Annotated in this window: 56 protein-coding genes and 5 pseudogenes; 34 read left to right on the top strand and 27 right to left on the bottom strand. The window is 69.8% G+C overall.

Features of this window, described 5'->3' with window-relative positions:
- The first annotated feature begins 108 nt into the window (after window positions 1-108).
- On the top strand, window positions 109-1,053 hold the full coding sequence (locus AB0C27_RS22180) for a methionyl-tRNA formyltransferase (RefSeq protein WP_357846775.1): 945 nt from the start codon (window positions 109-111) through the stop codon (window positions 1,051-1,053).
- Window positions 1,054-1,126: 73 nt separating this feature from the next.
- On the opposite strand, the gene AB0C27_RS22175 is transcribed toward AB0C27_RS22180, so the two are convergent.
- The 4 genes from AB0C27_RS22175 to AB0C27_RS22160 all read right to left on the bottom strand — a co-directional run bounded on the left by AB0C27_RS22175 (window position 1,127) and on the right by AB0C27_RS22160 (window position 6,165).
- A complete protein-coding gene (locus tag AB0C27_RS22175) occupies window positions 1,127-2,290 on the bottom strand; it encodes an NAD(P)-binding protein (RefSeq protein WP_357846773.1) in 1,164 nt (387 codons plus the stop codon).
- A 94-nt stretch (window positions 2,291-2,384) separates the two neighbouring features.
- On the bottom strand, window positions 2,385-3,521 hold the full coding sequence (locus AB0C27_RS22170; protein ID WP_357846771.1) for a hypothetical protein: 1,137 nt from the start codon (window positions 3,519-3,521) through the stop codon (window positions 2,385-2,387).
- Window positions 3,522-3,607: 86 nt separating this feature from the next.
- Window positions 3,608-4,765, bottom strand: a complete 1,158-nt coding sequence (locus AB0C27_RS22165) for a hypothetical protein (protein ID WP_357846769.1) — start codon at window positions 4,763-4,765, stop codon at window positions 3,608-3,610.
- A gap of 206 nt (window positions 4,766-4,971) precedes the next feature.
- Window positions 4,972-6,165 carry an MFS transporter gene (locus tag AB0C27_RS22160; RefSeq protein ID WP_357846767.1) on the bottom strand — a complete coding sequence of 398 codons (1,194 nt, stop codon included), beginning with the start codon at window positions 6,163-6,165 and terminating at the stop codon, window positions 4,972-4,974.
- 72 nt (window positions 6,166-6,237) lie between these two features.
- Here AB0C27_RS22160 and AB0C27_RS22155 point away from each other — a divergent pair, with 72 nt between their 5' ends.
- Window positions 6,238-7,080, top strand: a complete 843-nt coding sequence (locus tag AB0C27_RS22155) for a LysR family transcriptional regulator (RefSeq protein ID WP_357846765.1) — start codon at window positions 6,238-6,240, stop codon at window positions 7,078-7,080.
- Window positions 7,081-7,134: 54 nt separating this feature from the next.
- On the opposite strand, the gene AB0C27_RS22150 is transcribed toward AB0C27_RS22155, so the two are convergent.
- Complete coding sequence (locus AB0C27_RS22150; protein WP_357846763.1) at window positions 7,135-7,443, bottom strand: hypothetical protein; 309 nt, start codon at window positions 7,441-7,443, stop codon at window positions 7,135-7,137.
- Between the two features lie 85 nt (window positions 7,444-7,528).
- Window positions 7,529-7,699: a hypothetical protein gene (locus AB0C27_RS22145; protein ID WP_357846760.1), complete on the bottom strand. Its 171-nt coding sequence runs from the start codon at window positions 7,697-7,699 to the stop codon at window positions 7,529-7,531.
- Window positions 7,700-7,728: 29 nt separating this feature from the next.
- Here AB0C27_RS22145 and AB0C27_RS22140 point away from each other — a divergent pair, with 29 nt between their 5' ends.
- Complete coding sequence (locus AB0C27_RS22140) at window positions 7,729-8,130, top strand: nuclear transport factor 2 family protein (protein WP_357846758.1); 402 nt, start codon at window positions 7,729-7,731, stop codon at window positions 8,128-8,130.
- Window positions 8,131-8,211: 81 nt separating this feature from the next.
- On the opposite strand, the gene AB0C27_RS22135 is transcribed toward AB0C27_RS22140, so the two are convergent.
- On the bottom strand, window positions 8,212-9,033 hold the full coding sequence (locus AB0C27_RS22135) for a hypothetical protein (RefSeq protein WP_357846756.1): 822 nt from the start codon (window positions 9,031-9,033) through the stop codon (window positions 8,212-8,214).
- A gap of 92 nt (window positions 9,034-9,125) precedes the next feature.
- Between AB0C27_RS22135 and AB0C27_RS22130 the strand changes: the two genes are divergently transcribed.
- Window positions 9,126-9,281, top strand: a complete 156-nt coding sequence (locus tag AB0C27_RS22130) for a hypothetical protein (protein WP_357846754.1) — start codon at window positions 9,126-9,128, stop codon at window positions 9,279-9,281.
- A 21-nt stretch (window positions 9,282-9,302) separates the two neighbouring features.
- Here AB0C27_RS22130 and AB0C27_RS22125 read toward each other — a convergent pair whose 3' ends face one another.
- The 4 genes from AB0C27_RS22125 to AB0C27_RS22110 all read right to left on the bottom strand — a co-directional run bounded on the left by AB0C27_RS22125 (window position 9,303) and on the right by AB0C27_RS22110 (window position 12,593).
- The gene (locus AB0C27_RS22125; protein ID WP_357846752.1) at window positions 9,303-10,244 is read right to left on the bottom strand and encodes a hypothetical protein; all 942 of its coding nucleotides are present in this window, start codon (window positions 10,242-10,244) and stop codon (window positions 9,303-9,305) included.
- Window positions 10,245-10,439: 195 nt separating this feature from the next.
- On the bottom strand, window positions 10,440-11,534 hold the full coding sequence (locus AB0C27_RS22120) for a beta-eliminating lyase-related protein (RefSeq protein WP_357846750.1): 1,095 nt from the start codon (window positions 11,532-11,534) through the stop codon (window positions 10,440-10,442).
- A gap of 125 nt (window positions 11,535-11,659) precedes the next feature.
- Window positions 11,660-12,175 carry a hypothetical protein gene (locus AB0C27_RS22115; RefSeq protein ID WP_357846748.1) on the bottom strand — a complete coding sequence of 172 codons (516 nt, stop codon included), beginning with the start codon at window positions 12,173-12,175 and terminating at the stop codon, window positions 11,660-11,662.
- Complete coding sequence (locus tag AB0C27_RS22110; RefSeq protein ID WP_357846746.1) at window positions 12,165-12,593, bottom strand: MarR family winged helix-turn-helix transcriptional regulator; 429 nt, start codon at window positions 12,591-12,593, stop codon at window positions 12,165-12,167. The genes AB0C27_RS22115 and AB0C27_RS22110 overlap by 11 nt, the downstream gene beginning before the upstream one ends.
- A 228-nt stretch (window positions 12,594-12,821) precedes the next feature.
- Here AB0C27_RS22110 and AB0C27_RS22105 point away from each other — a divergent pair, with 228 nt between their 5' ends.
- The 8 genes from AB0C27_RS22105 (at window position 12,822) to AB0C27_RS22070 (ending at window position 18,124) form a co-directional block, all read left to right on the top strand.
- Window positions 12,822-13,628, top strand: a complete 807-nt coding sequence (locus AB0C27_RS22105) for an alpha/beta hydrolase (protein ID WP_357846744.1) — start codon at window positions 12,822-12,824, stop codon at window positions 13,626-13,628.
- Between the two features lie 37 nt (window positions 13,629-13,665).
- Window positions 13,666-15,039: an FAD-binding oxidoreductase gene (locus AB0C27_RS22100; protein WP_357846742.1), complete on the top strand. Its 1,374-nt coding sequence runs from the start codon at window positions 13,666-13,668 to the stop codon at window positions 15,037-15,039.
- A 41-nt stretch (window positions 15,040-15,080) separates the two neighbouring features.
- Complete coding sequence (locus AB0C27_RS22095; RefSeq protein ID WP_357846740.1) at window positions 15,081-15,731, top strand: chorismate mutase; 651 nt, start codon at window positions 15,081-15,083, stop codon at window positions 15,729-15,731.
- A 103-nt stretch (window positions 15,732-15,834) separates the two neighbouring features.
- The gene (locus AB0C27_RS22090; RefSeq protein WP_357846738.1) at window positions 15,835-16,392 is read left to right on the top strand and encodes a hypothetical protein; all 558 of its coding nucleotides are present in this window, start codon (window positions 15,835-15,837) and stop codon (window positions 16,390-16,392) included.
- The gene (locus tag AB0C27_RS22085) at window positions 16,392-16,652 is read left to right on the top strand and encodes a hypothetical protein (protein ID WP_357846736.1); all 261 of its coding nucleotides are present in this window, start codon (window positions 16,392-16,394) and stop codon (window positions 16,650-16,652) included. The genes AB0C27_RS22090 and AB0C27_RS22085 overlap by 1 nt, the downstream gene beginning before the upstream one ends.
- On the top strand, window positions 16,631-16,825 hold the full coding sequence (locus tag AB0C27_RS22080; protein WP_357846734.1) for a hypothetical protein: 195 nt from the start codon (window positions 16,631-16,633) through the stop codon (window positions 16,823-16,825). Before AB0C27_RS22085 ends, AB0C27_RS22080 begins: the two co-directional genes overlap by 22 nt.
- Before the next feature lie 3 nt (window positions 16,826-16,828).
- Window positions 16,829-17,581, top strand: a complete 753-nt coding sequence (locus AB0C27_RS22075; RefSeq protein ID WP_357846732.1) for a hypothetical protein — start codon at window positions 16,829-16,831, stop codon at window positions 17,579-17,581.
- Between the two features lie 90 nt (window positions 17,582-17,671).
- Window positions 17,672-18,124 (top strand): hypothetical protein, encoded by a 453-nt coding sequence (locus tag AB0C27_RS22070; protein WP_357846730.1) that lies wholly within the window; start codon window positions 17,672-17,674, stop codon window positions 18,122-18,124.
- Between the two features lie 59 nt (window positions 18,125-18,183).
- Here AB0C27_RS22070 and AB0C27_RS22065 read toward each other — a convergent pair whose 3' ends face one another.
- The 5 genes from AB0C27_RS22065 to AB0C27_RS22045 are packed head-to-tail and all read right to left on the bottom strand — an operon-like array spanning window position 18,184 to window position 24,098.
- The gene (locus tag AB0C27_RS22065) at window positions 18,184-19,665 is read right to left on the bottom strand and encodes a glycoside hydrolase family 76 protein (RefSeq protein WP_357846728.1); all 1,482 of its coding nucleotides are present in this window, start codon (window positions 19,663-19,665) and stop codon (window positions 18,184-18,186) included.
- Between the two features lie 43 nt (window positions 19,666-19,708).
- Entirely contained in the window at window positions 19,709-20,989 is a 1,281-nt protein-coding gene (locus AB0C27_RS22060; protein ID WP_357846726.1) for an ABC transporter substrate-binding protein, read from the bottom strand.
- Window positions 20,990-21,019: 30 nt separating this feature from the next.
- The gene (locus AB0C27_RS22055; protein ID WP_357846724.1) at window positions 21,020-21,892 is read right to left on the bottom strand and encodes a carbohydrate ABC transporter permease; all 873 of its coding nucleotides are present in this window, start codon (window positions 21,890-21,892) and stop codon (window positions 21,020-21,022) included.
- Entirely contained in the window at window positions 21,889-22,827 is a 939-nt protein-coding gene (locus AB0C27_RS22050) for a sugar ABC transporter permease (RefSeq protein WP_357846722.1), read from the bottom strand. The genes AB0C27_RS22055 and AB0C27_RS22050 overlap by 4 nt, the downstream gene beginning before the upstream one ends.
- Window positions 22,824-24,098 (bottom strand): glycoside hydrolase family 125 protein, encoded by a 1,275-nt coding sequence (locus tag AB0C27_RS22045; RefSeq protein WP_357846720.1) that lies wholly within the window; start codon window positions 24,096-24,098, stop codon window positions 22,824-22,826. The genes AB0C27_RS22050 and AB0C27_RS22045 overlap by 4 nt, the downstream gene beginning before the upstream one ends.
- 144 nt (window positions 24,099-24,242) lie before the next feature.
- Between AB0C27_RS22045 and AB0C27_RS22040 the strand changes: the two genes are divergently transcribed.
- Together AB0C27_RS22040 and AB0C27_RS22035 are read left to right on the top strand one after the other, a co-directional pair.
- Window positions 24,243-25,367: a GntR family transcriptional regulator gene (locus AB0C27_RS22040; protein ID WP_357846718.1), complete on the top strand. Its 1,125-nt coding sequence runs from the start codon at window positions 24,243-24,245 to the stop codon at window positions 25,365-25,367.
- Between the two features lie 18 nt (window positions 25,368-25,385).
- Window positions 25,386-26,420 carry a glycoside hydrolase family 76 protein gene (locus AB0C27_RS22035; RefSeq protein WP_357846716.1) on the top strand — a complete coding sequence of 345 codons (1,035 nt, stop codon included), beginning with the start codon at window positions 25,386-25,388 and terminating at the stop codon, window positions 26,418-26,420.
- A gap of 45 nt (window positions 26,421-26,465) precedes the next feature.
- Here the strand turns inward: AB0C27_RS22035 and AB0C27_RS22030 are convergent, their stop codons facing one another.
- On the bottom strand, window positions 26,466-27,377 hold the full coding sequence (locus tag AB0C27_RS22030; RefSeq protein ID WP_357846714.1) for an SDR family NAD(P)-dependent oxidoreductase: 912 nt from the start codon (window positions 27,375-27,377) through the stop codon (window positions 26,466-26,468).
- 95 nt (window positions 27,378-27,472) lie between these two features.
- Here AB0C27_RS22030 and AB0C27_RS22025 point away from each other — a divergent pair, with 95 nt between their 5' ends.
- Window positions 27,473-28,144, top strand: coding sequence for a TetR family transcriptional regulator (locus AB0C27_RS22025; RefSeq protein ID WP_357846712.1), 672 nt, complete (start codon window positions 27,473-27,475; stop codon window positions 28,142-28,144).
- Between the two features lie 89 nt (window positions 28,145-28,233).
- Here AB0C27_RS22025 and AB0C27_RS22020 read toward each other — a convergent pair.
- Window positions 28,234-28,802: pseudogene (locus AB0C27_RS22020) on the bottom strand (nitronate monooxygenase).
- 76 nt (window positions 28,803-28,878) lie between these two features.
- A pseudogene (locus AB0C27_RS22015) lies at window positions 28,879-29,031 on the bottom strand (nitronate monooxygenase); the annotation flags it as partial.
- Between the two features lie 193 nt (window positions 29,032-29,224).
- On the opposite strand from AB0C27_RS22015, the gene AB0C27_RS22010 reads away from it, so the two are divergent.
- The 7 genes from AB0C27_RS22010 (at window position 29,225) to AB0C27_RS21980 (ending at window position 37,233) form a co-directional block, all read left to right on the top strand.
- A complete protein-coding gene (locus tag AB0C27_RS22010; protein ID WP_357846710.1) occupies window positions 29,225-31,102 on the top strand; it encodes a hypothetical protein in 1,878 nt (625 codons plus the stop codon).
- A gap of 28 nt (window positions 31,103-31,130) precedes the next feature.
- Window positions 31,131-31,487, top strand: a complete 357-nt coding sequence (locus AB0C27_RS22005; RefSeq protein WP_357846708.1) for a hypothetical protein — start codon at window positions 31,131-31,133, stop codon at window positions 31,485-31,487.
- 191 nt (window positions 31,488-31,678) lie between these two features.
- Window positions 31,679-32,914, top strand: coding sequence for an MFS transporter (locus AB0C27_RS22000; protein WP_357846706.1), 1,236 nt, complete (start codon window positions 31,679-31,681; stop codon window positions 32,912-32,914).
- Window positions 32,915-33,263: 349 nt separating this feature from the next.
- On the top strand, window positions 33,264-34,352 hold the full coding sequence (locus tag AB0C27_RS21995) for a SagB/ThcOx family dehydrogenase (RefSeq protein ID WP_357846704.1): 1,089 nt from the start codon (window positions 33,264-33,266) through the stop codon (window positions 34,350-34,352).
- Window positions 34,349-35,563 carry an MFS transporter gene (locus AB0C27_RS21990; RefSeq protein WP_357846702.1) on the top strand — a complete coding sequence of 405 codons (1,215 nt, stop codon included), beginning with the start codon at window positions 34,349-34,351 and terminating at the stop codon, window positions 35,561-35,563. The genes AB0C27_RS21995 and AB0C27_RS21990 overlap by 4 nt, the downstream gene beginning before the upstream one ends.
- Before the next feature lie 79 nt (window positions 35,564-35,642).
- The gene (locus AB0C27_RS21985; RefSeq protein ID WP_357846700.1) at window positions 35,643-36,482 is read left to right on the top strand and encodes a BTAD domain-containing putative transcriptional regulator; all 840 of its coding nucleotides are present in this window, start codon (window positions 35,643-35,645) and stop codon (window positions 36,480-36,482) included.
- Window positions 36,463-37,233, top strand: a complete 771-nt coding sequence (locus AB0C27_RS21980; protein WP_357846698.1) for an AfsR/SARP family transcriptional regulator — start codon at window positions 36,463-36,465, stop codon at window positions 37,231-37,233. Before AB0C27_RS21985 ends, AB0C27_RS21980 begins: the two co-directional genes overlap by 20 nt.
- A gap of 13 nt (window positions 37,234-37,246) precedes the next feature.
- Here the strand turns inward: AB0C27_RS21980 and AB0C27_RS21975 are convergent, their stop codons facing one another.
- Entirely contained in the window at window positions 37,247-40,039 is a 2,793-nt protein-coding gene (locus tag AB0C27_RS21975; RefSeq protein WP_357846696.1) for a BTAD domain-containing putative transcriptional regulator, read from the bottom strand.
- A 49-nt stretch (window positions 40,040-40,088) separates the two neighbouring features.
- Here AB0C27_RS21975 and AB0C27_RS21970 point away from each other — a divergent pair, with 49 nt between their 5' ends.
- From AB0C27_RS21970 to AB0C27_RS21960, 3 genes are read left to right on the top strand one after another with little or no spacing between them, the layout of a single operon-like run.
- Complete coding sequence (locus AB0C27_RS21970) at window positions 40,089-40,784, top strand: acetylxylan esterase (protein ID WP_357846694.1); 696 nt, start codon at window positions 40,089-40,091, stop codon at window positions 40,782-40,784.
- A gap of 46 nt (window positions 40,785-40,830) precedes the next feature.
- On the top strand, window positions 40,831-41,376 hold the full coding sequence (locus AB0C27_RS21965; protein ID WP_357846692.1) for a helix-turn-helix domain-containing protein: 546 nt from the start codon (window positions 40,831-40,833) through the stop codon (window positions 41,374-41,376).
- Complete coding sequence (locus AB0C27_RS21960) at window positions 41,373-42,605, top strand: retropepsin-like aspartic protease (protein ID WP_357846690.1); 1,233 nt, start codon at window positions 41,373-41,375, stop codon at window positions 42,603-42,605. The genes AB0C27_RS21965 and AB0C27_RS21960 overlap by 4 nt, the downstream gene beginning before the upstream one ends.
- A gap of 14 nt (window positions 42,606-42,619) precedes the next feature.
- Here the strand turns inward: AB0C27_RS21960 and AB0C27_RS21955 are convergent, their stop codons facing one another.
- Window positions 42,620-43,450 carry an aldo/keto reductase gene (locus tag AB0C27_RS21955; RefSeq protein WP_357846688.1) on the bottom strand — a complete coding sequence of 277 codons (831 nt, stop codon included), beginning with the start codon at window positions 43,448-43,450 and terminating at the stop codon, window positions 42,620-42,622.
- Between the two features lie 73 nt (window positions 43,451-43,523).
- Here AB0C27_RS21955 and AB0C27_RS21950 point away from each other — a divergent pair, with 73 nt between their 5' ends.
- Window positions 43,524-44,414 (top strand): LysR family transcriptional regulator, encoded by an 891-nt coding sequence (locus AB0C27_RS21950; protein WP_357846686.1) that lies wholly within the window; start codon window positions 43,524-43,526, stop codon window positions 44,412-44,414.
- Between the two features lie 90 nt (window positions 44,415-44,504).
- Window positions 44,505-45,251: a nucleotidyltransferase domain-containing protein gene (locus AB0C27_RS21945; RefSeq protein WP_357846684.1), complete on the top strand. Its 747-nt coding sequence runs from the start codon at window positions 44,505-44,507 to the stop codon at window positions 45,249-45,251.
- A 13-nt stretch (window positions 45,252-45,264) separates the two neighbouring features.
- On the opposite strand, the gene AB0C27_RS21940 is transcribed toward AB0C27_RS21945, so the two are convergent.
- Together AB0C27_RS21940 and AB0C27_RS21935 are read right to left on the bottom strand one after the other, a co-directional pair.
- Window positions 45,265-46,419, bottom strand: coding sequence for a hypothetical protein (locus tag AB0C27_RS21940; protein WP_357846682.1), 1,155 nt, complete (start codon window positions 46,417-46,419; stop codon window positions 45,265-45,267).
- Complete coding sequence (locus AB0C27_RS21935) at window positions 46,326-46,649, bottom strand: hypothetical protein (RefSeq protein WP_357847861.1); 324 nt, start codon at window positions 46,647-46,649, stop codon at window positions 46,326-46,328. Before AB0C27_RS21935 ends, AB0C27_RS21940 begins: the two co-directional genes overlap by 94 nt.
- A 762-nt stretch (window positions 46,650-47,411) precedes the next feature.
- On the opposite strand from AB0C27_RS21935, the gene AB0C27_RS21930 reads away from it, so the two are divergent.
- Window positions 47,412-48,251, top strand: a complete 840-nt coding sequence (locus tag AB0C27_RS21930) for a hypothetical protein (protein WP_357846680.1) — start codon at window positions 47,412-47,414, stop codon at window positions 48,249-48,251.
- Between the two features lie 554 nt (window positions 48,252-48,805).
- Here AB0C27_RS21930 and AB0C27_RS21925 read toward each other — a convergent pair.
- Entirely contained in the window at window positions 48,806-49,291 is a 486-nt protein-coding gene (locus AB0C27_RS21925; RefSeq protein WP_357846678.1) for an N-acetylmuramoyl-L-alanine amidase, read from the bottom strand.
- A gap of 583 nt (window positions 49,292-49,874) precedes the next feature.
- Window positions 49,875-50,690, bottom strand: a complete 816-nt coding sequence (locus AB0C27_RS21920; protein WP_357846676.1) for a class I SAM-dependent methyltransferase — start codon at window positions 50,688-50,690, stop codon at window positions 49,875-49,877.
- Between the two features lie 91 nt (window positions 50,691-50,781).
- Here AB0C27_RS21920 and AB0C27_RS21915 point away from each other — a divergent pair, with 91 nt between their 5' ends.
- Window positions 50,782-51,264, top strand: a complete 483-nt coding sequence (locus tag AB0C27_RS21915; protein WP_357846674.1) for a MarR family transcriptional regulator — start codon at window positions 50,782-50,784, stop codon at window positions 51,262-51,264.
- A 107-nt stretch (window positions 51,265-51,371) separates the two neighbouring features.
- Window positions 51,372-51,551, top strand: a pseudogene (locus AB0C27_RS21910) (ISAzo13 family transposase); the annotation flags it as partial.
- 156 nt (window positions 51,552-51,707) lie between these two features.
- Here the strand turns inward: AB0C27_RS21910 and AB0C27_RS21905 are convergent.
- Window positions 51,708-51,920 (bottom strand): annotated as a pseudogene (locus AB0C27_RS21905) (transposase family protein); the annotation flags it as partial.
- Between the two features lie 235 nt (window positions 51,921-52,155).
- Between AB0C27_RS21905 and AB0C27_RS21900 the strand changes: the two are divergent.
- The 3 genes from AB0C27_RS21900 to AB0C27_RS21890 all read left to right on the top strand — a co-directional run bounded on the left by AB0C27_RS21900 (window position 52,156) and on the right by AB0C27_RS21890 (window position 54,084).
- On the top strand, window positions 52,156-52,494 hold the full coding sequence (locus tag AB0C27_RS21900; protein ID WP_357846672.1) for a hypothetical protein: 339 nt from the start codon (window positions 52,156-52,158) through the stop codon (window positions 52,492-52,494).
- A gap of 350 nt (window positions 52,495-52,844) precedes the next feature.
- A complete protein-coding gene (locus AB0C27_RS21895) occupies window positions 52,845-53,657 on the top strand; it encodes a hypothetical protein (protein WP_357846670.1) in 813 nt (270 codons plus the stop codon).
- A 193-nt stretch (window positions 53,658-53,850) separates the two neighbouring features.
- A complete protein-coding gene (locus tag AB0C27_RS21890) occupies window positions 53,851-54,084 on the top strand; it encodes a hypothetical protein (protein ID WP_357846668.1) in 234 nt (77 codons plus the stop codon).
- Between the two features lie 16 nt (window positions 54,085-54,100).
- Here the strand turns inward: AB0C27_RS21890 and AB0C27_RS21885 are convergent, their stop codons facing one another.
- Window positions 54,101-54,520, bottom strand: a complete 420-nt coding sequence (locus tag AB0C27_RS21885; RefSeq protein ID WP_357846666.1) for a hypothetical protein — start codon at window positions 54,518-54,520, stop codon at window positions 54,101-54,103.
- Window positions 54,521-54,785: 265 nt separating this feature from the next.
- On the opposite strand from AB0C27_RS21885, the pseudogene AB0C27_RS21880 reads away from it, so the two are divergent.
- Window positions 54,786-55,051 (top strand): annotated as a pseudogene (locus AB0C27_RS21880) (IS5/IS1182 family transposase); the annotation flags it as partial.
- Window positions 55,052-55,419: the final 368 nt, after the last annotated feature.

The raw sequence follows: 55,419 nt of genomic DNA, 5'->3' as shown, positions 1-55,419 counted from the left end.
AGGGGGTCCTAGATCGGAGTCCGCGCTGGAATCCTTCTATAACTTAGGTTAGGCTTCCCTAATTGGCGAGCCCACCCCTACCCCGAAGTCGCCGAGCGAGGAGAGCTGATGCGGGTCGTGATGTTCGGCTACCAGACGTGGGGGCACCGCACCCTGCAAGCCCTGCTGGAGTCCGCGCACGACGTGGCGCTGGTGGTCACCCACCCACAGAGCGACCACGCGTACGAGAAGATCTGGAGCGACTCGGTGGCCGACCTGGCCACGGCACACGGAGTCCCGGTCGTGCTGGCCAACCGCCCCGACGACGACCTGCTGCTCACCCTCAAGGAAGTCCAGCCTGACCTCATCGTCGCCAACAACTGGCGCACGTGGATACCGCCGGAGTTCATCACCCTGCCCCGGCACGGCATCCTCAACGTGCACGACTCGCTGCTGCCCGCCTACGCCGGCTTCTCGCCGCTCATCTGGGCGCTCATCAACGGCGAGAAAGAGGTCGGTGTCACCGCCCACATGATGAACGACGAGCTCGACGCCGGGGACATCGTGGTGCAGCGCGCCGTCCCCGTCGGCCCGGCCGACACCGCCACCGACCTGTTCCACCGTACGGTCGACCTCATCGCGCCCATCGTGGCCGAGTCGCTGGACCTCATCGCCTCCGGGCGTACGGACCGGACGCCCCAGGACCGCTCGAAGGCCAGCTTCTTCCACAAGCGCTCGATCGAGGACAGCAACATCGACTGGACCTGGCCGGCCGAGGACATCGAACGCCTGGTCCGGGCCCAGTCCGACCCGTACCCCAACGCGTTCACCCACTACAAGGGCGAGCGCGTCCGCATCCTGAAGGCGTCCGTCTCCCAGGGGATCTACGGCGGCACGCCGGGCCGGGTGTTCATCCGCGAGGGCGACGGCGTCGTCATCGTGGCCGGCGCCGAGGCCCGCAAGGGCCGCAGCCACGGCCTGGTCATCGAACGCGTCCGCACCGAGGACGGCACCGACCTGCCGGCCGGCGACCTGTTCAGGACCATGGGCGGCTACCTGACCGCCCGCCCGTAACCGATCACCGGCCCCGTGGCGCGGCGCGGGGAAGACGCGCGGCGCCCCGGGCTCATCGGGGCGCGCTCCGGGCTCAGCGGGTGGCGTGGTCGGCGAGGCGGAGGGCTCGCACGGCGCCGTCGGCGGCTCTGAGCGCACTGCCGATGGAGATCTCGCCGCGCATGCCGGGTGCCGCGACCATGTCGCCCGCCAGGAACACGCCGTCGCCCCGGTCGACGGCCGGGCGGTCGCGCCAGGTGAGGCCGGGCAGGTCGAGCGCGCCGCTGCGATGCCGAGCCGCGGCCGAACGCTGCCAGGTCACCCGCTCGCGCCAGCCGGGCACCGTCAGGTCGGCCAGCGCCTCCACCCGCCGGATCGCCTCGGCCCTGCCCTCGTCCTTCCTGATCGGCATGTCGAGCTGGAACAGCGTCTCCCCGGCCGGCGCGGCGGTGGGGTCCTGCATCGAGTAGCTCTCGTGGAAGCCGCCGGCGTCCAGGTCCCAGACCACGAACCGGTCGCCGCGCGCCGAGCGCACGGCCAGGTCGAACAGCACGCAGTCGCCGCTCTCCCAGCGCAGGCCCGGGTCGCCGAGCAGCAGCCGGGCCGAGGCCAGCTCGGTGGCCACGATCACCGGCCCGTCCGGCAGCTCGTTCACCCGCGCGCCCAGCTCGACGGCGACGCCGAGATCGCGGGCCCTGGCGGCGAGCCGGTCGATCACCGCCTGCCAGCCGCCGACCACCCAGCGGACCGCCGGCACGCGCAACGCGAAGACCCGGCGCAGCAGGTTCCACACGAACGCCGCCGACAGCCGTCCCGTGTCGGCGTCGAGGGTGACCACGCTGATCGCGTTGGCCGCCGCCCCGGCGGTGCGCTCGCCGAACCGGGCGGAGGCCCAGGTGTGGAAGTCCACGTCCACCGGCGCCGTCGCGGGACCCGTCGCCATCATCCGGACGAATCCGGCCGGCGGCAGCGCCCGCAGCCGTCCGTCGCGGACGAACCCCATCCGGAAGTCCCGCGGCGCGGGCCTGCCCAGCGCTCCGACCAGCCCGCGCTCCCGCAACCACGCCCAGTTCGGGTCGTCCGCGTAGAAGACGTGACCGCCCCCATGAGCCAGGTACGGCCCGCCGATCGCCCGCCCCCGCCCGCCGAGCCTGTTGTGCGCCTCGTACAACGTCACCTTCGCGCCCGCCTCCGCGCAGGCGACGGCCGCCACCAGCCCGGCCAGCCCGCCGCCGATTATTACGACACGCTTCGCCACGTCGCTCTCCTTCCTCGTCGCCTCGTACGACATACGAGGGAAGAAGAGGCCGCGAATGTGACATGACCCCCGTCTCGGTGGGGCCGGCCGGTCGTCAGCGGCGGCGGAAGAGGACGATCGACTCGGAGTCGCCGTTCACGATCGAGGTGGCCAGCCACAGCTGCGACGTGCCCGGGATGCGCTCGATCACCGCCCTGGTCACCTCACCGGGCGACGGCGAGCGCTCACGCGTCCACGTCCGGCCGTCCCAGTGCAGCAGGACGACGTGCTTCGGGGTGGTCTCGGTACGCAGGCTCGCGATCCACACGTCGTCAGGGCCGAAGGCCGTCACGCTGGTGGCGTTGCCCCGCCAGTCCGGCGGCAGCGCGGCCCGCTTCCATGACGAGCCGTCCCAGCGCATGACGAGGGGGTTCTCCCCGGTCGCTCCCACCGCCCACACGTCGGACGGGCTGTTCTGCCAGACGGCGCCCAGCGTGCCGCTCTCCGGCGCGTCGGGCAGCTCGGCCTGCCGGTAGCCGCCGGCCGAGCCGTGCCAGATCATCGGCCGGTCCAGGCGGGTTCCGGCGATCCAGGTGTGGCCCTCGCCCGCGCTCACCGCGCGCAGCTCGGCCTCCGGTGAGCGGACGCCGAGCTTCTTGCTCCAGCGGGTCCCGTCGCCCTCCATCACCTGCAAGGACGAGATGAGCACCACGCGAGCGCCGTCCACCGCGACGTCCCGCGTGCTCATCGGGGAGCGATGGCGTCGCCACGAGCCGCCGTCCCAGTGCAGGGCGACGGGCTTGTCGAACGAGCCGCCGCCCACCGCCCAGACGTTGCCCGGCCCGTCGGCGTCCACCGCGGCGAGGCTGCCGGTGTAACCCGCGGGCAACTCCTGCCAGCCTGAGCCGTTCCAGTGGCGCAGGGTCATCTCCACGCTGTCCTCCCAGCCGTGGTAGCCGGCGGCCCAGGCCAGGTCGGGAGAGGCGGCGCTCACGTCGTACAGGCCGCGCTCCCAGCCGGAGTCGTCGGGCAGGCCGGGGACACGCTCCCACCGCTCCGACATCGGGACGTCCTCGTCGACCGGCGCCTCTGTCTCTGTCTCTGTCTCCGTCTCCGTCTGTGGCAGGGAGGGCTCGGGCAGCGGCTCGGACGCGGGCGGCGACCCGGATGCGTCCGCCGAGGTCTGCGGCGGCGCGGCGGCGCAGCCCTGCGCGACCAGACACGCAGCGACGATCAGCAACCGTGCTCTCATCGGCGCCTCCGCAGCAGATCACGACGGATAACGAGGGATCCTACCGTCGAACCTCCTCAAATCGGCGTGATCGAGCAAGGGCGCTGTCAGCACCAGGTCAGCGTGGAGTTGACCCTGGTCACGTTGCTGATCGTGTTGTTGTTGCCGGTGCACGGACTCCACCTGATGCCGGTGTTGGAGACCGTCAGGTTCTGGAACCTGATCCCCGACGACGGGGCGAACTCCGTACGGGCCGCGATGCGGACCTCGCCACCGCCGCTGATCGTGCCCGACGAGCCGGCGATGACGACGTTGTGGCAGTTCTCCACCAGGACCGCGTTGTTGCCGGTGTTGGCGAGGTCGACCCGGTCGATGGTGGCGCCGCCGCTCTCGGAGACGCAGAAGATCCCCCGGCCGCCGCCGCGCGCCTTGACCGTGCCGACGCGGATGTTGTTCGGGTACGAGCTGCCGATCCGGCCGTTGCGGTTGGCCATGCGGAAGGCCGCGTACCCGGTGCCCGCGCCGGCGTTGTCGGCGTCCACGGTGCCGACGGTCGCGTTGATCGTCTGATTGAGCAGCAGGCCGGACTCGCCGACGTTGCGTGCCGTCACGGTGCCGACGGTGAGACCGTCCACGCCGTAGGTCTCCATCGCGTGCGAACTGGCTCCCTGCACGTACACGCTGTCCACCCGTACGTTGCGGCTCCACTGGCTGGTGTCGCCGCGGTTGTCGACGCGCACGCCGAGGCCCGCGCCGAGCCGCAGGTCGATCTGGCCGAGCCAGACGTTCGTGACGTTGCGCAGGAAGACGCCGTAGACGGGGGTGCCGGTGACGTTCAGGTACGGGACCTCGACGTTCGTGGTGCCGCGCGAGTAGATCGGCGCGTAGTCGCCGGAGCCCGAGCCGGTCACGTTGACGGTGCCGCAGACCGACAGGGAGGTGTGACTGGGCAGCGAGATGCGGCTGCCGGCGCTCATCGTGCCGTTGCCGCGCACCACGACCCGCTGGATCGAGGTGCGCCCGGCCGTGAGGCTCCCGATACCGGCCTGGACCGCCGCGCGGAAGTCGGTGCCGGTGTAGACGCTCGCGCCGGCGCTGTTCCGCGCCGTCCAGGTGCTGCCGCTGACCGTGACCTGTGACTGGAAGGAGCCGTCTCCGCAGGCGGCGGCCGACGCGGGAGCCGCGCCGAACACCACTCCGGCCGCGGCGGCCATCAGCCCGGTGATCGCCGCGACCACCCGGGACGGGGTCCTCCGGCCGGGCAACGTTCCAAGATCTGTTAGCGCTAACATCAGGTATCGCCCCTTCGTCGTGGGATGGCGGTGATCGCCCCACAGCAAAGAGCACGCCCCGGTACCTGTCAACGCCGGTGTCAGCGTTCCTGTTGTCGCGCAGGATCACGTACGACGACGTGAAAGAGGTCAGGCCGGCGAAACCGCCCGAACCGCGCGGACCGCGTCCGGTGAAAGTTTCAGGTCCTTGTCAGATCGACGACCGGCGGCGCGGTGGTCGTTCCCGAGCGCCAGAGCAGATACCCCGTCAGCGCGGCGAGCAGCCCCGCCAGGCCCGCCACCGCGAAGCCGCCCGCCGGCGCGGACGCGTCGATCGCCATCCCCGCCACGGGCGCCCCGAGCGCGAACCCCGCGCTCGCCGCCGACGAATGCAGCCCGGTCGCCTCGCCGCGCACACTGGCGGGCGTCAGCCGGCTCACCGCGTCGGTGATCGCGGACAGGGTCGGCGCGCTCAGCAGCCCGAGCCCGACGACGGCCGCGCACAGCCACGGCCAGCCGGAGGCGAGCCCGGCGGGTATCGTCACCAGCCCGAGCAGCCCGAGCAGCAGCCAGGTGGGCAGCGGCCGGGACAGCGCGCCGTAGACCAGCCCGCCCACGACGGACGCCACCCCGCACACGGCGACCACCACGGCCGCCCACGGTGCCCGGCCGGCTTCCCGCAGCGTGGCGACGATGGCCAAATCGACGCCGTTGAGCAGCATCGCGACGCCGAACCCCATGGTCAGGACGGCGATCATGCGTGCCCCCAGCCACTCCCTGCGCCGGGGCCGGCCCGGTGCCGTTCCGGTGGTCTCGCCCTCGCCCCGCAGCGGCGGGTCGAGCAGCGCGATCCCGGCCCCGCCGGCCACGATCGCGGCGCCCACTCCCCACGCCACCACGCCGGGGGACACCGTCGTCGCGAACAGGATCACCACCGCGGGCCCCACCATGTACGACAGCTCGCCCACCACCGACTCCAGCGAGAACGCGGCCCGCCGCTGCTCCACCGTCGTCATCGCGGCGATGGCCTGCCTGGTGACCGCCTGGACCGGCACCATCAGCAGCCCGGCGGCGAAGGAGGCGGCCACCAGGGCCGCGTAGGGAAGCACGGGCACCACCGACCAGAACACGAGCTGCGGCACGAGCGTGATCAGCAGCACGATGCGCAGGCCGCGCCGGTCGATCATCCGCCCCAGCAGCGGCCCGCCCAGCGCGACCCCGGCGGTGAGCGCCGCCATCACGGCTCCCGCCGCCGCGTAACTCAGGTCGAGCGTGACGACGACGATCATCGTCAGCGCCATCGCGTCCGCGGTGATGGCGGTACGGGCGAGCAGGGAGATGCCCAGCAGCGGCGTCAGCCCCGGCACCGCGAGCACCTGTCGAAATCCGGTCACCGGTTCGACGGTAGTCATCCGACCAGGCCATAGGAAGTCGTCATCTCGTAGGGTCAGGCATAATGATTGCTTATGGCTCGTGATCTTGAGGCCGCCCTGCTGCGGTCGTTCGTCGCCACCGTCCAGGCCGGCAGCATCAGCCGGGCCGCGGCGGCGCTCGGCCGCACCCAGCCCGCGCTCAGCCAGCAGTTGCGCAAGCTCGAACGCACCGTCGGCAGCCCGCTGCTGCTCCGGGCGCCGTCCGGCGTCACGCTGACCCGGGTGGGCGAGGAGCTGCTGCCGTACGCCGAACGCATCCTCGCGCTGTCGGCGCAGGCGCTGGCCGAGACCGGGCGGGCGCTCACCGGGCACTGCGGTCTGGGGCTGCACGAGGACCTGGCCGCCTCCCGCCTGCACCAGGTCCTCGCCGACCTCGCCCGGCTGCACCCCGGCGCGACGCTGGAGGTGCTCACGCTCACCGGCGCGGCGACGCGGGAGGCGTACGACTCGGGCCGCGTGCAGCTCGTCCTCGACGAGGTCCCCGAGCTGCCCAGGGCGCCGAAGTGGACGGTGCGGCTGCCGCTGGTGTGGGCGGTCGGGCAGGGGGTCGCCGTCGATGCCGATCCGCTGCCGGTGGTGCTGTTCGCGAACCCGTGTGCCTGGCGGACGGCGGTGCTGGACGCGATGGAGGGCTCGGGGCGCCCGTGGCGGGTGGCGTTCGAGAGCAACAGCCTCGCCGGGGTGCTCGCCGCCCTGCGGGCCGGGCTCGGCGTCGGGGCTCTCCTGCCCGCCAACCTCGAACCGTCCATGGCCTGCCACGACGCCTCGGCGCTGCCGCCCCTGCCGGACGTCGAACTCGGCCTCGCCCGCCACCCGGGCACCGCGGGCGATCCGCTCGTCGACGCCGTGGAGACCGCCCTGCGCCGGATGCTCTGAACCGGTCTTGTGCGCCCGGACGCGGCTCGGCCGGTCCGGGCGCACACTTCGTTCCTAGGCGCAGTTCCAGCGGATGCCCTGGAACTGCCGGCCGTACCGCTGCCACCACAACGTCCGCGTGACGTACGCGGTCAGGATCTGGCAGTCGGAGTCAGGTCCGCGCCGCTTGACCTGGAAGGAGATCGAGTAGTTGCACTTGTTGGAGACCCGTACGTGGTGCTTGAACTTGCTGGTCCAGTGCGTGACCTGGCCGCACCCGCCCTGCGCCGTGGCGGCGGCAGGAGCGGGGACCACGGCCGCCGGGACGGCCAGCGAGATCGCGCCGGCGACGGCGGCCGCGCCCAGTTTGGCGGTGAGATTCATGTGCATTCCTCCCCGTTGGTGTGATGAGAGGAACGTACGGCGGCGCGGATTGAGGTTCTGTTGAGCCTCGGTTGAGCGGCCCGCGTCACCGGGCCTGATGGTCGAACAGGCGGTTGCTTGCCCAGCCGTCGGGCGGCGGCTTGCCCACGCCGTACCTGTTGACGCCCTCGATGGCCGCCTTCGCGACCAGGCCGCCCACGGAGTGCGTGACCACGTCGACGGCCACGTCCTTGCTGGAGCACAGGGCGTAGACCATCGGCCACCTCGGTGCGTCATGGTAGCCCTATGAGCCCAGACACCCACCCGAACGCCGTACTCACCCGGCGCCTGTACGAGCTGGCCGGCGCCGGCGACCTCCCCGGGTATCTCGCCCTGCTCGCCGACGACGTCGTCTTTCACATCGGCGGCGACTGCGTCGTGACGGGCGAGCATCGCGGCAAGGACGCCATCGTCAGGCTCGGCGAACTCGTGAACGAGGAGACGGCCGGCACCTTCCGCACCGGCCTGCTCTCCGTCCAGGCCAACGACTCCCACGCGGTCACGCTGCACCGTTGGACGGCGGAGCGCAGGGGCGAGCGCGTCGAGATGGACAACTTCATCGTCTACCGCTTCGAACGCGGGCTGGTCGCGGAACGCTGGGAGTACGTGTCCGACCAGTACGCCCACGACACCTTCTGGCGCCGCTGACACCGCCGGCGGTCAGGCAGCGGGGCTCTCGGCAGCGTGCTACGGCCAGGCTTTCCCCATGCGTGCGGCGGTCCCTCGCGTTCAGTCGTCGTCGGAGAAGACCAGTTCGTCGCGCGTCGCCACGAGTTCGGCGGGGGGTGGCTTGACGTCGATCGGGTCGTGCCAGCCGGAGTACCGCTCATCGGAAATCACCAGATGGCGGTCTTCGACGTTCCAAATGCTGTCGGGCTCGTCATAACGCGTCTGGCACCTGCGTACGAGCTGATCCCAGCCGAGCCACAGCTGCCACTTCACCGGCAACTTGCGATAGCTCGCGTGCTGACCGGTGGGCTTGTTCACGTTGTCCACCCACACGCTCGGATCCAGCTTGTACAGCTCGCCGATCGTGGTGCTGCCCTCGTAGAGGGTGGTGCGGGTGCCGTCGTAGACGCCGTCGGGGCGCTTGGCCGTGGTGGTGGCCAGCACGTGCCGCAGGACCGCGGGATCGCTCAGCCTGATCTTCCCGCACGATATGAACAGGTCGTTCTTCTTCGTCGTCGACACGATCCAGGACTTGCCCGCCGGCAGGTAGTCAGGGCGTCCGGGCTCCCAGACGTAGACGCGGTCGGAGAAGGCGATTCTCCGGGAGTCGCCCAGTGAGGACGAGAAGCGGAGGTCGCTGGCCACGATCTCTCCGCCACCGAATTCGAACACGGTCTTGGCCCGGCTGGTAACGCGATCCTTCTTCGGCCCCGAGACGGAGCGAAAGACCGTACTCTCCCGCACCCCGCCATGACCGTTGAGTTTCCGCTTCAGCGCCGCGACCGGATCGGGACGGGGGGCGGCTTCGGCGGGCACGCCGATGATCGAGAGCGAGATCGAGGCCGTCAGCACAAGAGCCGGCCCAAGCGTCCATCGACCCATGCCCATGCACTCCCCGCTCGATTCCGTGCCGTCGGTAACAGACGGCCGGAAGTGATCTTCGCAGAGGAAGATCTCGACGACTTATCAAAGCCGTGTTCGATCGCGACGCCGTCGGTCGGACACTCCGCGCCGCTTCCTCACCGGGCGCGGGCCAGGACGTCGTGGATGAGGCCGATCACCTCGTCGGGGGTGAACTCCATGGCGTTCTCGTCGACGCCGTGGAGACGGCCCTGCGCCGGATGCTCTGAGGCCCCGGCGCAGGGCGTTCGCTACTGGGCCTGCTGGTCGTAGAGGCCGTCCTTCATGCGCAGCAGCGGCGCGGGGTAGGAGCCCTCGCCCTCGTCGCTGGACTGTCCTCCGTACGACGCCTGCCAGTCGCCGGTCGAGGTGTTGCGGATGGAGGTGTGGCTCAGCGTGCCGCCTTCGGCGTTCGAGCCGTAGAGGGCCCAGTGGTGGGCGGTGCGCTTGTTGGTCGCCGAGTCGGAGCTGACCGTGTCGTCGTGGCTTGAGGCGAGGAACGTGTAGTCCGTACCCATCTGGGAGAGCGGCTGCTTGCCCAGCCAGCTGATGAACCCGCTGCCGGGCCGCATGTCGCTGCACTGCTCGTGGGTGATGGCGCAGGCGGTCACCACCGCGCTGCCGATGCCCTGATGCGGCGTGGCGAACGTGACCATGTCCTCGATGTAGAGGAACGGCGGCCAGTCCCTCGGCCAGTCGGTCGCGCCGATGTCGTCCGGATCGACGCTCACCCCGCTCAGGTCGGGCGCCGGCTTGCCCACGCCGTACCTGTTGACGCCTTCGATGGCCGCCTTCGCGACCAGGCCGCCCATGGAGTGCGTGACCACGTCGATGGCCACGTCCTTGCTGGAGTACAGGTAGTAGACGGTCCACGCGAACTGGCGGCCGACCTCCTGGATGCGCGTGTCCGTGGTGCCCCGGAGCCTGAGGTCGCAGTTGGTGGCCTTGTTGTAGTAGCCGAAGGTGACGACGTCGCCCCAGCCGCCCGCGTTCAGCACCTGCTCGGCGCTGTTCCAGGCGCCGGAGCAGCTGATGTCGGCCTCTCGATCGAAGCCGTGGACCATGACCGTGACCCGGTGCCCGTCGGCGCGCGCTGGCGCGGCCGACGCGGCCGGTGCGGTGGCGATCAGGGTGGCCGCGACCACGGCCCCGACCAGGGACAGGGCGAATCCGGACTTGGCTAATCTGTACATCCGCGGTCTCCGTTCCGTTGAGCCGGAGGCAGAGTAACCCGCGGACGATCATCGCGCGCCTCAGTTGAACAGCGCTTACCCGCGCCCGGGCCGCGTGCGCAGGTGCGCCCGGCCCGGAGAGAGCCCGCAGCACTTGAACGGCCCCGCCAGACGAGCGACCCGAGACCAAGGATCGCCTGCTGGCGCGGCCGGCGGTCACGCGTTCAGTACCGGCCCTTCGGCGGCGCGGGCCAGCACGTCGTGGACGAGGCTCACCACCTCGTCGGGGGTGAACTCCATGGCGTTCTCGCCGACGCTGACCTCGAACGCGCACCGGCCGGGCTCGGACGCCGACCGTACCCGGCCCCAGAGCTGGATGCCGTGCTCGGCGAGGAGTTCCTGACCGGCCCGTTCGACGGCGGCGCGGCCGGCGGGCAGGTGGATGTGGAACAGCGGGGTCTGCGGCGGGTCGGGGTGGGCGCGGGCGGCGCCGTCCTTGTTGATCGCGGCCGCGATGGCGATGGCGTGCTCGCGGTAAGCGGGCATCTTCTCGGCCAGGGTGTCGAGGTGGACCAGCGCGGCCAGGGCGAGCGGCCAGGCGTCGCGGATGCCGCCGCCGAGCCGCTGCCGCCACACCCGCGCCGCCTCCACGGTGGCCTCGTCGGAGGCGAGCACGGCGCCGCGCACACCCTGCAGACTCTTGTAGAGGGAGACGTAGACGGTGTCGAACAGGGCGGCGATCTCGTCGAACGGCCGCCGGTAGTAGGTCTGGGCCTCCCACAGCCGGGCGCCGTCCAGGTGCGCGGCGGCGCCGGTGGCGCGCACGAGCGCGACCTGCTCGCCCAGCTCGTCCCAGGTGGGCAGCAGGCCGCCGAGGTCGCGCTGCGGCAGCTCCCACACGGCCGCGGCGAGCGGCTCGCCGACGGCCGCCAGGTCCGCGGCCGTCATCAGCTCGTGCAGGTCGCCCGTGCGGCGGAACGTCAGCCCGTGGACGGCGTTGTAGCCCTGCTCCTCCCACACGTCCAGGTGCGACTGCGGATGGGCGGCGAACGTACGGCGGCCGCGCCGGTCGGCGTGCACCCGCAACGCGGTCTGCTGGGCCATCGTGCCGCTGGGGAAGAACAGCGCGCGCTCCTTGCCGAGCAGCTCGGCCAGCCGTTGCTCCAGCACCGCGACGGGCCCCTGCGGCCCGTCGGCCGGGGTGTCGTCGTCCACCAGGGCCAGCATCTGCTCCAGCATTCTGCGCGGCCCCCGGCGGATGGGCGCGTGCAGGAACAGCGATCGCCGCACCGGCGGGCTGGTATCGGGCATGAACGTCTCCTTCATCGATAGGGTCATCCGAAAAATCGGCAAAGTAGCGCCTCGATCCGGCCACCGACGATCCGCCGACGGTCATCGTCATGCCTGGGGCCCTCGTCCGCGAGCCCGGCTCCGGGTCACCCGTGCTCGGCGTGCCGGCCGTGGTCGGTGACCTGGGCGTCGAACCAGGCGTGCAGCGCCTCGCGGAGGGCCGGGTCGGAGGTGGTGTAGGTGATCTCGGCCCCGGCGGGAGCCTGCGCGTAGCGGATGTCGATCCGGTCGTGGCCCGCCTCAAGCTCCCGCAGACCGGGCATCTCGCCGCCGTGGATGGAGGCGGGATCGCCGTAGTCGCCCGCGCTGAACCCCGCCGCCTCGGCGGTCAGGTGCTCGCGGATCAGAGTCACCTGCTCGGCGTCGGCCGGGTCGTCGGAGCTGACGGTCTGCACGCCGCCGGTGGCGGTCTTGGTGAAGCGGTGGGTGGTGCGCTCCAGGTCGAACGGCATCACCGTCCGGCCCTTGGCCGCGATCTCGGCCTGCCGGGCGGCCACCGCCCGCTGCTCGTTCGTGCTGATGAGCACGTACGCCGTCGCGGCGACGGCGACGAGGGCGAGGGCGGCGAGGAGCGCCTGGACCCGTCGATTCTCACGTTTCATCGATGGCCTTCGTCAGGATGTTCAGAGCGCGCAGCACGTCGGCGCGTTCGCCCTCGGGGACATGGTCCAGAACGGCGGAGAACCGCTTCGCCCTGGCCTCGGCCAGGCGGGCCGCGGCGTTCGTGCCGTGCTGAGTGAGCCGGACCAGCACGCCGCGTCCGTCGTCCGGCGCGGGGGTGCGCTCGGCCCAGCCGCGGTTGATGAGCTGCGTGACCAGGCGGCTGGTGGTGCTCTTCTCCAGTCGCAGCCGGTGCGCCAATTCGCTCTGGCGCAACGCGCCGTCCCTGGCCAGCTCGCCCAGGGCGTGCGCCTCCGAGGTCGGGATGGGCTGCCCGCACGGGGTCTGGTCCGGCTGGTGGAGCCCGAAGGCCCGGACGAACCGGGACACGGCCTCCTGGAGCTCACGATCACCCGACATAGTTCGACCATACAACCATCTGGTTGCATCACACAACCAGATGGCCGCTTGCCGGCGAAGAGCCAGCGCAAGAGGTAGAACGTTCGGTCTTGACGAATGGGTCAGGCGTGCCCAATGATGGGACCGAACGTTCTACCTCATTGGTGAGGTCTGAGACCTGACCGCACCTGTCGTCAGGAACGTCGCAGCCGCTTCGCCCGAAGCACCTATGACCTGAAAGGCCACATCATGCGCAACCGCGTTCTCCGTCGTGTCGCCCTCGCCGTCGGCGCCCTCGCCCTGATCGGCGCCACCGCGCCGAGCGTGGCGCTGGCGGACGGCAGCGGATCGGCGTCCGCCGCCGCTGCCGAGAAGCCGACCGTCGTGCTCGTCCACGGAGCCTGGGCGGACTCCTCAAGCTGGTCGTCGGTGATGGAACGCCTGCGCGAGGACGGCTATCCGGTGCGCGCCATCGCCAACCCGCTGCAGGGGCTCACCAGCGACACGGCCTACGTCAACAGCTACCTGGCCACGGTCGACGGCCCCGTGGTGCTGGTCGGCCACTCCTACGGCGGCGCCGTGATCACCAACTCCGGCGTCTCCGACCCCGACGTCAAGGCCCTGGTCTACATCGCCGGTTTCATCCCCGCGAAGGGTGAGACGGTGGGCGAGCTGGCCGGCAAGTCCTCGACGCCCATCCCGCTGGTCTCGGTCGCCGTCCCGGACGGCACGGAGGTGTCCATCGACCCGGACCACTTCCGTGACGCCTTCGCCGGCGACGTCGACAGGACCACCGCCGCCAACATGGCGGCCACCCAGCGGCCCGCCAACACCAAGGCGGTCTCCGACGCCAGCGTGGAGGAGGCGTACCGCACCGTTCCCTCCTGGAGCCTGATCACCCGCCAGGACCACGCGATCGCCCCCGACCTTCAGCGCTTCATGTCCAAGCGGGCGGGCGCGCACATCGAGGAGGTCGGCGCCTCCCACGCGGTGATGGTCAGCCGTCCTGACGCCGTCACCCGGGTGATCGAGGACGCGGCCCGCAGCGTCCGGTGAAAGCGTTCCGCACCCGATGTTTCGAGATAGGGGTCCCATGTCCACCACGCCACATCCACGGCTCGGCCCGCTGACCGGCACCCTGCGCCAGGCCATCCGCAGGGGCCGCGTGGCCACCACCGGGCCTGACTACGACGCCGGCCGGGCCGTCTGGAACGGCGCCGTGACCGCCCGCCCCGGTGTCGTCGTCCGGTGCGCCGACCCGGCCGAGGCCAGGGCCGCCGTGCTGGCCGCGAGGGAGGCCGGAGTGCCTCTCTCCGTGCGCGGCGGCGGCCACGACTGGGGCGGAAGGTCGCTGAGCGACGGCGGCCTGACCATCGACCTGTCCGGTCTGCGCCAGGTGACGGTGGACGCCGAGGCGAAGGTCGCCGAGGTGTCCGGCGGGGCCACGGCCGCCGACGTCGTCCGCGCCGCCCAGCCCTTCGGCCTGACCGCCGCGACCGGCTCCGCCGGCTCCGTGGGCATGGCGGGCCTGACGCTCGGCGGCGGCTACGGGCCGCTCAGCGGACGCTTCGGGCTCGCCCTGGACAACCTGCTCTCCGCCGACGTGGTGCTCGCCGACGGCTCGGTCGTCACCACCGACCGCGAACGGGAGCCGGAGCTGTTCTGGGCGCTGCGCGGCGGTGGCGGGAACTTCGGTGTCGTCACCTCGATGCGGATACGCCTGCACGCCGTGCCGATGCTGCTGTCCGGCATGGTGCTGTTCCCGTGGGACCAGGCCGGGACCGTGCTGGCCGGGCTGCCGGACGTGCTGGCCGGGAGCACCGACGAGCTGACCGTGCAGTTCGGCGTCCTGGCGGGCCCTGACGGCCGGCCCATGGTGTTCCTCTCGCCGACCTGGAGCGGCGACGACGCGGCGGCGGGCGAACGCGCGCTGGCCCGGCTCGACGCCCTCGGCACGCCCCTCGTCTCCCAGATCGCCCCGGCCACCATGCCCGAGCTGCTCGCGGGCATCGACGCGCAGTTCCCCTTCGGCCGGCACGTCGAGATCCGTCCTCGCTGGGTGCCGTCACTGACCTCCGGGGTACGGGACGCGCTGAGCCTCGCGGGCACCACCCTGACCTCGCCCTACTCGGCCGTGTCCGTGCACAGCCTGCACGGGGCGGCGGCCCGCGTACCGGTGACGGAGACGGCGTTCGGCAACCGCGACCCGCACCTCATGATCGAGATCATCGCCCTCTGGGAGCCCGGCGACACCCGTGCGGCGGAGCACCGCGCGTGGGCCGCCGAGCTGACCGGCGCCCTCGACCCCGACGCGCTGCCTGGCGGTTACCCCAACCTGCTCGGGGAAGACGAGGTCGCACGGATCGCGCACGCCTACGGCCCGAACACCGAGCGGCTGCTGGCGGCCAAACGCCGTTTCGACCCGGACCACGTCTTCCGCGCGATCCCGCTGCCGGACCCGTCGTGAATCTTCCCTCATATCCAAAATATTCAAATATAGGTAGGCAAATGAACCTGCGTACAAGGATGACGCGCTTCGCGATGATCGTCGGCATGTTCGGAGCGGCGACAGGGCTGGCCGCCCCGCCGGTCGCGGCCGCGGTGGCCCCGGCGAGCGCCGGCAGCTCGGTCGAGGCGACCGTCTCACATGGCAGGCTCGGCCCCCTGACGGACCTGGTCATCGAACGCATCCGCGTGGGTGACGACGTGGCGGCCTCCAAGTTCGGCACCGACTCGCCCATCGAGGACCCCGTACGCGAGCAGCAGGTCCTGGAGCAGGTCAGGAAGCAGGCCGTCGCGGCGGAGCTGGACCCGGACGCGGCGGTGGCGTTCTTCCGTGACCAGATCACCGCCAGCAAGGTCGTGCAGAAGGGACTGTTCGCCCGCTGGACCGCGCATCCGCAGGAGGCGCCCACGACCCGCCCCGACCTCGGCCAGATCCGCGAGCGGCTCGACCGGCTGACCACGGACCTGCTCGCCGAGCTGAAGAACACCGAGCGGGTGCGGGACAGGCCGGTTGCGTGTTCGGTGCAGCTGGCGCTGGCCACCGCGTCGGGGGCGTCACGGGAACGGTTGGACCGGCTGCACCGCCAGGCGCTCAAGGCGGCGACCCCGTCCGTGTGCCGTACCGGTGCGGGCGGGCCGGCCGCTCGCCGCTGACGGCCTTCTCGGGCCCCGTGGCCCGCCCGTAGCGTCATACTGACTGTTTTGGCTGGTCAGGGGAACGTTCCGGAAAGTCGGGTCAGCTGGGAGGGCCGGGGCCATGGAACACCTCCACCCGCGGGCCGCCCGCTTCGCGCCGTGGGTGGCCGCGCATCTCAGGCGCTTCCATTGGTCCATCCGGGCACGGATGACGATGCTGGCCGCCGTGGTGGCGCTGGTGCTGTGCGTGATCACGTCCACGTTGATCCTCAACCACCGCTACGACGAGACGACGGTCCGCAGGCTCGCCCGCCTGTACGCGGCGAACCTGGAGCTCGTGCACCGGTTCGCGCACCGCCCGGTGCCGGAGGTCATCGACCTGGAGAACGTGCCCGCGATGCAGTTGGTCGACCGCGCCGGGCAGGTGGTGTCGGCGACGCCCCGGATGCGTGGCCAGCCGCGGATGGCCACGTTCGTGCCGCCCCGGCGATCCTCGGCCACGGATCGGCGGCTGTGCGACGTGCCCGGGTTCCCCCACCGCTGCGTGCTCATCGCGGCGATGTGGGTCCCCGCCGCGAGCGGTGACCTGATCGCCTACAGCGCGCTGCCCGCGCCTCCGGGGTACGTCAGCTGCGCACCCCGATCGCCGGCGCCCGGCTGCGTCTGGAGGAGGCGCTGATGGACCCGGCCGCGGTCGACTGGCCGGGCCTGGCCAAGGACCTGCTCAACGACGTCGAACGCCAGCAGGCGATCGCCGAGGACATCCTCACCCTGGCCCGCCTGGACGCCGAACGGTCGCCGCAGCGCGAGCGCACCGATCTGGCCGACCTGGTCCGCTCCGAGCTCAGGCACCGCCTGCCCGGCCGGGTGCCCGTCCACACCGACCTGCGGCCGGGGTGTTCGTCGCCGGCGAACGGGTGCTGCTCGGCAGGCTGCTGACCAACCTGCTGGACAATGCCCAGCGCCATGCCGCCACCGCCGTCACCGTCGCCGTCAGGGCTGAGGACGATGAGAGCCTGGCCAGGCGGGCCAAGGCAGCCACGGCCTTCCACGCCCGCCACACCTGTCGTCAAGGTTTTCTTGACGAAGGGCGTTCGTCAAGCAATGCTTGACGCATGACCGATCATGAGATCCGGACCAGCGCCGTCTCCCGAGCCGCGCTGGCCCGCCTGGCCGTCGCTTCCGAGGCCGCCGCCGCCTCTGACAGCTACCGCACCCTGGCCGCCGACAGCCGGCCCACCCACCGCGAGCCGGGCGAGCTCGCCGGTACTGCTTGGCGGCTGTTCGAGCAGGCTCGCGACATTCTGCGGGCCGCCGTCATCGCCGACCGGCTGGCCGGCGCCTCCTGGGAGACGATCGGCGCGAACCTCGGCGAGATCAGCAAGCAGGCCGCGCACGAACGTTACGGCGCCGCCGAGACCGTCTTCCGCCGCGCGGCGCTGATGGCCTGGCTGATCCCCGAACGCGCCGGCCACCAGCTCGGTGACCTCGCCGACCCCCACACCGCCCAGGCCCGTCTGACCGCCTGGCTCCGGACCCCGCCCGGCCCCGGCCCCGGCCCCGGCCCCGGCACCGCTGTCGAAACGGGGTCGGCCGCCGAGGTCGAGGACTTCCCGTTCGGCCTCCCCGCCATGACCGACGCCGAGCGGGCCGGGCTGCTCACGGAGGCCGCCAACCTGCTCAAGGGCGCCGGCCCGTACCGGAACGCCGGGGTGACCGACGCCGAACGGTACGAGGTGGAGCTGGGCCTGGCCCGCCGCAGGGTCGAGCTGTACGAGGAGATCGCCGAGCGGCGCCCCGACGACCCCGAGCCCGCCGGCCTGCTGGCCGGCGCCCGAGCCCGCCTGGCCGCCCTGGAAGCCGGCTGACCCCCTCGCCCGCCGTTCCTCTCGCGAGAACGGCCATGATCTGTCGGCATCCGACTGCGCCCGCCGGAGAGCCCCCGTTACCTTGCTCAGGTGACACTCAGGCAGATCAACGACGAATGGGCCGGAGACGACATCGACGACCTGATCGCCTACTTCGCCGCAGATCCCAACGGATATGCCGTACACCAGGTGGTCGTGGCCCGTTGCGCCCACTGCGCGGGCCAGGTCTTCGTCCTGGAGACCGACGAGTCCTCGACCTGCGTGCGCCGTACCTGCGCCAACTGCGACCGGACCGCCTTCATGCTCGACGCCGAGGAGCACTGGCTCACCGAAGAGCCGGAGGTCGAGTATTTCGTCGAATGCACGTGCGGCGAGGACCGGTTCGAGACGGCGGTCGGTTTCACGTTCTACAACGACACGCCGGACTCCGACGTCCGTTGGGTCAGCATCGCCGTCCGGTGCACGGTCGACGGGCTCCTCGGCTACTGCGCGGACTACAAGATCCGCTACGGCCCCTCACACCACCTGGTCGATGCCGTCTGAAGGCCGGCCAGGCTGCCGCGCCCGGCCGCCAGCGACGGGTGGCCGGGCGCGGCCAGGTGCTATCGGGTGATGTCGAGCCGGTCCAGGTTGAGGAAGTTCGACCCCATTTCGAGCTGGATCGTGTTGTACCCCCGCGCGAGGTTGACGCCGCTCAGCACGGCCGTGTTCCACGTACCCCAGCCGCCGGTGGAGGCGAACGGCTGGCCGGCGGTGACCTGGGCGCCGTTCACGAGGACCCGGCGGGTGGCGTCGCCCGCGCCGGCGGCGTAGCGGAAGCGCAGCTGGTGCGCCCCCGCGGAGGCCACGTTGACGTGGAACGTGAGCGTCTGGCCGGAGTTGTTCCAGCCGGCCAGGTAGCCACGGCCGCTGAAGCCCGGCTGGCTGCTCTCCGAGCCGATGCCGGACGACCGCGCGTTCTCGGCCTCGTAGACGCCGTTCTCCGGCTGGAGCCCGGAGTTGCCGTCCGGCTGGACGATCTGCAGCGTGCTGACGGCGGCGGCCGCGGTCAGGCTCTGCAGGTACGTGCTCGGAGCCGGCGCCGACCAGTCAGGGCCCACGAGGCCGTCGGACGTGCGGCGGTGCTGCCACGCCTGGGTGGCGTTGCGCTGCAGGAACGGCAGGTACTGGCGCTGCCCGTGCTCGGTGACCAGCGTGTTGAGCCCGCGGATCAGCCGGGCCTTGAAGCCGCCGCCGTCATTGACGCCCTCGTGCAGCAGCGTGCCGCCGTTGGTCAGGTTGGCCGTGGCCCAGTCGGCCGCCGCGCGGGCGTCGGCCAGGTAGGAGGCCGTTCCGGTGGCCTTGTACAGCGCGGCGGCGGCGCTGATGTAGGTCCCGAAGTTGTAGGTGAAGTCCCATTTGACCAGGGTGCCGGAGCCCTCCAGGTGGTCGTAGACGTGCCCCGACTCCTGGAGGTTCTCCTTGATCCAGTCGAACAGGCTCCGCGCCCGGGTGAGGTAGCTCGCGTCGCCGGTGGCGGCGTAGAGCTTGGTGGCGGTGAGCACGGCCGGGGCGTTGGTGGCCACGTTCTTCTGGTTGCGCGTGTTGTTCTGCCACCAGATGCCGCCGCCGTACGTGGAGTCCTGCTCGGCCCAGATACGGTCGAACAACGACCGCGACCGGTCCAGGTACGTGGTGTTACGCGTGATCTCGTACGCCCGCGCACTGGCCAGCGCCCACCAGCCCAGGTCGTCGTTGAAGTCGTTCTCGAACGTCGGGTAGTAGGCGACGAAGCCGGCGTACACGTCGTCGATCATCCTGCGGTACGTGCCGTTGCCGGTGCGCTCGTAGGCGTCCATCACCAGCTCCCACAGCTGGGCCTCCCACCAGAAGTCGGTGTAGAGGCCGTTCTCGGGGCCGTGCGCGTGCTCGTGGATCTGCCAGTCGCTGTTGGTGTAGAAGTACTTCTTCGCCGGGTCCCAGAAGGTCGCGACGAACGCCGACATGGCGGCGTCGGCATCGGCGGGGACGTGGGCCGGGTGGCGGCCCGCTTCGGGAACGGCGGCGTGGGCCGGCTGGACGGGCTGGATGAAGACTGCCGACAACAGAACACCGGCAGCGGCGACGCGTAATCTCATCTGCGCTTCCCTAGTTGAGGTTGTTGTCCTTCAGCACCCGGTCGCCCTGCTGCTGCGCCTGGGTGAGGGCCTTCTGCGCGTCGGCCTTGCCCTCCAGGAAGAGCTGCAGGTTCGGGATGACCGCCTCCTCCTCCATCGGCGCGTAGCCGGCGCAGGCGGGGCGGGTCTTGGCGAACTTCAGCGTGTCGAGGATCGGCTTCCAGAACGGGTCGCCGGAGAAGAACGGATCCTCCGAGGCCTGGACGTTGCCGGGGATGTTCAGGCTGGTCTTGGCCCACAACATGGAGTTGTCCTTCTCGGCCGTCCACCACTTGACGAACTCCCAGGAGGCGTCCTTCTGCTTGGCGGCGCGCGGGATCACCAGGCCGAAGCCGCCCATGAGGCTGGCGTTGCCGCCCTGCGGCCCGCTCGGCGGCGGCACGATGCCGAAGTCCAGGTCCTTGCCGTACTTCTTGTACGTGGTGATGTTCCAGGGCCCGGTGAGGATCATGGAGACCTTGCCGGTGGCGAACGCGTCGGTGCCCTCGCCGAGGCCCTTCTCGAAGCCGCTCTGGTAGACGCCCTCCTTGATCATCCGGCTCCACAGGTCGAGCGTCTGCAGGCCCTGCGGGCTGTTGAAGGCGGTGCGCGAGCAGTCGTCGGTGACCATCTGGCCGCCGGCCTGGGCCAGGTACATGCTGAACAGGCCCGCGTCGTCCATGGACAGTCCGGCCCGGACGAGCTTGCCGCCGTCGCGCTTGGTCAGCTTCACCGCGGCCTGCTCCAGCTCGGCCCAGGTCTTCGGCGGTTCTACGCCGGCCTCCTTGAGGTGGGCCTTGTTGTAGAACAGGGCGCGGGCGTCCACCGTGAGCGGCAGCCCGTACAGCTTGCCGTCGTGGGTGAGCTCGCGCACGGCCTCGCCGTAGAAGCGGTCCGACGGGATGTTGTCCTTCTTGAGCCGCTCGTCGAGCGGCTCCAGCACGTTCTTGGGCGCGTAGCTCGCGGTCCGCCAGCGGTCCCAGAACATGACGTCGGGGGCCTGGCCTGAGGTGGAGGCGGTGAGGAACTTGGTGAGCATGTCCTCCTGGACGACGTACTCGACCTGAATGTTGGGGTGGGTCTTGTTGAAGGCCGCGGTCATCGTCCTGAACTGCTGCTCGCCCTCTCCGGACCAGTCGCCCCAGAACTTCAGCCGCACCACGTCGCCCGAGGAGGACGAGGAGGACGAACCGGAGGAGGCGCAACCAGTGGTGATCACCGTGGCGACGGCGAGGGCGGCGGCTGCCAGCCGCCTGGTCAGGGTCGCGTGCATCGGCGGCTCACTTCCTTTCGTGAAGACATGTCATTGGAGACCGGAGCCGGTGAAGGCCAGTCCCCGGGTGAGGTAGCGCTGTGCGAAGGCGAACAGCAGCAGGGTGGGCGCCATGGCGACGATGGATCCGGCCATGAGCGGCCCGTAGTCGGTCTGCTTGTTGAAGGAGAAGGCGGCCAGGCTCATCTGGATGGTGTTCATGTCGGGGTCGTTGAGCACGATCAGCGGCCAGAGGAAGCCGTTCCAGCCCGCGACGAAGGTGAACACCGCGAGCGTGGCCAGGGCGGGACGGCACAGGGGCAGGTAGATCTTCCAGAAGATGCGGAACTCGGGGCAGCCGTCCACCCGGGCCGCCTCGCCGAGGTCCTTCGGCAGGGCGAGGAAGAACTGCCGCATCATGAACACGGAGAACGCGCCGACCGCGCCCGGCAGGATGACCGCCCAGTACGTGTTCAGCAGCCCGACGCCGCCCTGCCCCATGAGGTCGTTGCCGCCGGCCAGCGGCATGCTGCGGACGATGACGAACGACGGCACGAGCGTCACCACGGCCGGCACCATCATCGAGCCCAGCAGCAGCCGGAACAGCACCCGGCTGCCCCGGAACGGCAGTCGCGCGAAGGCGTACCCGGCCAGCGCCCCGAGCATCAGGTTGGTGACGACTCCCGCCACGGCCAGCAGCATCGAGTTGGCGAAGTGCCGGGCGAACGGCACGGTGGTGAACGCCGACCAGTAGTGCTCGAAGGTGATCGAGCTCGGCAGCCACTTGATCGGCAGTGCGATGATCTCGTCGTCGGGCTTGAGCGACGTGCTGAGCGACCACAGGAACGGCAGCAGCATGAACAGCCCGACGACCGTGAGCACGCCGTAGAACAGGGCGATCCTGATCCGCCTGGCCATGGTCATGTCTCGTCACTCCGGTTGATCCGCATGTTGATCACGGTGACCGCCACGATGATGAGGAAGAGCGTGAACGCCTGCGCCGAGGCGTAGCCCATCTGCAGCCGGTTGAAGGCGGTCTCGTAGATCTGGTAGACGGGCGTCAGCGTCGAGTTGCCGGGACCGCCCTTGGTCATCACGTACGCCTGGTCGAAGAGCTGAAAGGCGCCGATCAGCGACAGGGTCGTGACGAACAGCGTGGTCAGCCGCAGCTGCGGCCAGGTGACGTGGACGAACGTGGCCCAGCGCCCGGCCCCGTCCAGGGCGGCGGCCTCGTACAGGTGCGTGGGGATGTTCTGCAGGCCCGCCAGATAGATCAGCATGTTGGAGCCGACCCCCTGCCAGAGCGTGACCAGCACGATCGACACCATGGCCGTGCTGCTGTCGCCCACCCACGCCGGGCCCGGGATGCCGAAGAAGCCGAGGATCTCGTTGATCGGCCCGTAGTGGCTGTTGAGCATCCAGGTCCACACCGTCGCGGCGGCCACCGGCGAGGTCACCACGGGGATGTAGTAGATGGTCCTGAAGACGCTTATCGCCGGCAGCCTGCTGTTGAGCGCCACCGCGAGGAGCAGCGAGCCGGCGATCATCAGCGGCACGAACATCGCGCAGTAGAGCAGGATGTTCTTCAGCGTGGTGAAGAAGGTGGTGTCTTCGAGCAGCCTGGCGTAGTTCTGCAGGCCGGCCCACTGCGGCGGCGTGAAGACGTCGTACGTGGTGAAGCTCAAGCCGAGCGCGCCGGCCACGGGCAGCACGGTGAAGATGACGAACAGCACCATCGGCGGCGTGGCGAACAGCACCCCGGCCCGCGCCTGATGCCGGGACATCCGGGACCGCCGCTGCTTCGCGTGGCCGGGGGAGGCCCGGCCGACCGCGGGGGGGCCGGCGAGCGTCTGGGTCATGTCAGCGCCACCTCCATGGCGAACTGCGCGTACAGGCTGTTGGCCCAGCCGAACCAGGGGCGGGTGAAGACGCCGGGGTCGTCGGGGTCCAGGCTCTCGTGGATGTATCCGGTGCCGGCCGTGGTGGCGGCGAGCATGTCCAGCAGCTCCGCCTGCTCGGCCGGGTCGGTGCTGGTGAGGCCCTGCATGGTCAGCGACATCGGCCAGATGTGGCCGGGCGCCGTGTGCGGGCTCCCCACGCCGCGGGCGTGCTTGCCCGAGCTGTAGTGCGGGTTGCCCGGGCTGAGGACGAAGGCCCGGGTGTTGCGGTACGTGGGGTCCGTGGCCGGGCGGTAGCCCAGGTAGGGGATGGACAGCAGGCTCGGGACGTTGGCGTCGTCCATGAGCAGGTGGTTGCCGAGGCCGTCGGTCTCGTACGCGTAGACGGGCCCGTGCTCGGGATGGTCGACGACCGCGTACCGGCCGATGCCCTCCTCGATCTCGGCGCGCAGCGCGGCGGCGTCGTCGGCCAGGGCCGCGTCCGCGTAGAAGTCGCGGGCGAACGCGGCCACGTGGCCGAGCACGACGACCGCGAACATGTTGGACGGGACGAGGAAGCCGTAGGTGCAGGCGTCGTCGCTGGGCCGGAACGCCGAGCGGACCATGCCGGTGTACCCGCACTCGGGGCCGCGCCCCTCGTTGACCAGCGTGTCCGTGGGCTGCTGGGGGTTCGGGCGGACGAAGCGGTACGGCGACGACTCCGGGTGCTGCTCGGCGCGCATGGTCGCGACCGCGACGGTGAGCATGCGGTGCACGGCCTCGTCGAACACCTCGGCGTCGCCGGTGACCGTCCAGTAGAGGTGCAGCAGCCGCAGCGGATGGCACAGGGAGTCCAGCTCCCACTTGCGCTCCCAGACCCAGGGCGTGAGTTCGGTCCGGTCGTCCTGGTGGCCCATGCCGTCGGGGCCCTCGTTGAACGCGTTCGCGTACGGGTCCAGGGCGACATACCGGGCGTGGCGCCGGATCACCCCGCGGACCATGGCCCGCAGGTCGTCGTCGGCGGCGGCGTGGCGGACGTACGGCTCGATCTGGGCCGCGGAGTCGCGCAGCCACATCGCCGGGATGTCGCCGGTCAGCACGAACGTGGTCCCGTCCGGCAGCCGCCTGACCGTGGTCTCCAGCGTGTTGAGGAAGCACTGCTCGAACATCGCGGCGGCCTCGGGGAACCGGGGCGTCAGCAGTGTTCGTACGCGGTCGGCCACGTCGTGCAGCACAGTTGGGACAGCGTTCACGCGTTTCCCTTCATGAGGTGCGCGAGATGTCATCTGAGGGAAACGTAGGAACCAAGTTGGCATAAGTCAATATGTTTCGATGGTTCAATTTATGAGATGATATATACCTAGACGTGCTGACATACCAAGCTATGAAGGGGAAGAGTGGCTGCGAGAGGCCCGCTCCTGTACGAGCGGATCATTGATTACCTCCTGGACGAGGTCCGGCGTGGAGCGCTGACCCCCGGCGACCGCGTCCCCTCGGAGATGGAGCTGGCCGAGCGGTTCGAGGTCAGCCGGATCACCTCGAAGAAGGCGCTGGAGATCCTCCGGCAGGCCGGCGTCGTGCACCGGGTCCGCGGCAAGGGCTCGTTCGTGGCCGCGGAGCTGCCCGACCTCGACTCCCTGGCGCTCTCGCCGGTCCGTGCGGCGGCTGAGGGCGAGCGGGTGCCCGGCACGATCGCGATGATCTATCCGGACGCGTCCGAGGCGTACGGGCTGGAGCTGCTCTGCGCGGTCGAGGAGCGCTGCGCCGAGCGCGGCATCACCCTGGTGATCAAGCGGACCCGCGGCAGCCAGGAAGAGGAGGAGAAGGCCATCGAGTCGATGGTCGACGCCGGGCTCGCCGAGGGCCTGATCGTCTTCCCCGTGCACGGCGAGTACTACAACGCCGGCCTGCTCCGCACGATCCTCGACGGCTTCCCGCTCGTCCTCGTGGACCGCTATCTGGCCGGGATCCAGGTGTGCGCCGTGCACACCGACAATGTCGCCGCCGCGCGCGCGTTGACCGAGCGCCTGCTCGACCAGGGGCACCGGCACATCGCGTTCGTCTCCCCGCCGCCGGAGAACACCTCCAGCATCGAGGAGCGGCTGGAGGGCTTCCGCGCCGCCTTCACCGGGCGCGGCCTGTCCCTCGACTTCGTGCACCAGCTGACCGATCTGTCCAGCACGCTGCCGGGCGCGTTCACTCCCGACAACGTGCAGGCCGACGTCGAACGCATCCGCGCCTTCCAGGCCCGCGAGCCCGAGGTGACCGCGTTCGTGGTGTGCGAGTACAACCTGGCGCGGGTCATGGGCCGGGCCATCTCCGGCACGGAGCCGCGCCCGCTCATCGCCTGCTTCGACTCGCCCCTCGACCCGGTCGCCGGGCCGGGCTTTCTGCACGTGCGGCAGGGGCAGCGGGAGATGGGCCGGCAGGCGGTGGACCTGCTGCTGGCTCAGATGCGCGGCGAGCCGGTGCCGCCACGCTCCATCGTCCCGTTCTCGATCGTCGACCCCGAGACCAGCTGATCCACGGAGGACCCACCCTTGTCGCTGCCCGACCTCTGGAACGACCGCGCCGACCTGACTCAGCGCAGCCTCGACCACTACTTCGCCGCCCCCGGTGACCAGCTGTTCGACAACTGGCACCCGCTGGAGCCCGGCGACAACGACACCTTCAACTACTGGTGGCTCGCGCACGCCATGGACGTGCGCATCGACGCCCACCGGCGGACCGGCGACCCGGCCCGGCTCGACCAGGCCGCGGCGATCCTGGCGGGCATCCGCCGGCGCAACGGCGGCCGGCTCTTCAACGACTACTTCGACGACATGCTCTGGCTGGCACTTGCGACCCTGCGCCTGGCCGAGGCCACCGGCTCCGCCGACCTGCGCCAGGACGCCATCGTGATCTGGCAGCACGTGCTCGACGACGGCTGGAACGACCACGAGGGCGGCGGCATCGCCTGGCGCGTCCAGCAGCCGTACTACAAGAACACCCCGGCCAACGGCCCCTTCGTCATCCTGTCGGCCCGCCTCCACCGCGTCACCGGCGACCCCCGCTACCTGGAGTGGGCGGTCAGGACGATGGACTGGCTGGAGGGCGCCCTGGTGCGGCCGGACGGCTTCGTCGAGGACGGCGTCAACCGCCAGGAGGACCACGCCATCGACGTGCAGTGGCGCTTCACGTACAACCAGGGCCTGTACGTCGGTGCCTGCGTCGAGCTCGCCCAGGCGCTCGACCGGGACGGCTACCTGTCCCGCGCCACCCGTACGGCCCGCACGGCCATCACGGAGCTGAGCTCGGACGGCGTCTTCGCCCACGAGGGCGACGGCGGCGACGAGGGCCTGTTCAAGGGCATCTACTACCGGTACGCCCACCGCCTGCTGGAGGTCCAGGACGTGCCGGAGGTCCGGGACTTCCTGCTGGACAGCACAGAACGGCTGTGGAAGTCGTCCCTGCGGGACGGCCTGCTGCTGGCCGGCCAGAACTGGAACCACCCGCCGGGCCCGAAGGTCTCACTCTCGGCCCAGCTCAGCGCGGTGATGGCCACCGAAGCCTGCGCCGCCCTCACCACCGGCTGACGGCCCCACCGGCGCCCTGCCGAGACTGGGATCTCATGAGGGCTTTCACTGCGCTGCCGGCGCCGAGAACGTCACCCCGGTCAGCTCCTCGGACACCGTCCACAGGCGCTGCTGGACGGCCTGGTCGTGGGAGGCGGGGCTGGAGGTGACCGGTTTCGGGTAGCCGCTGATCTCCCCCCGGTTGCCGGGGCCGTAGTACTGGCCGCCCGTGACGGCCGGGTCGGTGGCGGCGCGCAGGGTGGGCAGGGCGCCCATGTCGGCGTCCTGGGTGAGCAGCGGCGCGAGCCAGGTGATGGGCAGGCGGAGCGGGGCGGGCGTGTTGCGGGCGAGTTCGGTGTTGGACACGCCGGGATGCGCCGCCACCGCGATCGTGGTGCCGTACGGGGCGAGCCGGCGCTGCAGCTCGTACGTGAACAGCAGGTTGGCGAGCTTGGACTGACCGTAGGCGCCGACGCGGCTGTACGAGCGCTCCCACTGCAGGTCGTCGAAGTGGATGGCGGCCCGGATGCGATGGCCGGTGCTGCTGACCGTCACGACGCGGGAGCCGGGCACGGGCAGCAGCCGGTCGAGCAGCAGGCCGGTCAGGGCGAAGTGGCCCAGATGGTTGGTGCCGAACTGCAGCTCGAAGCCGTCGGCGGTGCGCTGCGGCGGGGTGTACATCACGCCCGCGTTGTTGATGAGCAGGTCGATGCGCGGGTACGTGGCGCGCAGGTCGGCCGCCGCGGACCGGATCGAGTCCAGCGAGGTCAGGTCGAGGGCCTGGACGGCGACGTCGCCGCTGATACGGCCGGCCGCCTGCCTGCCCTTCTCGACGTTGCGTACGGCGAGGACCACCGTGGCCCCGCGTTCGGCCAGCATCCGCGCGGTCTCGAACCCCAGCCCGGTGTTGGCGCCGGTCACGATCGCCACCCGCCCGCTCTGGTCGGGGATGTCCTGCTCGGTCCAGTTGCCACTCATGAGGTCCTCCTAAAGAACCGTCGGTCTCTTACGAGCTTCAACATAAGAGACCGCCGGTCTTCTGTCAAGAGACCGCCGGTCTTTAAGCTAGGGTGATGGATGTGACATTCAAGCGGGCGCGTAGTGAGGAGCAGCGGGAGATCCGCCGCCAGGCGATCCTGGACACGGCGGCGGCGATGCTCGACGAGCTGCCGGTGGCCGAGGTGAGCCTCAACGAGCTCAGCCGGCGCGTGGGCCTGGCCAAGTCGAACGTCCTGCGCTACTTCGAGTCACGCGAGGCGGTGCTGCTCGAACTGCTGGACGTCTTCCTGGCGAGCTGGGAAGCCGAGATGACGGACGCCCTGGCCGCGGGCATCGACGCCCAGGCGACCCCGGAAGCGCGGGCCCGTCAGCTGGCCGAGATCCTCAGCCGGTCGCTGGCGGAGCGGAAGGTGCTCTGCGACCTCTTCGGCGCGCAGGGCGGCGTTCTTGAGCACAACGTCTCGGTCGAGGTGGTCAAGCGGCACAAACGCGCCTCCCTCGCCCGGCTCGTCGCGATCACCGACCTCATCCGCCGTCACCTGCCGGAGCTCGGGGACGACGCGCAGTTGTTCTGCCTGATGGCCATGGTCTCGGCGGGCGCCCTGTCTTCGTACGTCCCGCCGCCGCCCAGCGTCCTCGCCGCCTACGCGGAGGAGCCCGCACTCAACATGCTCCACCTGGACCTGCGCGACGCCCTCCGCTCCGCCTTCACCGCGACACTCGTGGGCCTGCTGCCACGCGCCTGAACGTCACCTCGCCCGTACGTCACGGACCTGCCCGAACGTCACCTCGCCCGTACGTCACGGACCTGCCCGAACGTCACCTCGCCTGGACGTCACAGACCTGCCTGGGCGGCCACCGTCCGCACGATCTCGCCGGCCGGCGCCTGATCGTGCACGAGCCCGGCCGACTGCCCCGCATACATGGCCAGAGCGACCGGTTCCCCCGTCATGCCGGGCACCGGGATCATGTCGTCGTAGCGCCGATAAGCGTGCCCCTGGGCATCGACGGCCACGACCTCGCCCTCTCCCGGCCGATCGGGAGCCGCCGGCCGCCCCGCCCGCTCCCACGCTTCCAGGGTGCGGTTGCCGAGCACACGATGCGGCGCGTCCGGCCAGCCGCCGTCGAAGCACGTGGTGTGAACGGTGTCGTCGGCGGACGCCCGGCAGACAGCCTGCCGGTACGTGTCATGGGTGGCCGCTTCCTCGGCGGTCAGGAAACGGGTCCCCAGCCACCCCGCCTGCGCGCCCAGGGCCAGCGCGGCGGCCAGCCCCGTCCGTCACCGATGCCGCCGGCGGCGATCACCGGCACCGGGCCCACCGCGTCCACCACGGCGGGCACCAAGGCCATCGTGCTCACCCGCCCCCTGACATGCCCGCCCGCCTCCCATCCCTGCGCCACCACCACATCCACCCCGGACCGCACGGCCGCCGACGCCTCGGACACGGACCCCACGGTGTGGAGGCCGTATCCGCCGGACGGCCTCCTCGGGCGAGACCCAGGTGAGGGCGAGCATGCCGAGACCGCCCGCGTTCGAGACGGCCGCCGCCAGCTCGGGCGTGGCCGCCGAGCCGATCGGCGCCTGGATGACAGGCACCGCGATCCCCAGCCGATCGCACAAAGGTGTCGTCATGCTGACCCCCGTCTCTGAGCCGTCATTTCGGTGCGCGCGTCCGGCAGCAGGATATTACCGGCGCTCGAACGCCGGCCATATCCGCGCCGCATTTTAGGCAGGGCGGACTTCTTGACGCTGTCGTCATTCTGCCGCCGGGAAAGCACGAAAAAGTCACCGCCCTTTTTCTCGAGCGTCAGGTATGTTGCCGGGCATGAAACGAGCCCTCGTGATCATCGGCCTGCTCTCACTCCCGTTCATGCCGGGACGGGAGGCGTCGGCATCGACCGGCATTTCTTCGCAGAACTGCGCGGAAGTTTCGGTGGGCCCGGCCGAAGTGGTCGTCACCAATGCGGCTCGGGAACGGCACCAATTGGGTGGATGGCCGGAGACCGCGCTCGGAGTGCTGCCGGATTCCGGCGGGTTCCATCGCTTCGTGAGCGTCAATCCGTTCGGCGGGACAATGACGCGCCCGCAGGCCAACGTGGTGACACGGGGCACGCTGGCCGACCCGCTCGCCGGCGGAGTCCTGAGTTCGACGACGGTGGAGAAGCTTCCTGGCGGATATGAATGGGCCGGCGGCGGGCCGGTTTTCCGCGATCCGGACAGCGGCCTGGTCCTCCAGGTTCTCCACCTGGAGAGATACGCCCATGACCGCTTCTACGGCGAGCTCCACCTGGGCCGGTTCGACGTGGCGACGGGGCGGACCACCTATCTGGGACCCATGGTCAGGCCCAGGGTGGACATGGAGGCGGCCTTGAGCCGCGGCTACAACATCGACCTGGGAACGTCCTCGCTCACGCTCATCGACGGCTATCTGCACGTCTATTTCTCCGACGCGTCCTTCGACGTGGCCGGAAATCTGGCCGTCACGGGCCTGTCCACGGCGCGGGCGCCGCTGGGCGAGGTGATCGCCGCCGCCCGGTCGGGAACGGTCTCGCCGTGGCGGAAATACCACCAGGGCGAATGGGCCTCGCCCGGCATCGGCGGCGACGCGGGGGATCTGCAGCCGGGGATGCCGTCCGCGTGGGCGCCGAACGTGATCAGGGCCGCCGAGGGCGGCGTCATCATGGTCGCTGCGGCGGACGACCGGGAGATCGTCATGTCCAGCTCGCCGGACGGCCTGACCGGGTGGACTCCTCGCATTCCGCTCTTCCGGGACCCGGAGTACACCAACGCCTACGTCACTGCGGTCGGCACCGATGACCCGTCCGTCGCCGGGAGGCAGTTCTACGTCTACAACACCCAGTTCCTCGACAAACAGCCCAACCTCCGGAACATGCAACTCGTCCGGCATCTCATCACCTGCACCGCCGGATCGGCCACCACCACTGTCCCGCTGATCCGTCACCGCTTCCCGGACGGGCGCCACCGCGTCACCACGACGGAGGTGAAATCGCCCGGCGCGTACCCGGAGTACGGCGGAATCTGGGGCCTCTACCGCACCAAGCACGCCGGGACGGCGCCTCTGTACGGCTGCCGTGAGGGCACATCGGGATATTTCATCACCCGCGACGTCCGCTGCGGCGGCAAGGACAACGCCCTGCTCAACACGGAAGGCTGGATCCACACCACCGCCCCCGACGTGCCGTCCGCGCTGCTCTACCGCTGCCGGCAGGCCGGCGGCGACTCGTACGTCTCGATCGACCCGACGTGCGAGGGCGCCGGAACCGCGAGCGAGACCCTCGGCCACGCGCTCTGGTCCCCACGTGTGCTGTTCTCCCGGTTCGCGAGCAGGGACGACCACTGGGAGACCTCGGGTGCGGTGACGACGGCCTACGCCAGGGAGGGGAGCTGGTACCTGGAGCCCGCCCGGACGGCGGGCACCGTGCCCTTGTACGGCTGCCTGACCGGAACCGACCACTTCGTCACCCGGGACGCCGGCTGCGCCGGTCGCACGGAGGGCTACATCCATACGGCTCGCCCCTCGGAGGCGTACCAGGCCATCTATCGGTGCAGCTGGGGACCGTCCAGGGAGAGATTCACCAGCATCCGGGACGACTGCGAGGGCGCGCCTGGCGCGGTACGCGAAGCACTCCTCGGTTACGTCCTCCCCGCCGACGCCCCTTTCACCATGGCCGCCGCCTCCTGACAGCGAGCCTCCGAAAACGACCTTCAGATTGGCCGACATGTCCGAGAACCAAGAAAACCCGGTCTTACGGCGACGGATCGCCTGGCGAATTTCCGCGATGATCAGCCTTGGCACCTTCATTCCGACCGTCATCCTGGCCGGGTTCATCATGATCATCACCCCGTCGTGGGGGATCTGCTTCGAGAGGGGGAGAGACTGCAATCCGAATGCGGGGCTGCTCGGAACGGTGGCGTTCTGGGCTTTCATCGGCAGCGCGGTGACGGGCATCTCCGCTCTCGTGCTCCCGGTCAGATGGCCGGTGGCGAAATGGGCGGGGCCCGCTCTCGCCGTCGTGCAGTTACTCCTTCAGCTGGTCAACTTCGTCGCGATCGCTCTGAGCGGGTGACGGCGCGACGAAAGACGACGAAAGGCGACGAACGCGGTGCTCGCGTTCTGTCCACCGCGATGTCGACGACAGCGGGACGGCAGGGGGACGAGAGGGCGATGCGGCAGATTGGTGCGCAGTAGGCAGGCGCCGGCCGTCTTCGAGGGAGATTCTTTCGCCGGCATCGTTTCCGGGGCGTGACGGAGTTCGCTGTGAATGCTGTTGCATCGGGGGAGAAGGCGACGTTCCGCGCGGTGCTGGGGGTCGCCGAGTTCAGGGCATTGTGGTCGGCGGAGTTGTTCTCCCAAGTGGGGGACCAGTTCGCGAGGGTGTCGATCGCGGTCCTGGTTTACCAGCGAACGGCCTCGGCCGCTCTGACCGGGCTGACGTACGCGTTGACGTACCTTCCGTCCTTGGTGGGCGGAATGACGCTGAGCTGGGTCGGCGATCGATATCCGCGCCGCGAGGTCATCTTCGTCGTCGATCTCGTACGCGCGGCGCTGGTCGCGGCGATGGCGCTGCCGGGAATGCCGTTACCGGTGCTGGCCGCGCTGCTGGCAGCGATGACCGCGCTGAGCGGGCCGTTCAAGGCGGCACAACTCTCCCTGCTCGCCGATGTCCTGACCGGCGACCATTACGTGCTCGGTCTTTCCATCCGGCAGATCACCATTCAGAGCGCCCAGATCGGCGGTTTCCTCGGCGGGGGACTGCTCGCCCAAGGACTCAGCTCCACCACGGGGCTGGCCGTCGACGCCGCGACGTTCGTGCTGTCCGCGCTGCTGGTCAGGTTCGGCACGCGCCGGCGACCTGCGGCGGCGGGAGGTGGCGGACGGTCCAGGGTGCTGGCGGGCGGGTTCGGACTGGCGATGGTGTGGCGGGATCCGCGGCTGCGGTCACTGGCCGCGTTGAGCTGGCTGGCCGGCTTCTACGTGATGCCGGAAGGGCTCGCGGCTCCATACGCTGATGCGCTGGACGAAGGCTCCGCCCTGGCCGTGGGTGTGATCATGGCGGCGGATCCGGTCGGATGCGTGATCGGTGCTTTCATCTTCGGCAGATTCGTTCCCGAGCCGGTCCGCGACAGAACGGTGGGGGTGCTCGCCCTGCTGGCAGGCGTGCCCCTGGCATTGTGCGTTCTGTGGCCAGGACTGACGATGTCCGCGATTCTCTTCGCGCTTTCCGGCGCCTGCTCGATCTGCTACCAGATGCAGGTGGGCGCATTGTTCGTACGCATTCTTCCGGACGCGTCCCGTGCCCAGGGAATGGGCGTGATGTCCTCCGGGCTCATCACCGTGCAAGGTCTGGGCATTTTCGCCGGCGGCGTGGTGGCCACCTGGACGGGACCCGTCGCGGCGGTCGCCCTGGCCGGTGTCGCCGGCATCATGGCCGGCACGTACCCGGCCCGGGAATGGGCGGCCGCCCGATCCGAAGAGAGGAGGCGAAATCCATGAGAAAGCCAGGACAGAACTGGTGAACCCGCACCGGCACCATCGGCCGGCGAGAATCGGAAAGGAGGAGACGAGAATGGCGATCAGAGGAAAGGACCAGTAAAGACCGGTAACCCAGTAAAGACCGGTGACGAATCGCTCGACGTGAGGTCGCGAGCGGCCCGCTGACTCCGTGCGGGCCTTCGCGGCCGCATCCACAAGAAGTCCGGCAGACCAAGCGAAGGAGCAAGCGATGCACACATCAGCCGCGGACGAGGCTGTCATCGAGCTGGCCGACGAATACGCGCCCGCCGAGATCCTGACGAGCTGGGTCGAGCGCACGCCCGACATCGGCTGACCGGCGGGGCTGCACGTGGACGACCCACGACTGCGGATCTCATCGTGCGGTGCGCTGCTGTGGCACGCCGATCAGCTGGTCTGGCACGACACCCTGGCTCATCGCCGGTTCGTCCTCGGTGAGGACGCCGACGCCGTGCTGCGGTGCTTCACCACCTGGCGGCCACTGAGCGAAGTGCGTACGTGCGCCCGCGATGATGATCACGCCGCGTTCCTGGTCGCGATCGTCGAGCGGCTGCGTGCGGCCAACGTCCTCGTCACCTGGAAGTCGGAACGGCACCGCGTCGAGGCCGCCGGCGAGGCCGCCTGGCATCGCTGGGGCCGGCTCGCCGCCGTGTTCCACGCGGAAACCCGCAACCTGCGCGACCAGCCGTTCATGACGGCCGAGCTCGAACAGGAGCGGCTGCGGCGACGGCTCGACGACGAGCCGGCGCCCGCCGTGTGCCGGGAGGTGCCGACACCGCACCGCGTCGTGCTGGCCGAGGCCGGCACGGCGCCGTGGGCCCGTTCCGGCTTCCTCGACGTGCTGTCCCATCGTCGCAGCTCACGCCGATTCAGCGGGGAACCGGTGCCGTTCGATGCGATCAGTGCGTTGCTGCGCTGGGGCGGCGGGATCGTCGAACTCGACGAGCCCACCCAGACGGCCTTCAGAACCTCCCCTTCGGGGGGAGGCCGGCACCCCACCGAGATCTACCTCCACGCGCACCGCGTCAGCGGGCTCGCTCCCGGGCTCTATCACCTGAACGTCCGGCGCCACGAGCTGGAACGCGTCGGGCCGCCGCGCACCGGGGACGCCCTCGTGGAGCTGCTCGGAGGCCAGGAGTGGGTGGCGGCCAGCGGTTGCGTGGTGTTCTATACCTGTGTGCTCGCGCGCAGCATGTGGAAATACTCGACTCCGCGTACGTACCGGATGCTCCACCTCGATGTCGGCCACCTCAGCCAGACCCTCTACCTGCTGTCCGCCGCGCTCGGGCTCGGCGTCACCTTCACCGCGGCGATCAGGGACGAGCAGCTCGAAGACATGCTGGGCATCGACGCCGCCGGCGAGCTGGTGATGGGCTGCTCGGTGATCGGCATGCCCCGGACGAGGTGCGGGGGCGCATGACCGCCGGCCGCGTCACCTACGCGGAGATCTTCGGCGTGCGTGAGTTCCGCGCGCTGTTCACCAGCCGGGTGCTGGCCACCGTCGGCGACTACGTCGCTCGCGCCGCGCTGGTCATCGCGGTCTTCGCCGACACCGGGTCGGAGGCGCTCATGGGCGTCACCTTCGCCCTGACCACGCTCCCGGACCTCATCGGCGGCCCGTTACTGGCCGGTCTGGCCGACCGATTCCCCCGGCGCGCCGTCATGGTGGCCGCCGACCTCGGCAGGGCGTTCCTCCTGCTCATCATGGCGATCCCCGGGCTGCCGCTGGTCGCCCTGTGGGTCCTGCTCTTCCTGATCCGGCTGCTGGACTCGCCGTTCAGCAGCTCCTATCTGGCCACCATGTCGGTGGTGCTGCCGGGCCGGCGGCTGGTGAAGGGGTCCGCGGTCACGCAGGTCGTCAACCACGTCTCCTACACGGTCGGGTACGCCTTCGGCGGCGTGATCGTCGCGATCACCGGACTGTCGGCGGTCCTCGTATTCAACGCCGCGACCTTCGTCCTGTCCGGCCTGGCGATCCTGGCGGGGGTGCGGGCCCGGCCGGCCACCGCCGGCGGCGGCGCCTCCGCGCCGTCCTGGCTCGGTTCGTTCCGCACCGCGACCCGCTACATCGCCGCGCACCCACGGCTGCGGGTGATCATGCTGTTCACCCTGCCCATCGCCGCCTGCCTCGTTTCCGCGGCGCTCGCGGCGCCGTACGCGGCACAGCTCGGCCAGGGGACGGCCGTCGCCGGCCTGCTGATGGGCGCCGCCCCCGCCGGGATCGTGATCGGACTCTGGCTGCTGCCCCTGCTGATCCCCGACCAGCGCCCGCCGCACGTGGTGGTCCTGTCGGCCCTCGGCTGCCTGCCGCTGGTGCTGTTCGCGGCCGTGCCGGGGGCGGCGGTCGCGACCGCGCTGATCGTGGTCTCAGGAATGGCGCTGTACTTCTGGATCCCGCTCGCCGCCGAGTTCACCCAGACCGTCCCCGACGACATGCGCGGGCAGGCCGTGGGCCTGCTCACCACGACCATGCGGGTCACGCAGGGCGTCGCCATCCTGATGTTCGGGTTCGCCGCCCAGTACGCGATGTCGTCCACGGTGATCGCGGCCTCCGGAGCGATCGGAACGGCCCTGGCGATCGGCCTGTCGCTGGCATGGGTACGGGCGAGCGGCTCCGCCAGAACCTCCTGACCTGACGACTTCGCGAAAGCGGCACGAAAGATCGGCGAAAAGGCGGCTGTCTATATTCGCGGTGCCGAAGGAGGTGGACGTGCTGGTTTTCCGGGTGCTGGGTCCGCTGCAGGTCGAGCGCGACGGAACCGCGCTCGCGATCACCGCGAGCAAGCAGCGGATCCTGTTGGCGACGCTGCTGCTGCACGCCAATCGACAGGTGTCGATGGAGCGGCTGATCGACCGGCTCTGGTACGACGAGGGCCCGGCCGATCCGCGTTCCTCGCTGCACACGCACCTGGCCCGGCTGCGGCACGCGCTGGACGACGGCCGGCCAGGACCGGCCCTGATCGAGACCGGCCAGGGCGGCTATCTCCTGCGGGCATGCCCGCAATCGCTGGACTTACTGAGATTCCGGCAGTTGGTGTCCGAGGCGGCCCGGGACCACGGCCGGGCCGAAGGGCTGCTGCGCGAGGCGCTCGGGTTGTGGCGGGGAGCGTTGCTCGGCGACGTGCCGTCCGACGTGCTGCACCGCGAAGAGGTGCCCGCTCTGGCCGCGGAGCGCCTGGGCGTACAGGAGTGCTGGTTCGACCTCGCGTTGCGCTCCGGCCAGGGCGCGCAGGTCATCGGCGAGGCGCGGGCGGCACTGAGCGCCTTCCCGCTGAGCGAGCGCTTGTGCGCGCGGCTCATGCTCTGCCTCTACCAGTCGGGCCGTCCGGCGGAGGCGCTGGAGACGTACGAGGCGGTACGCGGCAGGCTCCGCGCGGAGCTCGGCCTGGAGCCGAGCGAGGAAATGCGGCAGGTGCAGGCGCTGATCCTGCGCCGGCAGCCGATCGAGCCCTGTCACCTGGGGCTGACGAGCGGGGACCACCTGCCGTCGACGGAGCGGGATCCAGGGGATGAGGGGGTGTTCCGGCGCGATGGAGCAGACAGGCGATGAGCTGCGTTTCGGCGTACTCGGCCAGCTGGAGATCGTCGGAGGGGGAGTGCCGGTGGTCATCGCGGCGGCCAAACAACGCGTGGCCCTGGTCACGCTGCTCCTGCAGGCCGGCAACCTGGTCACCAGGGATGAGCTGATCGACCGGATCTGGGCGGACGACCTTCCCGCCGACCCGCCGGCTTCCTTGCACACGCATATCGCCCGGCTCCGGCGTTCTCTGCGGACCGGCCGGAATCTGATCAGGACCCACGACCTGGGCTACTCGATCCAGGCCGGTGCCGAGACGCTCGACGTGCTGCGGTTCCGCCGGCTCGCCGGGTCGGCCGCGGCGGCGAGGTCGCGGGACGACACCGGGCAGGAGGCGCGGCTGCTGCGTGAGGCGCTGGCGCTGTGGCGCGGGCCCGTGCTCGCCGACATCACCTCGGAATCCCTGCACCGCGAGGTGGCGCCGCTCCTGGAGGAGGAGCGGCTGCGCGCGCAGGAACGCTGGTTCGAGGCGTGCATCAGACTGGGCGAGCCCGCCGAGGTGATCCCCGACCTGCGGGCGGCCGTGGACGCGCACCCCACGCACGAACGGCTCTGGGCCCAGTTGATCCTCGCGCTGTCCCTCGTGGGACGTCCGGCAGAGGCGCGGGAGACGTACCGGACGGTCCGTGAGCTGCTGCGTGCGGAGCTCGGCCTCGACCCGGGGCCGGAGATCCGGCAGGCGTACGCGCGTCACCGGTCCGCTCGCACCGTGAATCTTCCATGAGGTCGCCGGCGCACTATCGGCTCGGGTCCTGACCAAGAAGGCGGCGCACGCGGGCGACGTCCTGGGCGCGCCCCTGCTGCTGGTACATCGAGAGGGCCCGCTGCCACGCGGCACGGGCTTCGTCGTGGTCGCCGAGCATGGCGTACGCGTCACCGAGCCGTACCAGCGTGTTGGCGACGAAGTAGAGAGTGCCGATCTCGGTCTGGATCTCCAGCGCCTCGCGGTAGTGCTGAACCGCCCGAGCATGGTCGCCACTGAGATGGTTGACGTACCCCAGGGTGTCGAGCGTGGTTCCCTCGACGCCAGGACTTCCTGTGCGGCGGGCCAGCAGCAGCGCGGCCTCGGCACCCTCGCGGGCGACGTCGTAGCGGCCGAGTTTGGCGGCGTACCAGGCCCCGTCGTTGAGCGCGTCGCCTTCCGCGACCGGATCGTCGAGGGCGTGGAAGAGCTGCTGAGCTCGGGTGACCTGGTCGAGTGCCGACTCGTAGTCCTCCTGGTGCATCAAGACCACCGCGATCGCCCGGTAGGCGCGGGCCTCGGCGAGCCGGTCGCCGGTTTCGCGGGCCAGCCTCAGTGCGTGGGTCAGGTGCTCCATCGCCTGGTCGTACCGGCCGAGCTTGGCGGACACGTTCCCGAGCAGCCTGCGCATGCGGGCTTCGGCGGCCGGGTCGCCCAGGCGCGCGGCGGCGTCCAGACCGGCCTGGACGACCGCGAGCTGGTCGCGGAGCAGTCCCCGCCGCTCCTGGTAGTTGTTCAGATACCAGGCGATCGCCCACACCGGGACGTGCATGCCATGGTCCGCGGCCGTCTTCTGGGCGGCGAGCAGGCAGGGGTACTCGCTGTCGAACCACGACAGCGCCGCCGCGATGTCGTGCGGCGGAGCGGGGTCGGCGCCGGTCGCGGGCAGGTCGAGCTCGACGACCGGGGCGGCCGGGTGCACCACTATGTCGACCGTCCTCATCGTGCGCAGGTAGAAGCCGACGACCCGGCGCAACGCCGCGGTGTCCGCCGGTCCGCGTTCGGCGGCGTAGCGGCGGACCAGGTCGTGCATCCGGTACCGGGCGTGCGCGTCCCGGCTCAGCAGCGATGCCTGCTCAAGCTGGCGCAGGACCGTCCTGGTCCGGCCGAGGGGCAACCCGGTGAGGTCGGCGGCGGCGTACGGACCGAGGTCGGGACCGGGCGCGATCGCCAGCAGCGCGAACACCCGGGCCTGCTCGGCGGTGAGTGCCCGCAGTGACCACGACAGGACGGCGGGCAGGCTGGCCGACGGATCGTCGTCGTCGAGCGCGCCGAGTCCTTCGTCACGCAGTTCGGCGACCAGCTCCATCAGCGGCTGGCGCGGCTGGGCCGCCGCTCGGGCGGCGATGATGCTCAACGCGAGCGGCAGGCCCTTGCACAACGCGACGAACTCCGTGACGGCCGCGGTCTCGGCGGCCACCCGCGACGTGCCGATCCTGCGGGTCAGCAGCGCATGGGCCTCGTCGTCGCAGAGGGTGTCGAGCGCCAGGTGGCGCGCGCCGTGCCGGGTGGTCACGCCGGACAGCCAGCTGCGGCTCGTCACCACGACCGCGCACGTCCCGCCGCCCGGCAGCAGCGGAGCGACCTGGGCGGTGTCCACCGCGTTGTCCAGCACCAGCAGCATCCGCTTGGTCGCCACCAGGCTGCGGAACAGCGACGCCTGGGCGTGCGGCTGATCCGGCACCTGGCCCGGTGCGACGCCGAGCGCGTGCAGGAACCCCCGCACCGCGACCTCCGGCGCCATCGGCGCCTCGTCCGGGCTGAACCCGCGCAGATCCACGAACAGCTGCCCGTCCGGGAACCGGTCGAGGTTGTGGTGCGCCCAGTGCAGCGCCAGCCAGGTCTTGCCCATCCCGCCGCCGCCGGCGATGGCCGTGATCACCACGGGTCCGCCCGCGGCGCGGGCGTCGTCCAGTCGCGCCAGCTCGTCGTGGCGTCCGACGAACGGCGCGGGCGGAGCGGGCAACTGCCGGGGCACCACCCGCGCGTGCACCCGCTGACCGGCCATCCCAGGGGTGGCGAGTTCGGCGTCGTCGTTCAGAATGGCGTGCCGCAACGCCCGCAACTCCTTGCCGGGATCCACGCCCAGCTCCTCGCGCAGCAGCGTCGCCAGGTCCTCGTACGCCTTGAGCGCCTCGGCCTGGCGGCCGGACCGGTACAGCGCCACCATCAGCTGCGCCCGCAGCCCTTCGCGCAGCGGGTGGGCCTCCGCCGCCACCAGCAGTTCCCCGACGATTTGACCGTGCCGGCCGAGCGTCAGGCTGACGTCGAACCACCGCTCCAGCGTCCGCATCCGCTCCTCGACGAGCTGCGGGACGTCGTCGCGATGCACCACTTCCGACGGTACGTTGCCCAGAACCGGCTCCTGCCACAGCCCCAATGCCTGCTCCAGCAGGTCCGCCTCCCCGGAGAGGTCACCTTCTCCCGCCGCCCGCTCGGCCCCCCGGGCCAGCCGGCGAAACCGGGTCAGATCCAACCAGTCGTCTTCGACGTCGATGGCGTATCCGTGTCCGTGCGTACGGATCAGCCGGGGCTCCTTGCCCCGGTCGCCCAGCACCCGGCGTAATCGCGTCACGTGGATGAACAGGGCACTACGCGGGTCGTCCGGAGCGTCGCGATCCCACACCCGATCCGTCAGCTGGTCGTAGGAGATCTCCTGTCCCGCGTGGAGGAGCAGCGTGGCCAGCACCACCCGCTGCTTCCCCGCGGTGATCGTGATCGGCCGATCGCCGCCTGCCACCCGTAACGGCCCAAGCACACTGAACCGCAGCCCCCTGCCGATGCCCACGGCTCCAGGTCTACCGCACATCTCGATTCTGTGGCAGGCCGATTCAGCGGTGTGTTCCGGGGCGCGCGGCGTACCGCACGAGAAACGGCTCTGGGCGTGCGCCGGCTACGCGCACCTCGTCATGGACAGCCGCGGCCAGGGGGCCGACACCTCCGATCCCGACGTCGCGACCGGCGGCGTCGCCGCGCCCGGGTTCCTCACCCGCGGCGTGCTCGACCCCGAGCGCTACTACTACCGGCGCCTCTACACCGACGCGGTGCGCGCCGTGGCGGCCGTACGCGCCCACCCGGCGGTGGACCCGGCCAGGGTCGCGGTGACCGGCACCAGCCAGGGCGGCGGCATCGCCCTCGCCGTGGCCGGCCTCGCGCCCGGCCTGCGGGCGGTCCTGCCCGACGTGCCGTTCCTGTGCTGCTTCCCGCGCGCCGCCACCTTGACCGACCAGCCCCCGTACGTGGAGATCACCCGGTACGTGAAGCTCCACCGCGCGCACGCCGAGACCGTGATGCGCACCTTGTCGTACTTCGACGCCGCCGTGCTCGCCCCAGGTGCTGCGAGACGTCCGCCAGGCGCTGCCCCACGCGCCCCTCGTCCCGACGGGCGGGGTCACCATGCGTACGGCGCCCGACTGGATCGCGGCGGGGGCGGTCGCGGTCGGCATGGGCGGCGAACTCACCCGCGCCGTCCCCGCCGACGTCCGCACGTTTTTGTCCGCCCTGACCTCCTAACCCAGGCGGCGGCGCTATAGTTCCGTTATTCCGGAAATACGGAAATATTGGGAACGAGGGGTGCCCATGGGACCGATCGAAGACCGGATCGCGGAGCTCGAACGCCGGGTCGCCCGCCTGGAAGAGCCGCCCGCGGACGCGCCACCACGCCCCGTCGTCACCCAAGCGCCGCCGCTCGACCTGGTCGATCTGATCAGGTTCAGGGCCGAAGGGGAGACCCGCCCGGACACGGTCATGTACGGCGGCGCGGTGACCTTCGAGGACCGCCACTACATGTGGGCGATGGAACACGCGGCCGGCGAGGTGGCCGACGCGAACTGGGCCCGGGCCGCGACCCTGTTCGAACGCCTCGGCAGCGGGCCGCGTCTGGCCCTGCTCGCCGCCCTCCTCAAGGAACCGCGGACCCGCAGGGAGCTTCAGGAGACGCTCGGCGAGACGTCCACCGGCCACCTGTACCACCACCTCAAGGACCTGCAGAGCGCGGGCCTGCTCATCCAGCCCCGGCGCGGCGAGTACGCGATCGCGCCCCACGCCGTGGTGCCGCTGTTGACGATCGTCGCCGTCGCCATGGATCTCGGCGCCACCGAGTCGCCCCAGGAGGAGGCCGAATGAGAAGCGCTCTTGGCGGCTTACTCGACGCCCGTTCACGGCCGGCCTGGCGAGCCTGGTCGAGGGGCGACGTGGCGGGCTGCGCACGTCACGCCGAGACCCTGTCCGGTCCTACCCGGGACCACCTGCTCTTCCTCTGCCACTCCGTACGGCAGTCGTACGAGAAGGCTTTGTCCCACTACGACGCCCTCGCCGCGGCCGGCCGCGCGCCGAGAGCGCTGGACGAGCCGGTCGTCGAGGCCTGGCTGCACCTGGGCCGCCCCGACCGGGCGGTCGAGCACGTACGACGGCGGCATTTCGCCCGGCCACGGGCCGTCGAGCAGACACTGCGCCTGCTCGATGCGAGACTGCGACGCCCGCTGGGGGTACGACTCGACGGCACCACCATGCTTCCGTTCGCCGACCACGAGCTCGCGCCCTACCTCCCGGCCGTGGCGGCGACCATCGACGGCGTGGACGTACGGGCACATCTCGACACCGGCGCCCCCTTCGTCGTCATGGGACCACGGCGCGCCGCGGAGACAGGCGTGGTGACCACCACGAGCGGCACCGGCTCCCACGGGTCACATCGCACCGAGCTGCGTCACGGCACCATCGCCGAGCTGCGCCTGGGCGCCGCGTCGCTGACGAACGTGCCGGTCCAGGTGCTCTCCACCCTCGTCGGCCCCCAGGACCTGGTGATCATCGGCACCAACGTGCTGGAACAGTTCCTGTCCACCCTCGACCACCCCCGCCACCGCCTCATCCTCTCCCCGAGACGCCACCCCGGCGCCGCCGCCGAACACTCCCGCCTCCTCGCGGACAGCCCCGTGGCGGCGGAGTTCGCCTTCCACCTCTGGGCGGATCACTACATGTTCGCGCGCGGCGGCTTCGGCCCGCGCGACGACCTCACCTTCTTCATCGACTCGGGCCTGGTCCACGTGGACGACGCCGTGGATCCCCCACGCCAGGCCGGCCTGCTGGCCACGTCCCGCCGCTACCGCGCCTGGGGCGTCCCGCGCCACCTGACCACCCGCCCGCACTTCGACAGCCCCGAGCCGGTGTCACTCGGCCCGCTCACCCACCAGGCCCCGCTCGTGGCCGTCGCGAGCTCCAGGACGACGCCGTGGCGCTCCTTCGGCGGCGTACGCGTCGACGGCGTACTGACACACGGCTTCCTCAAGGCGTACGCCTGGACGCTGGACTTCGACGAAGGACGGTACGTGTTCCGCACGGCGGCGTCTCACGACTGACATCCCCCTGACCTTCAAGGGAACGCGATCCGCTGGAACTGCTCCGGTGTCAGCTCGATGTCCGCCGCCGCCATGTTCTCCTCCAAGTGAATGGAGGAGCTGGTTCCCGGAATGGGGACGACGACGTCTGACCGAGCGAGCAACCAGGCGAGCGCCACCTGCGCCGGAGTCCCGCCGACCTCTTTCGCGACCCGCGCCAGAGCCCCATCGGCCGCGGCATGTGCACCGCCGCCCATGGGATACCAAGGAATGAACGCGATTTGCGCGGCGGTGCAATAGTCGAGCACCTCCTCATACCGCCGATCGCTCACGTTGTAGAGATTCTGTACGCTCGCGATCGGCACAATGCGGCGAGCTTCTTCTATCTGATCGACGCCGACTTGCGACAATCCGACATGGCGAATCTTTCCCTCATCCCTCAGTTGCTTGAGAGCGCCGATCTGATCGGCGAACGGCACCTGCGGATCGACCCGATGCAGCTGAAACAGCTCGATGCACTCCACCCGGAGCCGGCGCAGGCTGAGCTCTGCCTGCTGGATGAGGTATTCGGGCCGTCCCAGGGGTTTCCACTGTCCGCGGCCCGGGCGGCTCTGCCCCGCCTTGGTGGCGATGACCAGCCCTTGCGGGTAGGGATGCAGCGCCTCGGCGAGCAATTCCTCGTTGGCGCCGAGGGCATAGGCGTCGGCCGTGTCGATGAGGGTGACGCCGAGTTCTAGGGCTCGCCGTACGACCTGGATGGCCGGCGCCGGATCCTGAGGCGGGTCCCATTCCGTCAACCGCATCGCCCCGAAACCGATTCGATGAACGGGCAGGTCGCCACCGAGCAGAAATTTCTCGCTGTTCATGCCGTCACCATGCCCGCCTCATTCGTAAAGCACAAGGCAGATTTTCTTAGCACGATTTCGTAGCATTGCTTAGGTGTTGAACCTTGAGCGACTACGCGTCCTGCACTCGATCGCCACCTACGGCTCGGTCACCGCGGCCGCGGACGTTCTGCATGTGAGCACCTCGGCCATCTCCCAGCAGATGGACAAGCTGGAGCGGGAAATCGGACAACAACTCTTGGAACGGAGCGGCCGAGGCGTCCGGCTCACCGGTGCAGCCGAACGCCTGGCCGCACACGCGGCGCGGATGTTGTCCCTGGCCGAGCAGGCGGAGTCGGATCTGGAGGCTTATCGCGGCACGGTCTCCGGCCGGCTGACCCTCGGCACGTTCGCGACCGCCGCACGCGGCCTCGTGGCGCCGGCGATCCGAGACCTCCGGCTTGATCATCCGGAGTTGCGGGTCGAGTTGGAGGAGGTGGAGCCGCATCTCGCCCTGCCCCGGGTGACCCGCGGCGACCTGGACCTCGCGATCGTGCAGGATTGGTGGAACGAGCCCGCCGTGGTCCCCGATGCGTTGACGCGAGCGGCGCTGCTCGACGACGTGGCGGACGTCGCCGTTCCTGAGGGACACCCGCTCGCCGCCCGAGGCGTCGTCGACCTCAAGGACCTCGACGGCGAAGCGTGGATCACCTGGAGCGACGGCTGGATCTGCACCGGATGGCTGAGGGACACGTTGCGCGGGCACGGCATCGAGCCGGACATCTCGTGCATGGCCGCCGAGCACCAGACCCAGCTCGCCCTCGTCGCCGCCGGCCTGGGCATCGCGATCATTCCTCGGCTCGGCCGTGATCCCGTGCCGGAGGGCATCAGGTTCGTCGAGATCCGCCCGCGCCTGGTCCGCCACATCTACGCGGTGTGGCGAACGGACGCCTCCCGCCGCCCGTCGATCCGCGCCGTCGTCCAAGGTCTGCGCCGGCTCGGTTGATCGGCACGTGAACGCGGCAGCAAGGGCGACCGTCCGCGCGGTCTGATCCGGAAAGGTGGAGAATCTCCTGATCGGCGGGTGATGGGAGAAATGGTGGATCTGCCTGGGTGGCTGGCGGAGATTCCGGCTGAGCAGCCGTACCCCGTGATGTTCGCGACGGTAAGCGGGGCGCACCTGTACGGGTTCCCCTCGGTGGACTCGGACGTGGATCTGCGTGGGGTGCACGTGCTACCGGTCGAGGAGGTCGCGGGGCTGCGGCACGGGCCCGAGACGCTGTCGCGCATGTGGACGCGCGACGGCACGGAAGTGGACCTGGTCACGCACGACGTCGTCAAGTTCTGTCGGCTGCTGCTCGGCCGCAACGGCTACGTACTGGAGCAACTGCTGTCGCCGCTGGTGGTGACGTCCGCACCGACGCACGAGGAACTGGCCGCACTGGCGCCTGGCTGCCTGACGCGGCATCACGCCCATCACTATCTGGGGTTCGCCCGTACGCAGTGGCGGTTGTTCGAGAAGACGGGGGAGCTGAAGCCGCTGCTCTACACCTTCCGGGTGCTGGCCACGGGCATACACCTCATGCGCACGGGAGAACTCCAGGCCGACCTGACCCGGTTGTACGCGTACGGGCCCGCGTACCTGCCCGAACTCGTCGCCGCCAAGCAGACCGCCGAGCACGGCGCGCTGTCCGGCGACCTCGCCTCCGGTGCGGACATCGAGGCGGACGTGAAACGCATGACCCAGACCCTGGAGGAGGCCCGGGACACGTCGGCCCTGCCCGAGCGGGCCACCACCGAGGCGGCGCTGCACGACCTGGTACTGCGCGCCCGAATCGGGTAACCAAGCGCTTCGGTCAGGGCGGGGGCGTGACGGTGAGGGAGAAGGGCACGGACCTGACGGTCGAGCCCACCGCTCCGCTGATCGCGAAGGCGTACACGCCCGGCGGCAGAGGGGGCGCGGCGCGTACGGTGATGGTGACGGCCTTGTCCGCGCTCACCTGTGTGGCGGAGGGCTCGATGGTGATCCCATGCGGCGGCAGCCCGGTGACGCTCAGGGCGGCGGTGGCGCTGAAGCCGTTCAGTGGGGTGAGGGAGAGCCCGGCCTCGACCGATCCGCCCGGGATGACCGATCCGGCACCAGGATCCAGCGTCAGAGAGAAGTCGGTGAGCACCGGCTGGACCACCACCACATGATCAGCAGTCGGCCCTGAACCGACGTAGGTAGCGTTGGCCACCCCGATGACCGGCGCAGGATCGTGGTTGGCCTCGGCGAGCGACCCGGTGCCTACGCTGCCCGACGAGTTCCCGCCCCACGCCCATACGGTCCCGTCCTCCCGCAGCGCGTAGGTGTTGACCAGGCCGACCTCGATCCAGGTGGCGCGCTGGCCGAGTTGCATGAGATGAGGAGGCCAGACGCTCGTCCGGCTGAGGTCCACGCCTGCCTGGCCGTGCTCGTTGTTCCCCCACGTCCACACCCTCCCGTTGTCCTGCAGTCCTGCGCCGTTGTCCAGTCCGGCGCTGATCTCTTGCAGCCCGGGGATCCTGAACAGCTGTAGCGGCGTGGCGCTGATGGGGTCCTCGCCGAACAGCTGGTTGAAGTTGTGGCCCCAGACCAGCACCCAGCCGTCGGCGCGCAGGGCCATCCCGGCGTGCCGGGAGGTGGCGAGGTCGATGACGTTCGCGACACCGGGGACTTTGGCGGGGTATGGCCGATAGCCACTGTACGTACCGTTCGCTAGCGTCCCCGACTGATTGCTACCCCAGGTCCACAACGAGCCGGACAGATCGCGCGCGTAGCCCGCGTGCCACCCGACCTCCACGTCGGCCACGCCGGATATGCCGGGAACGGCCTGCGGCACCACATTGGTGACCGGCGCACCGGCGCCCAGCCCTAGATTCCCGGCATTCGGCAGATTCAGCCCCCAAGCCCACAATGTGCCGGCGGCGTCGACGGCGAAACTGCTGTCGAGATCCGCGGCGACATCGACGACACCGGACAGCCCCGGCACCTGGGTCGGTACGAGCTCGGGGCGGTGGTGCCGTTGCCCAGGGCACCGTAGTAGTTAGCACCCCAGGTCCAGACAGCGCCGTCTTTGGCAAGAGCGATGGTGTGGGAGCCCCCGGCCGAGACCTGGCTGAACACGGTCATCCCGGGCATGGGCGCCGCGGTGTGCGCCGTCTGGGTGCCGCCGAGGCCGAGCTGCCCCTGCGCGTTGTCACCCCAGGCCGCCGACCCCATGCGATAGATGGAATTGGGCGCGGCTGAGGCCTCAACGGCGGCGTACGGGACGACCAGCGCCACGACCACCACGACCCGTGCCACCGATCGCCGCAGCAACCGGGCACGGCCGCGAGACAGCGCCCCATCAGAGGTTCGCGACCTGAACATGGATTCTCCTTGAGAATCGGGGCGCCTCGCATACGGAAACTTACGCGTTCTCTCTGCAAGCCTCACTAGACCTGGCGTTCCATCCCGTTCCATGACGAACCGACCCTCTGCTACCGCACGTCCATGAAAGCGCCCGTTACGCGTCGGCGTGCAGGCCGCCCACGAACACACGACATCCGCATTGACATCCGCATCGACGACGGCCCGGGCACGCCCACCACCGGCGGCGGATTCGGTCTGGTCGGAACGGGTGAACACGTGGCACCCTTCGACGGGAAGCCGAAGGCCGGCCCACGCCCGGACGGCGGCTTCCGCGTCCACGCCACACCGCCGGCGGCAACGAACGGGTGAGCCCATGACAACGCCCCCGCACGCCGTGGTCGTCGACGACCAGAAGCTGGTCAGGGCCGGATTCGTGGCCCCGCTGTCAGCCACCGGCGACCTCGAGGCCGCCGGCCACCCGCCGCATCACCGCCGACCCGGCCCGCGCCCAGACGAAGATTGTCGTACTGACCACGTTCGGCCTGGACGGGCACGTCTTCGGGGCCCTACGAGTCCGGGCCGGTCACGCCGGGCCACGAACACCGGTCATGATCTCAAGGGAGCCGGCCGATGACCACCCCTGCTCCGCCCTGTCGTCTCTACGTACTCGTCGCCACCACGGCACCAGCGGCGCTGATCATGCGCCGCGGCCCCTCCGGCTGGTGGCACCTGCTGGAATGGGACCTGCGGGCCCGTGAGGTGAGACCCGGCGCGTGGTTTCGGGGCACGCTCTACCCGCGCCGATGCGACCTGTCGCCCGACGGGAAGCTGCTCGGGTACTTCGCACTTGGGCACGGGCAGCCCCCATGGGACACCTACTTCGCCGTGTCGAAGACGCCGTGGCTCACCGCGCTCGTGGCCTGGCACACCAGCGGCACCTGGACCGGCGGATGCGAGTTCGCGTCGGACAACAGTCTGAAGATCTCCGCTTCCATCGACAAACAGCCCTTTCACGGTCGCTATCCCTACGGCGCGACGGTTGGAGACCTCACCCTCGACTGGACCTATCGAGATCTCCAGAACGAGTACAAACGCGGCTGGCGTCCCCTCGAAGGCCAGCCGGAGCGGCTGTCGCCCGCGCTACGCGAAGCCGTACTTATCGGACGTGTCCAGCCCGGTGGCGAGCGCGCACTGGTGCTGGCCCACACCGGGACCGATTTCCAGCGGCACGGGATCGAGGGCGTACAGGTCAGCTACCTGCGCGAAGAGGACGACGGCAACCTCACGCCCCTGCCCGAGGCGGCCTGGGCCGATTGGGACAGCAAGGGGCGGTTGCTCATGGCCACTTGGGAAGGCTCCGTCAAGATCATTGAACGGCGGTCGGGTACGTGGGCGGAGACGTGGTCCCACGACCTGCGCGACCTGACCCCTGCCCCAACGCCGCCCCCTTCCTGGGCTCAGGCGTGGTAAGTGGTGGCGTTGACGATCGCCTACCAGACACTGACTGAGGCGTTCGGCGTCGTTCATCCCCAAAGACCGCACTCATGCCTGCAGCGGATGTTGCGGCTGCCCGTGGTGGGGGTGTTCGGCGAGTCGAGCACGTTCAGGGACGTCGACATCGATGACGCTACGTCAGGCGGTGACGGCATTGGTGTTACATGCCGCTCGGCCGGTCGAGCGGCTGCCTGCACCACCGACGGACCGCCGGGCTGGGGCGCCCGTAGCGGTCTCCTGGTTGTGCGGTGTATGGAAGGGATATGCGACATGCAGCCGTGATGTTCCAGCGTTGCTTGCATGCGGAAAACCTGGATTACGCTACTTCGCGGCCTTGTCTGAGCCTATCTCCTCGATTTTTCCTTGCCACGAGAGGAAGATCGCCGTGGTTTCACGCGCGAGCAAGGTCACCGAGCCTGGGTGCCGGGCTACTGCTGAGTGCCGCCGTACCGGCAGTGGCGCTGGCGTCAGGCTGGCAGGCAAGCCACCGGGACGGCACCGAGGCCGTACCCGCCGATCTCCCTCCGGGGTCACACCTGGTCGCGGGCGACCTGCATGCCGGATTCCACCCAGGCCAGCAGTTTCGTGCCGGGACAGTCGGTGTCGCCGACCTGGCTGTGGCCGAGCTGGCTGAGCGCGTGACCGGTCTTGGTGCAGGCCTCGTCGTACAGGGCGCGGATCGATTCCTTGGCCGCCGTGGTCGGCGCGTTCATGCCGATGTACGCGCAGCCGAGCCCGGTGACGTTGTGATCCTTGGCGTGGGCCCCGCGTACGAGCCAGCCGCGGCCCTCGTACACGGTGCCGTCGTCGCGAACCAGGAAGTTGTAGCCGATGTCGTTCCATCCCCGTTCATCCATGTGCCCGTCCTGGATGGATCTCGGCGAGCGCGTGGTGGGGGTTTCGGTGTGGTGCACGATGAACTCGGTGCGCGCGGACAGCGCGACGTGCTCCACGTCGTCCGGATCTCTCGGCGGGCGGGCGTTCCAGCCGGCGCGGTCGACGATGACAACCCCCATGATGTTCCTCCCGTTCCCGTACTGCTGTTTCCGCAGGTTAAGGGCGGATGAGCACTGAGGGCAGGCGACGCGACGGGGATTGCCGGATTTCGGTCCGGCCGGCGCGCGGGCAGATGCCGGGCTGCTCCTCCCGGCGGACGTCAGCCGGGTGGTCCCAGACCTTCGCCCGCGCGCCTGCGCCCGGGAGACCTGACGGTCACAGTCGCACGACGAATCCGGCCATGACGAGCGCTCTGGAGTACGAGCCGGCGCGTCCTGCCGGTCTCAGCGGAAAGCCGCGAGTGTCGCCTAGTTTGCTAGGCATGCCGGACGCTGGCCTCCCGGAGTCGCAATCTCTCCGGTTCGCGATGGGTCTACGGGCAGGGTCCTGGCTCACCGGCATCATCCCCTCGGGTCCGTCCCGTCGATGACCAAGAAGGAGGATGTGGCCTTCTTATCTGGATCTGCTATTCGGCGGCAATTTCCGTCGCGGTGGGCATAGCGTCGGTGAGATCGTGTTCGCCCAGCGTCAAATCGCGACCAGAACAAGCGAGATCTCCGCGTTCACCCCGCTGCTGTCCAGCCTGCACGGACCGTTGGCGCGTTAGAACCGGAAGCGCACGATGCGGGTGGACCGTTTCATGCCCGGCAGTAGGTTCATGAGGCGGTATATACGGCGCACGTTCGCGGGTGCCTTGGCCATCAGTATCGGTGAGTCGTTCATCGGTGCCTCATCGACGTATTCGAGTCGCGGGTGCCCATCGGCCAGCACGGCTGGGTCGTTGAAGCCGCAGCGGAACCGAGCGCCGTATCTGCGCAGCGTGGGGTCCCATTTCGAGGTGCGCCACGCCCAGACCGACACCGTGTCGAACTGCATCTGGCCGGTGGGGAAGGCGTCGACGACGCTGGTCAGCAGCCGCCGGACGTCAGTCTCGGTCAGGTAGGGCACCAGTCCCTCGGCGATCATCAGCACCGGCCGGCCGCGGGGGACGCGTTCCAGCCAGGTCAGATTGGTGACGCTGGAGTCGATCAGGGTGTAGTGCTCGCGCGGCGGCAGGAACCGCTGCCGCAGTTCGGTGACAGCCGGGTAGTCCAAGTCGTACCAGTCGACGGTGGCGGGCGGGTCGATCCGGTACACCCGGGCGTCGAGGCCGCAGCCCAGGTGCAGCACCACCGCGTCGGAGTGATCGGCCAGGAAGCCTCGGGCCCAGTCGTCGTGGGCCTTGGCACGCACCACGGCCGCGAGGCCGAGCTGGCTGGTGCCGAATCTGCGCTTGTCGTAGTCAGGATCGAGGCGGCGCATCGCCTCCTCGGCGTATTCGTCGCCGAGAATCGGGTCCGGCAGCCGGTTGTCCAGCGCCTTGGCCCTGAGAACAGGGCTGAGGGTCTTCTGCGCTCCGACGAGTTCGCTGTCCTTCACAGCAGCGACGGTACTACACATATTTCACGAATTTCGTGAAGTTTTTGGATTATCTTAAACTGGTGAGTCCGCGACGATTTAGGGAGCTTGGGTGACGCAAGCGTACGAGGATGCCATCGCCGATTTCCGGGAACGGTTCGCGCAGATCATGGTCGAATCCGGTATGCCCCGGATGGCCGCGCGCGTGTACGCCGCGCTGCTGGTTACCGACTCCGGCAAGCTGTCTGCCGCCGAGCTCGCCGAGCGACTGGGCGTCGGCGCGTCGGCGATCTCGGGGGCGGTCAAATACCTGGTGCAGGTGCGGCTGGTCGAACGCGGACGCGAGCCCGGTACCCGCCACGACTTTTGCCGGATCCATGAGCACACCTGGAGTCACTTCGTCAGCCAGTCCGACCCGGTACTGGTCCGGGTGCAGGCCGGCGCCGCCGAGGGCATCCCGCTGTTGGGTCTCGACTCCCTCGCCGGGCAGCGGCTGGACGAGACCCGCCGGTTCTTCGCGTTCCTCCGCGAGGAGATCAAGCAGTCGATGGCGAAGTGGCGGCGGCTCCAGGCGGCCGAACGCGAGGCTGGTTAAGGATCTGCAGAGAAAGAACTCGTAGTATTCCGGATTCGCGGTCGATGGTTTGATAAAGCGTGTCGGCGGAGACCGTGGAGATGCTGGCTGCGAAGATTGAGGCGATCATGCCGTATCTGGATGAGCGGCAACGCCGGCCGCTGCTGGGTGCCGAGGCTCGCGCGTTGGGACATGGCGGCATCCGGGCGGTGGCCAAGGCCGCGGGCGTGCGGGAGGCGACGGTGTCACGGGGCGTCGACGAGTTGGACGCCGGTGCTGAGCCGCTGGGACGGACACGCCGCCCGGGAAGCGCACTCAAGAACTGCGGCGACTTCTAGGCACCGCTCTCGTGAGGTGAGAACGAGTGGCTCTCCTGATCGACAACCTCGATAAGGAATGTGGAAAGGGCGCAGATCTCGGACCAGGCTCTCGGCTCCCTGATAGGCCTTGTCGACCAGGGCCTACCGCCACGCGGTCGCCGTCGACACCCCGAAACCGGCACCGAGCTCGGTGAAGGTCTCGCCCTTGCGCAGATAGACCAGCACCAGCAGCGCCTGCTGGCCTGCGTTGAGCAGCCGCCAGGCCGACCCGATCGCCTTGCGATGCCGGCGGATCACTCCAGCGACGTAGTTCAGCGTTGAACGCGACAAATCGACGGCAGCACGATAGAACAGCATCCGAGGCCCCTGGTTGTGACGGATCTGGTTGTGGTGATCAATCCATCTACCAGGGGTTTCTTACGTCGTCAGGCGAACGCCAGGCTCGCGATCACGCTGTGACCAGCAGTCCGCCGCCGGAGGGATGAAAAAGGGTCGGTGTCGGATAGGAGTCGTCCGACGGGTTGACGGTCGCTCTCATCCAGGGGTGAGTGTGAGCGTTGCTTCTCCCTGAGGCCGAGAAACGAGGACGCAGATGCGTAAGCACAGGCCAGTCGGCACACACCCTGTGGACTATATCGAGGCCGTCATTGACGGCCTGAGAACGCTGGGTATGAGGACCATCCGAAGTGGTACCCAGAAAATCTGGCTCGACTGGCCGCACGCCGAATATACGCACCTGACATGGGATGAGGAGTTCGGCTGGACGATCGAGATCACCGAAGACACCAGCCATGGCTTCACGCACGTGCGCTACGGGCTCCCGCTCGACCTGAATGCTGAACCTGCTGATGTCGCGTTGACCGTCAGGATAATGAGGTTCGAACCCGGCAAGCTACCTCTGGAGTCTCCACGCCGCAAGCGCTGGCCTTGAGCAACCGGGTGAGCGGGTGAGCGGGTGAATAGCCAACCTTTGGCGCGGTACTGAGTGCCCGCGTACAGACTGATCGTCAGGTCGGTTTGGGAGATGCGGATCGTGCGAGTCGACGTCCCATGATGATGATCACCGCCCACACGACCATGGCTTCGTGATGCTCGGATAACCGCTCATAGTCCCGCACGCACCGCTTGCGCTGACAGATCCACGGTCGTCTACGCGCCGCGCACGTTCACCAACAAGCCGGAGCTGGCCGATCGCGGCGGGTTCACCGCCATCGTCGACCTGGACGGCGGCCCCGTGCGCAAGCTCGCGGTGCAGACCACCCTGGCCTACTTCAACCCCGGGTGCGGGCCGTCGGAGAGGGCGATCCTGACGCAGAACGCCGAGGAGCCCGCCGCCACGCGCCTCCTGCCGCCTTCTACGCCGACATCAACGACGGCTCGCCCTGGGGCGTGGGCTGGCTCAACAACCCGGTCAACCCGCGCTATCCGGCCGACCGCAACCCGTTCCTGGAGACGTTCTACCACGATGCGGCGGAGCCGCAGAAGTGGCCGTACCCGGAGAAGGTGATGGGCTGGGCGGGTCACCCGGTAGAGCTCATCGAGACCCCGGGCGAGCTGGTGTCCGGCTACCGGGCCGCGTGGTGGCTGACCAACGCGGACCGCGCGAACGTCCGTCCGCCGGTGCACCAGTTCTGCGACGAGAGCAACCAGTGCTACTGGCCCAACGGGCACCTCGAGCCGGACGCGCCCGGCTTGGAGGACGAGCCGGCGGGCCCGTGCGCGCACAAGAACAGCGACAACCAGTACGACCTTAAGTGCTGGTACCACCAGCGGACCCAGTGGATCGACGACTGCCGCTGCATCGTGCCGGGCACCGACCCGCTCTGCTCCTCGGCCATCGATGACCAGATGGCGGGAGTCGGACTCATGGTGGACAACGTGGAACGGGCGATCCGGGCCAAGGCCCCGAACGCGTCGAGGCACTGCGCACCGCAGGCATCCCCGTCTACTTCGCCCAGCCCTACAGTGAGTTCTTCCCGCACGGCGTCTGCGACCCCGACAACTACATCAACGGAGTCACGTTCACCCCCAACGGTGACGACAACTTCCACACCGTCGACGACCCCAGCCCCGTGTGCATCGTCGTGGACTTGACCTGCATCAGCAGGGAATCGCTCCACCCCAACGACTCGGGCACGTTCGCCTACGCCCGAGCTCTGCGCACCGGCCTGGACGGGGCCGGACACCGCAACCCCTGACCCCCGCGGCCGCCGAGCGCCGTCTCCTGCGTCCGGCGGCTCACCACCCGATCCATCTCCCTCAAACCCCCCGATGGGGGGAGAGCAGCATGTTGGGACGACTGTCTCTGTTCTGCGCGGCCGTTCTGACAGCCCTGGCAGGTCTGCAGGGAGTCGGCGCGGCGGCATCCGCGGCGGCCCTGGCTCCCACGAGAGAGGCATGCCGCAATCTCGGCAACGGGAATCTGTGCGTCCGGGTCACGCCGACCAGCAACAGCGTAGCGAAGATCACGGTCTGGTACGACAAGAACGCCGGGGCCGAGCGCTACATCAGGCTGCGGTAACAGTCCCGGATGAGCGCTATCGGGCCAGTCTCGTGCACGTTCCCGTGCTCCCCCGATATCCGCTGCAGGCCTTGAACGGGCCGGACCAAAGGGTGGTAGGAGTGTTGTACCAGCGGGGCAGCACGCCGGCGGCAGCGACCTTCGGGTTGACCACGTTCTGGCCGCGGGAGTCGCGGAGCGAGACGTTCGCGCCGTTGCCCAGCTTGGCCTGGGCATGGTAGCCGCGCCTGGTGCCCCCGGTGCCGTTGCAGTACCACAACCGGACAGTGTCGCCGTTGGCGCTGGCTACCTTCCTGCACGGCGCGGCGGTCGCCGCGCCGGATTCGGCGGTGAACGCCTGAGCCGGCGTAGTACCAAGCAGCGTCACGGTCAGGGCGCCGACCGCCAGGGCACTGACGCTGGCCACCCACGCCCCACGTTCCACGGCTGCTTTCATGAATTCCTTCTCCTTGTTCGGCTACACCTGCATCATCAGCATCACAGGCCACAGTTTCATCCTGGCTTCATGACGGGCCGACGGAGGCTCGTGCCAAGGTCGCGCCGTGGTTCAGCCGACGACAAAAGGCGAGATCAGCGGCGGATGCCCCGCTGTCGTCGTGGCGGCGGATCTCGTCCAGGGTTTCCTCGGCACCGCGCCGGCACCGGCCCGCCTCGAGCGGTTGCCCGGCGGCCTGGTAGGCGTCACCGAGCTGCCCCAGCATGGCACCCTGGTCCCGATCGACCGGCTGGCCGACGAACGGCCGTACTACTTCGGCAAACACCGACGCCACCCATGACCTGACCGCGGCACGTGTCACCGGCCTGATCGACGCGCTGACCACCACAGGAGTAATGACCTTCGCCGACAAGGGATACCAAGGCGCAGGCGGTCCTGACCCGGGTGCGCTGCTGCCCGCACCGCGCCACCACGATCGTGCAGGCGATCCTCGTCCTGCAACTCATCGAAGAAGGCCGCTGCGCAGGATGAAAAGCGCTCATTTGATCGGCATTCTGCTGATCAGGAGGGTCTGTTGGCGTGTAGGGCGCGTCGAACCCGTCGAATGGGTGCACTCCGATGAGAGATGGTCGCCCGCCGCTTTGGGGCGGCGACTGAAGGCTGGCTTGGTCCACAACCGGTCCACAACCCGTGAGCTACAACGAGAACGGGCGGGACTCCGTGAGACTGGAGGCCCGCCCGTTCGTACGATGTTCGCCCTAGTCAGCGGCCTAAACCGCTGCTCAAGATCGTGTGCCCCCTGTAGTGTGCTGGTTCAGGACATAGGAAACCCATGTCGCAAGACATAGGAAACTTCAACAGAGTGTGTCTCGGGACATAGGCAACCATCGCGATCATGA

The sequence above is a fragment of the Nonomuraea sp. NPDC048882 genome (genome assembly GCF_040649755.1).
In the GTDB taxonomy this organism is placed as follows: domain Bacteria; phylum Actinomycetota; class Actinomycetes; order Streptosporangiales; family Streptosporangiaceae; genus Nonomuraea; species Nonomuraea maheshkhaliensis.
This window is presented reverse-complemented; position numbering and strand designations above follow the sequence as displayed.

Bases quoted from the DNA above. Each gene is read 5' to 3' on its own strand.
- AB0C27_RS22140 (WP_357846758.1), top strand. From the start codon at position 7,729: ATGAGCCCAGACACCCACCCGAACGCCGTACTCACCCGGCGCCTGTAC.
- AB0C27_RS21900 (WP_357846672.1), top strand. From the start codon at position 52,156: ATGCGTAAGCACAGGCCAGTCGGCACACACCCTGTGGACTATATCGAG.
- AB0C27_RS22150 (WP_357846763.1), bottom strand. From the start codon at position 7,443: ATGAATCTCACCGCCAAACTGGGCGCGGCCGCCGTCGCCGGCGCGATC.
- AB0C27_RS22085 (WP_357846736.1), top strand. From the start codon at position 16,392: ATGGACCCGGCCGCGGTCGACTGGCCGGGCCTGGCCAAGGACCTGCTC.
- AB0C27_RS22010 (WP_357846710.1), top strand. From the start codon at position 29,225: ATGAAACGAGCCCTCGTGATCATCGGCCTGCTCTCACTCCCGTTCATG.
- AB0C27_RS21890 (WP_357846668.1), top strand. From the start codon at position 53,851: ATGTTGGGACGACTGTCTCTGTTCTGCGCGGCCGTTCTGACAGCCCTG.
- AB0C27_RS21930 (WP_357846680.1), top strand. From the start codon at position 47,412: ATGACCACCCCTGCTCCGCCCTGTCGTCTCTACGTACTCGTCGCCACC.
- AB0C27_RS21960 (WP_357846690.1), top strand. From the start codon at position 41,373: ATGAGAAGCGCTCTTGGCGGCTTACTCGACGCCCGTTCACGGCCGGCC.
- AB0C27_RS22145 (WP_357846760.1), bottom strand. From the start codon at position 7,699: ATGGTCTACGCCCTGTGCTCCAGCAAGGACGTGGCCGTCGACGTGGTC.
- AB0C27_RS22110 (WP_357846746.1), bottom strand. From the start codon at position 12,593: ATGTCGGGTGATCGTGAGCTCCAGGAGGCCGTGTCCCGGTTCGTCCGG.
- AB0C27_RS22155 (WP_357846765.1), top strand. From the start codon at position 6,238: ATGGCTCGTGATCTTGAGGCCGCCCTGCTGCGGTCGTTCGTCGCCACC.
- AB0C27_RS21935 (WP_357847861.1), bottom strand. From the start codon at position 46,649: ATGGGGTCGGCGGCCTGGGGTGACAACGCGCAGGGGCAGCTCGGCCTC.
- AB0C27_RS22135 (WP_357846756.1), bottom strand. From the start codon at position 9,033: ATGGGTCGATGGACGCTTGGGCCGGCTCTTGTGCTGACGGCCTCGATC.
- AB0C27_RS21925 (WP_357846678.1), bottom strand. From the start codon at position 49,291: ATGGGGGTTGTCATCGTCGACCGCGCCGGCTGGAACGCCCGCCCGCCG.
- AB0C27_RS22115 (WP_357846748.1), bottom strand. From the start codon at position 12,175: ATGAAACGTGAGAATCGACGGGTCCAGGCGCTCCTCGCCGCCCTCGCC.
- AB0C27_RS21980 (WP_357846698.1), top strand. From the start codon at position 36,463: ATGGAGCAGACAGGCGATGAGCTGCGTTTCGGCGTACTCGGCCAGCTG.
- AB0C27_RS21955 (WP_357846688.1), bottom strand. From the start codon at position 43,450: ATGAACAGCGAGAAATTTCTGCTCGGTGGCGACCTGCCCGTTCATCGA.
- AB0C27_RS22060 (WP_357846726.1), bottom strand. From the start codon at position 20,989: ATGCACGCGACCCTGACCAGGCGGCTGGCAGCCGCCGCCCTCGCCGTC.
- AB0C27_RS22120 (WP_357846750.1), bottom strand. From the start codon at position 11,534: ATGCCCGATACCAGCCCGCCGGTGCGGCGATCGCTGTTCCTGCACGCG.
- AB0C27_RS22055 (WP_357846724.1), bottom strand. From the start codon at position 21,892: ATGACCATGGCCAGGCGGATCAGGATCGCCCTGTTCTACGGCGTGCTC.
- AB0C27_RS22170 (WP_357846771.1), bottom strand. From the start codon at position 3,521: ATGAGAGCACGGTTGCTGATCGTCGCTGCGTGTCTGGTCGCGCAGGGC.
- AB0C27_RS22180 (WP_357846775.1), top strand. From the start codon at position 109: ATGCGGGTCGTGATGTTCGGCTACCAGACGTGGGGGCACCGCACCCTG.
- AB0C27_RS22105 (WP_357846744.1), top strand. From the start codon at position 12,822: ATGCGCAACCGCGTTCTCCGTCGTGTCGCCCTCGCCGTCGGCGCCCTC.
- AB0C27_RS22090 (WP_357846738.1), top strand. From the start codon at position 15,835: ATGGAACACCTCCACCCGCGGGCCGCCCGCTTCGCGCCGTGGGTGGCC.
- AB0C27_RS22075 (WP_357846732.1), top strand. From the start codon at position 16,829: ATGACCGATCATGAGATCCGGACCAGCGCCGTCTCCCGAGCCGCGCTG.
- AB0C27_RS21965 (WP_357846692.1), top strand. From the start codon at position 40,831: ATGGGACCGATCGAAGACCGGATCGCGGAGCTCGAACGCCGGGTCGCC.
- AB0C27_RS22095 (WP_357846740.1), top strand. From the start codon at position 15,081: ATGAACCTGCGTACAAGGATGACGCGCTTCGCGATGATCGTCGGCATG.
- AB0C27_RS21885 (WP_357846666.1), bottom strand. From the start codon at position 54,520: ATGAAAGCAGCCGTGGAACGTGGGGCGTGGGTGGCCAGCGTCAGTGCC.
- AB0C27_RS22125 (WP_357846752.1), bottom strand. From the start codon at position 10,244: ATGTACAGATTAGCCAAGTCCGGATTCGCCCTGTCCCTGGTCGGGGCC.
- AB0C27_RS22050 (WP_357846722.1), bottom strand. From the start codon at position 22,827: ATGACCCAGACGCTCGCCGGCCCCCCCGCGGTCGGCCGGGCCTCCCCC.
- AB0C27_RS22030 (WP_357846714.1), bottom strand. From the start codon at position 27,377: ATGAGTGGCAACTGGACCGAGCAGGACATCCCCGACCAGAGCGGGCGG.
- AB0C27_RS22025 (WP_357846712.1), top strand. From the start codon at position 27,473: ATGGATGTGACATTCAAGCGGGCGCGTAGTGAGGAGCAGCGGGAGATC.
- AB0C27_RS22100 (WP_357846742.1), top strand. From the start codon at position 13,666: ATGTCCACCACGCCACATCCACGGCTCGGCCCGCTGACCGGCACCCTG.
- AB0C27_RS21990 (WP_357846702.1), top strand. From the start codon at position 34,349: ATGACCGCCGGCCGCGTCACCTACGCGGAGATCTTCGGCGTGCGTGAG.
- AB0C27_RS21945 (WP_357846684.1), top strand. From the start codon at position 44,505: ATGGTGGATCTGCCTGGGTGGCTGGCGGAGATTCCGGCTGAGCAGCCG.